We start from the raw sequence: 55,577 nt of genomic DNA on the forward strand, positions 1-55,577 counted from the left end.
GCAGGGTGAAGTGGTTTCTGACGGCGAGCTTTCTCCGGCTGAAATGACCATGGAGGTGGCGCAGATGCTGCGCGATGCCGGCCCGTGGGGGCAGATGTTCCCGGAGCCGCTTTTCGACGGACGTTTTCGTTTGCTGCAACAGCGCATCGTGGGCGAACGCCATCTCAAAGTGATGGTGGAACCGGTCGGCGGCGGGCCGCTGCTCGACGGCATCGCCTTTAACGTTGATACCTCCATCTGGCCGGACAACGGCGTGCGCGAGGTTGAGCTGGCCTATAAGCTGGATATTAACGAGTTCCGCGGTAACCGCACCCTTCAGATCATCATCGACAATATCTGGCCAATTTAGCGTCAGTAATCTCTATAAAAAAGGGCGTGGATTCGGTACAATCCCGCTCTTATCACCGCATTTTGACAAGCTCATAAAAGAAAACAGACCATGTTTGAAATTAATCCGGTAAAAAACCGCATTCAGGACCTCACGGAGCGCTCTGACGTTCTTAGGGGGTATCTTTGACTACGATGCCAAGAAAGAGCGTCTCGAAGAAGTAAACGCCGAGCTGGAACAGCCGGACGTCTGGAACGAACCTGAACGCGCGCAGGCGCTGGGTAAAGAACGTTCCTCCCTCGAAGCCATCGTAGATACGCTGGATCAAATGGCGCAGGGTCTGGAAGATGTTTCTGGGCTGCTGGAGCTGGCTGTCGAAGCCGACGACGAAGAAACCTTTAACGAAGCCGTGGCAGAGCTCGACGTGCTGGAAGAGAAGCTGGCGCAGCTGGAATTCCGTCGCATGTTCTCCGGCGAATACGATAGCGCTGACTGCTATCTCGATATTCAGGCAGGCTCTGGCGGTACCGAAGCGCAGGACTGGGCCAGCATGCTGATGCGTATGTATCTGCGCTGGGCAGAAGCGCGCGGTTTCAAAACCGAGATTATCGAAGAGTCCGAAGGTGAAGTGGCGGGTATCAAGTCCGTCACCATTAAGATTATTGGCGATTACGCCTACGGCTGGCTGCGTACTGAAACCGGCGTTCACCGCCTGGTGCGTAAGAGCCCGTTCGATTCCGGTGGCCGTCGCCACACCTCCTTCAGCTCCGCGTTTGTCTACCCGGAAGTGGATGAGGATATCGATATCGACATCAACCCGGCGGACCTGCGTATCGACGTTTACCGCGCATCCGGCGCGGGCGGTCAGCACGTTAACCGTACGGAATCTGCGGTGCGTATTACCCACATTCCAACCGGGCTGGTAACACAGTGCCAGAACGACCGTTCCCAGCATAAGAACAAAGACCAGGCCATGAAGCAGATGAAAGCGAAGCTTTATGAGCTGGAGATGCAGAAGAAAAATGCTGAGAAGCAGGCGATGGAAGACAACAAGTCCGACATCGGCTGGGGCAGCCAGATCCGTTCTTACGTCCTTGATGACTCCCGCATCAAAGACCTGCGTACCGGGGTTGAAACCCGTAACACGCAGGCGGTGCTGGACGGCAGCCTGGATCAATTTATCGAAGCAAGTTTGAAAGCAGGGTTATGAGGAACCAACATGTCTGAACAACAATCACAGGGCGCTGACGCGGTAGTCGATCTTAATAACGAACTGAAAACCCGCCGCGAGAAGCTGGCAGCGCTGCGCGAGCAGGGCGTGCCGTTCCCGAACGATTTTCGTCGTGACCACACCTCAGACCAACTGCACGCAGACTTCGACGGTAAAGAGAACGAAGAGCTTGAAGCGCTGAACGTTGAAGTGTCCGTGGCGGGCCGCATGATGACCCGACGTATCATGGGTAAAGCCTCCTTCGTGACCTTACAGGACGTTGGTGGCCGCATTCAGCTGTATGTCTCTCGTGACGACCTGCCGGAAGGCATCTATAACGAGCAGTTCAAGAAGTGGGACCTGGGCGACATCCTGGGCGCTAAAGGTAAACTGTTCAAAACCAAGACCGGTGAACTGTCTATCCACTGCACCGAGCTGCGTCTGCTGACCAAAGCCCTGCGCCCGCTGCCGGACAAGTTCCACGGTTTGCAGGATCAGGAAGCGCGCTATCGTCAGCGCTACCTGGATCTCATCTCTAATGATGAATCCCGTAAGACCTTCAAAATTCGCTCCCAGATCATGGCCGGTATTCGCCAGTTCATGGTTAACCGCGACTTTATGGAAGTAGAAACCCCGATGATGCAGGTGATCCCAGGCGGTGCCTCTGCCCGTCCGTTCATCACCCATCACAACGCCCTGGACCTGGACATGTACCTGCGTATCGCGCCGGAACTGTATCTGAAGCGTCTGGTGGTAGGTGGTTTCGACCGCGTGTTCGAGATCAACCGTAACTTCCGTAACGAAGGCATCTCCGTACGTCATAACCCAGAGTTCACCATGATGGAACTTTATATGGCGTATGCGGATTACAAAGATCTGATCGAGCTGACCGAATCCCTGTTCCGTACCCTGGCGCAGGATATTCTGGGCACCACGCAGGTCCCTTACGGTGAAGAAGTGTTCGACTTCGGCAAGCCGTTCGAAAAACTGACCATGCGCGAAGCGATCAAGAAATACCGTCCGGAAACCAATATGGCGGATCTGGATAACTTCGACTCTGCGAAAGCGATCGCTGAAAGCATCGGTATTAAGGTTGAGAAGAGCTGGGGTCTGGGCCGTATCGTGACCGAGATCTTCGAAGAAGTGGCCGAAGCGCACCTGATTCAGCCGACCTTCATCACCGAATACCCGGCGGAAGTGTCTCCGCTGGCGCGTCGTAATGACGAGAACCCGGAAATCACTGACCGCTTCGAATTCTTCATCGGTGGCCGCGAAATCGGTAACGGCTTTAGCGAGCTGAACGATGCAGAAGATCAGGCGCAGCGTTTCCAGGATCAGGTTAACGCGAAAGCGGCAGGCGACGACGAAGCGATGTTCTTCGACGAAGACTACGTAACCGCGCTGGAACACGGCCTGCCGCCGACGGCTGGCCTGGGTATTGGTATCGACCGTATGGTGATGCTGTTTACCAACAGCCACACCATCCGCGACGTGATCCTGTTCCCGGCGATGCGTCCGGTGAAATAAGCCGTTAAGTCGTAAAAAAAGCCCCGTGCGTTCATCGCCGGGGCTTTTTTATTGCGCCGCAAAAGCGCTGAGTTTTTCGCGCGCAGTGTTCGCTTCCTGCACCATCCAGGGACTAAATGCCCACGGTGTGGCGTCTAGCGCGCGGAAGAGCGCGTCCAGCTCCACCCACTGATACTCCATCACTTCGTCGCTATTGATTGCGAGGGTATTCGTTACGCGTGCGGCATAGACCGGGCAGATTTCGTTTTCAACGATCCCTGAAGGGTCGGCTTCACGGTAGCGGAACTCCGGGGCAACGGGAGTGATGTCTATGATTTCGGCGCCGACTTCAAAGCGGCAGCGGCGGATAATCGCCTGCTCTGTCGCTTCGTCGGCCTGTGGATGTCCGCAAACGGAGTTGGTCCACACGCCGGGCCAGGCTTTTTTACTTAAGGCGCGCCGGGTAATCAGACATTCTCCGTTAGCGTTAAACAGCCATGAAGAGAAGGCCAGGTGAAGCGGGGTGTGTGACGTGTGCGCGGCGTACTTCTCCTGAGTGCCAATCACCTTTCCCTGGTCATTTACCAAAATAACGTGTTCTTGAATACTCATTGATGCTCCAGTGCCATAATGCTTAATGGTTCAGCACCATCAGCGGAATTATTATACTGCATTCTTATGCGAACGGTTTGGCCCACAGAGCGGAAAAGGGCATGACCCGCATCAGTTTGGGCTGCTATCATAGTGCGCCATTCACGCTGACCGAGGAGCTGTTTTGTTTGCAGGAAGCCTGACGAGAAACCCGATCATTGCCATTTTCTGCCTGACGCTGACGCTACTTGTAGCAGGATGCTCGGGGAGTAAATCTTCGGATATGGGCAGTTATTCCGGTGCCGTCTATACCGTTAAGCGCGGGGACACGCTCTACCGCATCTCACGTGCCACGGGGACCAGCGTGAAGGAGCTGGCGCGCCTGAATAATATCTCTCCACCGTATACCATTGAGATAGGGCAAAAGCTCAAGGTTAACGGCGGTTCCTCCTCAGGGAATAAGTCCTCAACGCGTAAAACAGCCAAAGTGACGCCATCCTATCAGGTGCCTAAATCATCCTGGCCGCCGGTCGGTCAGCGCTGCTGGATCTGGCCTGCAAGCGGAAAAGTGGTTGCGCCCTACTCGCTCTCGGAAGGGGGCAATAAAGGAATTGATATCGCTGCCGCACGCGGCACGCCGGTTTACGCTTCAGGGGCCGGAAAGGTGGTCTATGTCGGTAACCAGCTTCGTGGATACGGTAACCTGATCATGATTAAGCATGGTGAGGACTACATTACGGCATATGCGCATAACGACACGATGTTGGTGAATAATGGCCAGAACGTGAAGGCGGGGCAGAAGATTGCGACCATGGGCAGTACCGGGACGGATACGGTGAAGCTGCATTTCCAGATCCGCTATAAGGCCACGGCCATCGATCCGCAGCGTTATCTTCCGGCGCAGGGCAGTAAACCGAAGTGCTAAGTGATTATTTAATCGCCACTTAGTGGGGTAAAGGCTTGTATGAAGAGGCGTAAGGTCTATAATGCCTTACGCACCTCAAAGCGGGCGTAGTTCAATGGTAGAACGAGAGCTTCCCAAGCTCTATACGAGGGTTCGATTCCCTTCGCCCGCTCCAGTCTCCTCATAAATCAAGAAGTTATATGTCATCAGTTAGTTACGTTGCGCTGCTTTAGCAGGTACAACTAAAACTACCCACTGTTCTATACCCGTACCTGTCGCCTAACGGCTCCACTTGTTGCTGTATCACCAACGGGGCTTTATGGCTTCTATTGTCTGAAATCTGATACATTGCTTAAACATCATGTGGATTGCTGTAAAGTTCATCAGTATGATTGCTTGCACAATCAGCGATTGGGAAAACACTTCTGGAAGATTAGGGACGAGACGATATGAAAGTGACTGACGAGGCTTTGTTACGTTCAGGGTTTACACCATCGGATTTGCAGAAGATAAAAAACAACGTTGAAAGCTATGGCGGAACCTTGGGGGAAGCGATTCAGGATCTGGCTAATCGATTCAGGGTTGTTTTATGGATAACATCGGCATGTCTGATGGTTTTTATCATTTTAGTATTGTTTTCTGCGAAAGAAACCGTCGTGGGTGGTGGGATATCAATTCTGATCGCAATAGTCATCGTTGCATTTATTCAGCCGCCAGTCCTTTCTTATAAATCCTGGCGGTTCTGGAGAAAATTCAGAGACTAATGGTTCGATGTGTCAGTAGCAAGCAGGTCAAATATTACTTTGGCCTTAAGTCCATAACCTACTATTTTCATTGTTAATTTTGGACGGCTCATCGTATCGACCCTGCGATAGAAATCACGGGGCATCCATTTAAATAGCCTCCATGCCTCGGGTCTTCTGGTTAATCCAAAGATGCTATATACACTTGCATTTAACGTAATAGCGTTATAAATCGCAAGTCCTGTTTCAGGCTTGAAACCCATAAACTGGGCCGCTTCCAAAGTGCCATCAGCCACAAGCCCCTCTGTTTTATATTGTTTTCCATATATACCAGGAATAATTTCTTTTGACAGACCGTTAATGCCATCTGTTACAAGGATAGCCCCTGCCAGCATACCTAAAGGTGTCATCGTAGCGACCATCAACGCACCGCCAGCAATTGCCATTCCAGAAACCACAATGTGAATAGCTGAAATTATGTAGCCGACGATTTTATTATTTTCCTTAACAAATTCGACCTTCGCGTAAAGCTGTGCGGCTCTGGTTCTTAACAGGCGTTCTTGTTCTTGCAGATTATCTGTTTCGGCACGCAGATTTTTGATGCATGCAATGCATTCTTCATCGGTTTTGGCCCGTCGTGCAGTTTCAAATTCTTTCTCTACGACCTGCCTTATCTCTTCGACAAACTTGATACGTGTTATCCCATCTTGCAAATAGAATGCTGATAGCCGATTTGCAGTTTCGACGAGTTTCCGGGCTTCCAGATTTACCATGGTATCTGACCATGTTCTGTTCCAGCCCCTGTTAAGCAACGCAATATCCATTAAAGACTCCTTTCCAAAATGTGTCTGGTCATTTTACGTGCAATAAGGTCGAAGACAACAGGAAATACTTACACAACCCGCCCCCGTAGGTGTCCCGTCTCTTTATCCTCCCAGTTTACATCCTCCTGCTTAAAATATCCCCGGCTCTATTATAGATCCGCTGAGTGGATCGATTAGCCGCCTAATAATTTCACTGAATCTGCATGAAATATCCTAGTGTTATCACTGCGTTACACTACTTTGCTTGCGTTGCAATTTGTCTCGCTTTATTACAACAGGCGAAACGCTGTCTTCCTGTGCCTTTGCCGTAACACTGCTGACTTGCTGGCAATGGTTGAGCGGTTAACAGAACGGGGTGTAGTTGTTCAGTTCCACAAAGAGGATTTTAAGACCGGGAAGAACTCTCCAGCAGGTAATATGATGCTGACCGTACTGGCAGCAGTCGCACAGATGGAACGTGAAACGATGCTGGAGCGCCAGCGTGAAGGTTACGAAGCAGCAAAAGCCGCAGGCAGGATCACCGGACGGGGCAAAGGTCGCTCTATTGATCGTGAAGCCATTAAAGCAGAACTCGCAGCAGGTAAAACCATTCGTGCAATCGCAGAAAGCCACAACGTCAGCACCAGAACAGTCATGAACATTAAGGCCGAAGCCTGAACAATTCTAAAACATCCCCACTTTGACCTCGCTCCGGCGGGGTTTTTTATTGCCTGAAATCCACACCAGCGCGAGCACCACCACCAATAGCTCCGTATGCTCCACCAGAAACTCTACAGCTCGTCATCCCCCTCACAATTGTAAACTGACAGACCCATATCACAGCGTCCCGCTGATAGGCTCTCACAGGCCCAGAAATGGAGGGTTTTTCGTTGTCAAAAATTCCGACATAAACCACTAAAGGAAGGTAAGTGGCTTTCCTCTGTCAGAGGGTAGGGAGGTTTTAGCAAAGTTTGTACATGAATCAATACTAAGTGTTAATCAATACAAAGTACTTCTGACTTTCGCAAAGCGAAACCAACCATTGTCGTAATGTCCTTGCATCACCCAGATAGTAAGAAAGGGGAGATGGAATCTGCCGAAAAGTTTCGGCTGGATTGCTGTAAAGTTCATCATTATGATTGCTTGCATAATCAGCGATTGGAAAAACACTTTTGGGAGATAAGGGACGAGACGATATGAAAGTGACTGATGAGGCTTTGTTACGTTCAGGATTTACGCAGCCCGAATTGCAGAAGATAAAAAGCAATATTGAAAAATATGGAGGAACGCCTGGAGAGGCCATAAATGACCTCGCTAGACGATTTGTTACCCTGGCGGGAGTGGTGGCTGTGTGTACCTTTACCCTACTGTACTTTTCGTCTTCAGCTCACCTGATAGAGTAGCTGCATGGGGGCTGGCGATGATCTTTGGGGTTGCCATTATGTCCTTCGCACAGCCGCCGGTAATTTCCTATAAATCCTGGCGTTATCGAAAAAATACAAAGGATTAACGGGTTCCATTTTCTGCTGTTAACAGGTCGAAAATCACTTTTGCTTTAACGCCATAACCGATAATCTTCATTGTTATCTTAAGAGTGCTTATTGTGCTGACATTGCGATAGTAATCGTGTGAAAGCCAGCGGAATAATCTCCAGGCTCCAGTTTTCGAGCAAGTCCTACTGGGCTGCTGAATATACCTACAGGCTGGATAAAGAAAAGCTCACTGATTACTCTCTTGAACAGCAAGCCTCTATTTTAGCTGATCACTGGTTACTGCTGGTTTATGGGATTAGTAAGTGGTCTTATTATCAAAGGCCTGGGTGCATGGGGATGTACAGGGGCGTTAAACATGAAGTACAAAATGTTGCTGGGTGTTGTGTTCATCTTAACGGGATGCCCTGGGCCTGGTGATCGAATGGTAGATCGTGAATCTTCAACGGCATTAATCAAAGATAATCAAGTTTGTGTCGTGTCACCAATGGAGCCCCAGGAACGGATCACTGCTATCCAAATCAACAGTGATAATAGCGACTCTCTTCACAAGATTTTTGATGACAAGCCCGTGTATGTTCAAAAGGGCGGGTGTCTTCCTGTGTTCGGATTTAAGTTTACACCTGGAGAGCGGTATAACTTCGCCTATGACGTCCAATCTGATAAATCAGGGTCACATTTAGTCACTGCTGTATTTTTTTATCCCAAAGAATAAGGGGCTGAACGCCCCATATTCTTAACGGCGTGTAAACGCCAACCTGAGCCCTAATCCAATGAATGTTACACCAACAATTCTATCCAGTATTTTCTGCAACCTTCTGTTTTGCGAAACGGTTCCGGCTGCACTACCTGCAAGTACGGCGAACGTTAAATCAGTCATAAAAGCGATCAATGCGTAGGTCATTCCCAGGAGTAGAAAAGAAGCTGTCTGGTGCTCGCTTCCAGGCGCAACGAATTGAGGGAAAAAGGAGATGAAGAATAACAGTACCTTCGGGTTGGTTAAGGTAGTTATGAAACCTTTAGTAAGTAGACTCGTCAGAGTCGCTTTTGCCTTAACGCGTTCAGCTTCGTTGTGATTCGTGGTTTGCTTTGTCAGCGTTCCCCAAATCATCTTACTACCGAGATACACCAGATAAGCCGCACCGAGAGACTTAATGATGGTGAACATCATCGGAGATGCTGTTATCAACGCGGTTAATCCCACAGCGCTTGCAATTGCATGTGTGCAACTACCTAATGCTACACCAGCGGCAGAGATAATTCCCGCGCGTCTTCCATTAACCACGCTTTGACCTACCACGTAGGCTATATCAGGCCCAGGTGTAACGGAAAGGAGAAATACAGATAGGGCGAAAAGCCCAAAATGAGTTATGTCCAGCATAGCCATCTCCAGAAAAAAATTATGTACCTCCATGCTAGCACTGAATTTTTATGCGTAAAGGGTGATTTTATATGCTTTTAGTCTGCTTTTGCTAAACAACGAATCACTCATGGCATAACACGCTAAGTTGCACATTTCCTGTACCCTGGATACCCTGAGATTAATCCTAATAACTCAAGGGTGAGTATGGCTAGCGGGAAGAGAAAGAATCAAAAGGAATCGCCTGAAGAAGAGTTAGATCGCCTGCTGGATGAGCTTGAACTCACACCGGAGCAACGGGAGTTTATCGAATCCATGCGAGAGGATAAGAGCGATCCCAGTAGTGAGTAACGCTTGTCTTAAGCCGAACGAGTACAAACGGCATTGTAAGAAATTCCTCTCCTGGTGCATGCAGAATCACGGTGCCTTTGTTCCGGCTGTCGCTGGAGTGTCATAAATATAATTACGCGCGCGCATAATTTAAAATTAAACCCTCTTTCTTTTTACGTAATCAATCGCCCCTGTTATATCTGTCGGCAAATTTTTTATTTCCCGGATCGCAGATGAAAACACGACTCCTCCTGTGCGCTGGCTTATTAGCTGCCTCCAGTGCCCATGCCAGCGCCCTCTATTTTTATGAAGCTGGCACCGAAGATACCGCGCTTGCCGGAGCAGGGCAGGCGGCTCGTGCGCAGGATGCCTCTACAATTATGACCAACCCGGCTGGCATGACGCGCTTACCGGATCATATTGTCACAGGTGGGTTACAGGTTATGGATGGCTCCATCGACAACCAGCTGGATAACGATGCCCATCAAAGCCCCGGTGATGTGATGAAAACCATCCCGAATGCCAGCGCCTTTTATAGCCAGAAGGTGACCGATAATCTTTATGCCGGGGTCGGGCTTTACGGTAATTACGGCCTGGGGATCGACTACGGCAGCTGGGCGGGCGACAGGCTGATTAAAAAGAGTACCATGGTAGCCATGACGCTCAGCCCCTCGCTGGCCTATAAGCTTAACGACCGTCTTTCGATTGGCGCGTCCGCCAACGTTAACTACGGTTACTTCTCGCTGACTCGCAGCGTTAACGATGATGACTACCGGCGACGCGATGAAGACCTGGCCATGAGCTATCGGCTTGGGCTGCTGATGCAGCTAACTGACCAGACCCGAGCCGGTATTACCTGGAACAGCGAAACGGACTACAGCTTCAATATTGACGGCAACGCGCGTCTACAGAACGGCACCTACGACCTGCCGGTGTCAGCACAAATCAGCGCGCCGCAGCAAATTATGCTCAGCCTTGTGCATGACATTAACCCGCAGTGGTCGGTTATGGGCGATCTCGGCTGGCAGGACTGGAGCCAGTTCGGCGCGCCGCAAATCGTCGTCGGGGACCAGCAGCTTAACAACGTCAGCCGCCTGAAGGACACGTGGCACGGTGCGGTGGGCGTGCAGTATCGTCCAACGCCTCAGTGGCGACTGAATGCCGGTGTGGCGTTCGACAGCTCGCCGTATGAAAGCCAGAGCGATGTGGCCTTAACCTTACCTACCGGCGATGAGTGGCGATTTGGTACGGGAGCCCAGTATCAGATCACCCCGGCCAGCAATATTGGTATTGCCGTGTCGTATCTTCATATGCAGTCGTCGCATGTGAAATCGCCGGTGGCGTTTGCCGGAAGTTACGACCATCCTTATCTTTGGTTTGCCAGCGTCAACTACAGCTACCAGTTTTGATCGGCTAACCGCTTAAAATATATGGTCTATAATGGCAGATACTGAATGTCAGAAGGTTGTACCATGCATATTTTACCGCCTGTTCGACCCGAAAAATCCATCGAACGACTGACCGCTATCCTTGAGCCGATAGCGGAGAAAGTGCACGTTGTTCCACGTAAGCGACTCACCTGGTTACGGAAGGGGAAACAGCAGATGTACCTCTTTCTGGAAGGGGAGCTGTCCCTGCTGCGGACATCAGATGGACTGGTGGTCGTGACCGTTTACGAGCCGCATTTGTTTGGTATTGCTGAGATGATCCAGCCTACGCAAGGCCATTTTCTCCGTGCGGAAAGGGAGTCGACCATTTTACGTCTCGATGCGGACAAGGCGGCCGAGTTATTCCGTGCCGAGGGCGTCTGGGAGGATGTCGCAGCGCTGCTCTCATACCATACGGCCTATTTGATATTCCGTGATGCGCAGGTACTCCAGCAGCGTACCTATTCCGTTATTCGTAACCACCTTCAGGAAATGATTTTGCTCCCGGAGGAGACGCGTTTGCGTACCACGATACTGGAATATATTCAGGATCGTACGCTGCTTTCTCGCAGTAGTATACTCAATGTATTATCCGCCCTTAAACAGGGAGAATATATCTCCTTTAAGCGCGGTGGGTATTTGCTTGAAGTCAGACACTTACCTGAATCATTCTAGGGGAAGTTTAAAATTAAACAGAAATGGAATTAACGAGGCTGTTAATTTTCTATATCGTTTGCTTTCTAAGTTTTATCTTTATTAAGTAAACGGTATATTTATGAAAAAGACAGTTCTCGCTTTGATTATGGTTAATGCGTTTACCGCCACTTCCGCGTTCGCCGCCGCTGATGCGGGCACCTGGTATGGCGGAGCGAAATTCGGCTGGTCGCACTATTTTGATACCAATATGGGTTCAAAAGCATTTGATAACAATAATTCCGACCACTTCGATTTTGACCATGATAATGTCGGTGGGGGTGTTTATACGGGTTACCAGATTACCCCATGGCTTGCGGTAGAAGGCGGTTATGATTATTTAGGCAACATGCAGATCAAGGGTCAGCATGGCGCAGGGGCGCAAATGAAGACGCAGGGTCTGCAAATGTCCCTGAAGGCCAGCTATGCCTTGACCAATGACTGGGATATCTACGGCCGTGCCGGTGCGATGGGCTATCGCGCTGAATCCGATGTAAGTGGTCACAATCGTTTTGAAACCGGTGTGCGCCCGCTTGCAGCTGTGGGTACTGAATACGCCTTCAATAAAAACTGGGCTGGCCGCCTGGAATATCAGTGGGTAAGCAATGTGGGTAATGCAAACCAGATCGGTGTGAGCAGCGACCTGAGTTCCGTCACCGCAGGGCTTAGCTATCGCTTTGGTCAGTACGACTGATGCATGTGATATGGCGATTAAGAAAAACCCGGCTGCTATGTTGCCGGGTTTTTTGTTGTCAGCTGGCGAATAACGGTTCAAGCATAATATGAATATTTTGCAGGCCCGTGACATTATTGTCTTTCAGGTATTGCTGATTAACCATATCTAACTGTTCCAGTTTAGTCAGCGAGGCGTAAACGCGTTGAACAGCGCTGTCCGCAACAAAAATTTCTTTTGCGGTAGTGTCCTGAAGATACTGTGATTTTACGCTGCGCGTTAAGTTATCGATCTGCTGTTTATTTTCCTGATAAAGAGACGCGATATGAGATATCTGTGCCTGCGGCGGTTTTTCCCCCGGTAATACCAGCGGAATTTGCAGATGATTAATCTTTTCAACGTTGTCTGGTGGTGGAGAGCTACATGCTGTTAATGTGCTCAGACTTAATATAGCGAAAAAGAACGGCAGGCTCTTCATCGAATCACTCCGGGGAAATAATTGGACTCAGCATTATCCCTGAAGGCCGCAGCGACGAAAGAATAAACTTATTTATTTATAAACGTTATTTCCATAGGTAAAAGAAAAGCCCGGTGATAGCCTCCTTTCCCCCCATGTACCGCCAGCGTGAATATGACGCCTCGAGGATGTATGAAATTTAAAACTCTCGTTAGTGCGATGGCCGTTGCTGGTCTGCTATTGGCCTCGTTGATCTCATTGCCTGTCCTGGCACAAAAGGAGGTGAAGGAAGCCACTGCCCATACGAAACACATGAATGATGCACTTTATGGTCAACTGCCCTTCTTTGATAAAACCGATTTCCGAAATGCGCATAAAGGCTTTATTGCCCCGCTGCCACCTGCGGTGATTAAAGGTGAAAAAGGCGCCGTTATCTGGAATCCCCAGAAATACGCTTTTATCAAAGAAGGGCAAAAAGCGCCGGATACCGTCAACCCGAGCCTGTGGCGTCAGGCGCAGCTGAATAATATCGGCGGTCTGTTTGAAGTCACGGAAGGCGTCTACCAGATCCGCAACCTCGATCTGTCGAATATGACAATCATAGAAGGCAAAGAGGGGATCACGGTTATCGATCCGCTGGTGTCTGCGGAAACGGCTAAAGCGGGCATGGATCTTTACGTTAAGCATCGCGGCAAACGTCCGGTTGTTGCCGTTATTTATACCCATAGCCACGTCGATCATTATGGCGGCGTGCGTGGCGTAATTGATGAAGCCGGGGTAATGTCCGGCAAAGTGAAAGTCTATGCGCCAGCCGGTTTTATGGAAGAGGCGGTATCGGAAAATATCATGGCCGGAAACGCCATGAGCCGCCGTGCCAGCTATATCCACGGAAACCTGCTGAAACCCGGTGTGAAGGGTCAGGTGGGGGCAGGTCTGGGGACTACCACCTCAGCCGGAACGGTCACGCTCATCGCGCCCACTCACTCTATTACCGAAGAGGAGCAGAAAGAGGTCATTGACGGTCTCACCTATGACTTTATGCTGACGCCGGAATCGGAAGCACCGTCTGAAATGCTCTGGTATGTGGAAGAGAAAAAGCTGATCGAAGCAGCAGAGAACGTCACTCACACCCTGCACAATACCTACTCGCTGCGCGGGGCGAAAATACACGATCCGCTGGCATGGTCAAAGTACATCAATAACGCCATCGATCGTTGGGGTGATAAAGCGGAAATCATTATCGCGCAGCACCACTGGCCCACGTGGGGTAACAAAAAAGTGGTGAAGTTGATGAAAAGCCAGCGTGATATCTACCGCTATATCAACGACCAGACGCTCAGACTGGCGAATAAGGGGCTGACGAGGGATGAAATAGCCGCAAATTTCGCCCTGCCCTACGGGCTGGCTAAATCCTGGGCAGGCCGTGGCTATTACGGCTCGGTAAGCAACAACGTCAAAGCCACCTATGTCTACTATCTTGGCTGGTTCGACGGCAATCCGGCGACGCTCGATGAACTGCCTCCGGTCGAGGCGGCGAAAAAGTATGTCGATTACATGGGCGGAGCCCGCGCAATCCTTGAAAAAGCCCGTGTCGATTATGCCCGGGGGAATTATCGCTGGGTGGCTCAGGTGGTCAGTAAAGTCGTTTTTGCCGATCCGAATAATAAGGCGGCGCGCGAACTGGAAGCCGATGCGTTTGAACAGCTGGGATACCATGCGGAGTCAGGGCCGTGGCGTAACGCCTACCTCACCGGTGCGCAAGAGTTGCGTAACGGCGTGAAGATAAAGCCGACGCCCAAAACCGCCAGCCCGGATGCGGTCCGTGCCATGTCAACTGAGATGATTTTTGACTACTTCGGCGTTCACCTTAACGGCGTCAGAGCGGCGAATGCCAGAGGCATTTTTAACGTTGATTTAGGCCGCGAGGGCGGCAGGTATAAGCTGGAGCTGGAGAATGGCGTGCTAAACCACAGTGCCAATATCCAGGCAGAAGATCCGGATGCAACCATTACGCTCAGCCGCGAAACGCTGAACAAAATCATCCTTAAGGAGACCACGCTGAAAAAGGCGCAACAGGCAGGAGAGGTGATGATCGTCGGCAACGCCGCGAAGGTAGACGAAATGCTGCGCTGCATGGAGAGCTTCAGTTTCTGGTTTCCTGTCGTCACCCCTTAAATGTAAAAAAGGCTGCTTTCGCAGCCTTTTAGCATTCGCCAGCAACAATTTGCCGGGTGGCGGCTTCGCCTTACCCGGCCTACACTCTGCGCTGCTTGAGCGCTAGATGACGCCGTCGCCGCCGTCTGAACACCAGACCTGCCCGGAGGTGTATGAACACTCATCCGAGGCCAGAGTGACATACAGCGGTGCGATCTCCACGGGCTGTCCCGGGCGTCCCAGAGGGGTACTCTCGCCAAAATGTTTCACTTTTTCCTGTGGCTGCCCACCGCTGGGCTGGAGCACGGTCCAGTAAGGTCCGGGCGCTACCGCGTTCACGCGGATCCCTTTCGGACCCAGCTGTTTCGCCAGCGCTTTGGTAAACACCGCGAGACAGGCTTTGGTCTGCGCATAGTCAAGCAGTACGGCGCTCGGTTTTACCGCCTGTACAGATGAGGTGTTAATGATGGAAGCGGGAGCTTTCATGTGGCGCAACGCCGCCTTTGTGATCCAGAAAGGCGCATAGACGTTGGTTTTAAAGGTCGCGTCAAAATCTTCCGTGGTCAGTTCTTCCAGCGTCTCACGGTACTGCTGGCGGCCTGCGTTATTCACCAGGATGTCCAGCCCGCCCAGTTTTCCGACGGCCTGTTCCACCAGGTTCTGACAAAAAGTTTCGTCCCGCACATCGCCCGGAAGCGCGACGGCATTCCGTCCTTCCGCTTTAATCAGGGCGATCACTTCCGCAGCGTCTTCTTCCTCTTCCGGCAAATAGTTAATGGCGACATCTGCCCCTTCGCGGGCATAGGCAATGGCTACTGCGCGTCCGATGCCGGAATCGCCCCCGGTAATTAGCGCCTTCTTACCGGTAAGCCGGCCATGCCCTTTGTAGCTTGTCTCGCCGTGATCGGGAACAGGGTCCATTTCAGAGGCCAGGCCCGGTGGCGTCTGAGGCTGCTCCGGGAAAGGTGGCGTTGGGTAAGCGTTCGTACGTTGTTCATTATCACTCATAGCTAACTCCTTGTTAGGGGTGAGATTTGATGGATAGTTACAGCGTTAACGCTTCGCTGAATTATTTTTGCAAGTGGCTGACCCGCACTACGGGTGGGGATGATTTTTTATCGAGCGAGCCGCTAATACTGATCATGTTGTCAGGTTCCACGGTTCTGTCGTCAAATACGGCTTTCGGGATAATAACGTCGATTTTCCCGGTTTTATCCTGGAATACGTATTTATCGCCATTGCCATCAATAAGATTGCCGCGCAATGAAATAGAGGCGCCATCATGCATCTCTTTTGCCTGAGTAATGGTCATAATGCGCGCATCATCGGTACCACGATAACCACTGTCCAGGGCATGCGGCGGTGGCGGCGCTTCACCCTTTTGTAACCCGCCGTTATTATCTGCCCATGCGGAAGGGATAATTAATATTAACAAGGCTGAAATCACTGATAATTTCATCTGATATCCTTCATTTTGGATGTCTTGACTTATTAAGTATTGTTGCTATTTCTTTATGTGGCAAATGTGATAAGTCTTAAAAGCATTTGCGTAGAAAAATCAAAAATTTCGGCAATTAAGCGAAACGGTGACAAAAGCCATGGAACCAAAAAATGAAAAAGTGCCTGGGATAAAAGAGAGTTATCGTTTACTGACGTTTGAGTATGCATTTCGTCAGGTGGGTTTTATTGTACTGTTAGGTATTATCGTGGCCGCATTAGCCGGCCTGTTTTCCAGCGGTGCGGTTAGCGACGTGGAGAAAACAAACGAAGCAAAATCCCTGAACCTGAGCTATGAGCGCTTCGGCCGCCGCCAGACCGAATCGCGGATGACGCTGACGTTTCCGGTGACGTCTGAGGGTAAATATATTCTCAGCCTGACCAGCGAAAGCAGCGACGTATATGAGCCGGGCAGCGTCTGGCCGCAGCCGGACAGCATGTATAGCCGGGGGAACACCCTGTATCTCGTTTACGACAATCTGAAACAGAGCGATAAGTTCACCGTCCTGCTGTTCATCACGCCGACAAAAGCAGGGAAATGGACCAACAGCATCCGCGTAAACAACGGGCCAGATATCCGCTTCTGGCAGTTTATTTACCCCTAGGAGTCGAATATGGACATGGTTTTTCGTGCCCTGGCAATATACCTGTTTCTGGTGATCGTGTTTAAAGTCGCCGGACGGCGCGCCCTGCTGCAAATGACCAGCTTTGACCTTATTTTGCTCTTAATTATCAGTGAGGCGACACAGCAGGCGCTACTGGGCGAAGATTTTTCCGTCACCGGTGCGATGATTACAATAACAACGCTGGTGGTGGTGGATATTATTTTTGGCCTGATTAAAAAATATTCTTCTTCTGTTGAGAATGTTCTTGATGGCACCCCGGTGATATTGGTAGAGAATGGTATTCCCATTGCGGATAAACTGAAAAAAGTCGATGTATCCTGCGATGATATATTGGTTTCAGCACGCCGGAACCACGGCATAACGGAATTAAAGGATATTAAGTACGCGATCCTTGAGCGTAACGGCCATATTTCAATTATTCCTGAAGAAAATTAACTAAGGGGCACATCCATGAGCAACCTTATTCACGATAATAATACGACCATCAGCGAGCTGACGAAAAAGCTTGCCACGACGCTCACAGAAAGAGGACTGCGTCTAACCACGGCGGAGTCCTGCACCGGCGGTAATCTCGCGGTTGCGCTTTGCGCTGAAGAGAACACGGCGGAATTTTATGACGTTGGCATGGTGGTGTTCAGCGATGCGGCGAAGGAGAGGATCCTCGGCGTGCGGCACGAAACGATTGAGCGCTTCACCGCCGTCAGTGAACAAACGGTTACTGAGATGGCCGCTAAAATTCGCGATATTGCCGAGGCGGATATTGGTGTTGCCATCAGCGGCTATGCGGGACCGGAAGGCGGAGACGATGGCACGGCAGCCGGTACGGTCTGCTTCGGCTGGAATATTCGCGGACAGACGGAAACCCGCACCGTGCTGTTTTCCGGTGAATGTCAGGATGTGGTGGAAAAAGCGGTGCGTTATTCGCTGTCTGAACTGATCGAAATACTCTCCGGGTGGGATAACGTCTGAGACAAGGGGAAAGGCTATGGCTGTTATCGTTATTACCGGCGGTACGGCGGGCGTGGGGAAAGCCACGGCGCTGCACTTTGCTAAAGCGGGCTACGATGTAGGCATTATTGCCCGCGATGAGCAGAGCCTGCGCTCCACAGAAGAGGAGTTGCGCCGTTTCGGGATCAACGCGTGTGCCGTTCAGGCCGACGTGGCGGACAGCAAGGCGGTGACCGATGCTGCTAACGAAATTGAATACCGGCTTGGAGCCATCGATGTGTGGGTGAATAACGCTATGGGCGGGATGCTGGCGCCGTTTCGCACCATGTCCCCGGAGGAGTTTCGCCGCGTCACCGAGGTGACCTATCTGGGCTATGTTAACGGCACCCGCGCCGCGCTGGAGTTAATGACCCCTCGCGATCGCGGAACGATTATTCAGGTTGGCTCCGCGCTGGCCTACCGTTCCATTCCCTTGCAGTCAGCCTACTGTGGCGCGAAGGCCGCGATCCGCGGATTTACCGATGCCGTACGCACCGAGCTGATGCATGAAAACAGCCGGGTGCAGATCGCAATGGTACAGATGCCGGGCCTCAATACGCCGCAGTTCGAGTGGGCGAGGAATAAATTTGCCTGGGCGATGCGCCCGGTTCCTCCCGTGTTTCAGCCGGAAGTGGCCGCCAGCGCTATTTTTAAGGTGGCGCAGAAACCGGTGCGGGAGCTGTGGGTGGGCAGCAGCACTGTCCAGTCGATTGTCGGGCAGTTTCTTTTCCCCGGTTTTCTGGACCGGCTGATGGTTAAAAAGGCCTGGGAAGGGCAGATGACCGATACGCTAAATGCGGATGACCGTCAGGACTATCTGGATCAGCCGGTTAACGACTTGCATAAAATCCACGGGCACTTCACCGACGAAGCAAAAGAGCGCGCCACCAGCGTTACCTCCGGCATGCCGGGGAAAGTGCTGCTCGGCTCCCTCGCCGTCACGGGCGCGATCGTGGCGCGTCTGCTGCTCTCGCGGAGACGATAATCAGCGCAGTGCGGTACGATCGGTCCAGAACCAGCGGTAGCCATAGCCGCTGAGGTTAAGCGCGACGGTTTTGCCGCATACCAGCGCGTCGACGTAGCGTTTGTCCGCCAGGCATGCGGTCCAGGTCGCATGCCGGATCCCTCTGGCGGTAAAATTAACGGGCTTATCGCTGAAGTTAACGAAGGTCAGAATGCTGCGCGTGTCGGTTTCGTAATAGATCCCCAGTACCGCATCGTTGTCGATAGTAATAAGACGAAACGGCGCGACGCCGATCTCAGGAAACTCCGAGCGCGTATTGGCGATATCGATAATGCAGTGCAGGAGGGAGTTGCGGTGCAACAGCGAATCCGCCACGTTGATTTTTTGATAGCGGTACGGACCATGGTCAATCATTGGGGCGATAAAGGTTTTCGGGTCGGCATCTGAGAAACCGCCGCCCTGCGATCCGGCCCACTGCATCGGGGTGCGTACGGCGTAACGCTCCTCCAGATCTAAATCATCGCCCATTCCAATTTCATCCCCGTAGCGCATGACCGGTACGCCCGGCAGCGAAAACAAGACCGCATGGCAAAAGGCCAGCCGCTTTCGATCGCCCTTAAGCATCGGCGCCAGACGGCGGCGGATCCCTCGCTGATACACGCTCATCTCTTCATCAGGGGCGAAGGCATCAATGACGGTCTGCTTCGCTTTTTTGCCTATCCCTTCCAGATCCAGCTCATCATGATTGCGCAGCCAGTTGGCGAAGCAGCAGGAGTCCGGCGGCACAATCATCTTTTTCACTGCGTTGCGCAGCGGTCGTGCGCTCTTCTCTGCAAGGCTGACGTAAAAGTACTTATTGAGCCAGAAATTCAGCACCAGGTTGAGCCGGTCATTCTGACCAAAATAATCTTTGTAGGCGTCGACCTCCACGTCGACTTCGCCGAGCAGGATCGCGTCCGGATTACGCTGCTCGATAAGACGGCGCAGATGCTCCAGGATCCACAGGCCGCGTTTTTCATCTCCACGCCCGGCCTGTTTTGTCAGGTGCGACGCTGCATCCAGGCGAAAGCCCGACACCCCGAGCTTTAGCCAGAAGATGATGATGTTCTCAACCTCCTTCAGCACCGCCGGGGAGGCCAGATTGAGATCCGGCTCGTGGTGATAAAACATATGCCGGTAGTATTGCCCCGCTTCGTCGTCCCATGTCCAGACGCTCTTTTCCACGCCGGGGAACATCGGTGGCGTATCGTCCTCGTCCGTGTCAGACCAGAGATAATAGTCACGGTAGGGTGACTGCGGGTTGCGGCGGGCTTGCTGAAACCAGGGATGCGCATCCGAGGTGTGCTGGATCAGCAGCTCAATAATGACCTTCATCCCCAGCTCCCGCGCCTGTTCAATAAAGGCGATGATATCGTTGAGCTTGCCGAAGCGGGGATCGACCTGCAAATGGTCGCTTACGTCATAGCCTTCATCGAGAAAAGGGGTGAGGTAAAACGGGGTGATCCAGATAACCGTCGCGCCCATCCGGCGGATGTAGCGCAACTTCGCGGCGATCCCGGCGATGTCGCCACAACCATCGCCGTTAAGATCGTAAAACAGGGCGGTATCAATCTGGTAAATAATGGCGCGTGTATGCCAGCCTGCCATAGCAATCCTTAGTGATAACCTTCGGTATCAGACACTTTGCCCCGGAAGACGTAGTAGCTCCAGGCGGTGTAAACCAGGATCACCGGGATGATTAACAGCGTGCCGATCAGCATAAACAGCTGGCTGGCAGGCGGCGCGGCGGCTTCCCACAGGGTGATGTGCGGCGGGATAATGTGTGGCCACAGGCTGATGCCCAGTCCGCTAAAGCCGAGGAAAATCAGGCCCAGCGTTAACAGGAACGGACGGGCATGGCTGTCGGGATTGCGCGTCAGCCGCCAGATCCACAGGCTGAATACCGCCACCAGAACCGGAACCGGCAGGAACCAGAAGAAGTTAGGCAGTGTAAACCAGCGCTCGGCGACAAACTGCCAGCCGAGCGGGGTCCAGATACTCACCACCGCAATAACGGCGATCAGTGCCAGCAGCACGTGGCGGGTCAGCTCACGCATCCGGTTTTGCAGCGCGCCTTCGCTTTTCATGATCAGCCATGTGGTAGCCAGCAGGGTATAGGCGACAATCAAACCCAGCCCGCAGAACAGGTTAAACGGGGTTAACCAGTCCAGCGAGGAGCCCACAAAGCGTCGCCCTTCCACGTCAAAGCCGTTGATCATCGCGCCGACCACGATCCCCTGGCTGAAGGTTGCCAGCAGGGAACCGCCAGCAAAAGAATAGTCCCAGAATTTGCGGTGGGAAGGGGTCGCCTTAAAGCGAAACTCAAACGCCACGCCGCGGAAAATAAGCCCGATCAGCATGGCCGTGAGCGGGATGGTCAGGGCATCGATAATCACCGCGTAGGCCAGCGGAAACGCGCCAAATAGCCCCGCACCGCCGAGAACCAGCCAGGTTTCATTTCCGTCCCAGACCGGTGCGACGCTGTTTACCATTACGTCGCGTTCTTTGGCATCGCCCACAAAGCTGAACAGCATGCCGATACCGAGATCGAAACCGTCCATGATGATGTACATCAGCGTGGCGAAGACAATAATGGCAAACCAGATGACCGGGATATCGACGCCCATCAGATCTTCTCCTCTTCCGGAACAGACTCGGCGGCGGACAGCGGACGGGCAGGGGTGCCCGACGTATTAGTCGTTAGCGTGCCGACAGGCTGCGGCCCTTTCTTTATCAACCGGGCGAGATAAACATAACCCACGCCAAATACTGAACAGTAGACCACGATAAAGGCCAGCAGGCTGATGCTCATCTGCAACGTGCTGTGCAGAGACACCGCATCTATCGTGCGCAGATAGCCGTAGACGACCCACGGCTGGCGGCCCACTTCGGTGGTGACCCACCCGGCGAGCAGCGCAAGCAGTCCGGCTGGCCCCATGCACAGGGCAAACCAGTGGAATGGTCGCGAGTGATAGAGTCGGCGGCGATAGCGCAGCCAGACGCTCAGCACACCAAGCGTAATCATCAGCAGCCCCATGCCGACCATAATGCGGAAAGACCAGAAGACGATGAGCGAGTTCGGGCGGTCCTCTTTCGGGAAATCTTTCAGCGCCGGGACCTGTTTATCCAGGCTGTGCGTCAGGATCAGGCTGCCGAGCGCCGGAATTTCAAGCCCGTATTTGGTGCGCTCCTCCTCCATATCCGGTACGCCGAACAGCAGCAGCGGGGTAGCCTCGCCGGGCGGATTTTCCCAGTGGCCTTCAATCGCGGCGATTTTGGCAGGCTGATGCTCAAGCGTATTCAGGCCGTGCATATCCCCAACGACTGCCTGGATGGGCGCGACCAGCAGCGCCATCCACATGGCCATGGAGAACATTTTGCGAATAGCGGGCGTGTCGTTGCCGCGCAGCAGATGCCATGCCCCGGACGCGCCCACAAACAAGGCGCTGCACAGGAAGGCGGCGATGGACATATGGATCAGACGGTATGGGAATGAGGGGTTAAAAATAATGGCCAGCCAGTCTTCGGGAATGACCTGACCGTTCTGAATACTGAAGCCCTGCGGGGTGTGCATCCAGCTGTTGGAGGCGAGGATCCAGAAGGTGGACATCAGCGTGCCCAGCGCTACCATGCAGGTGGCAAAGAAGTGCAGGCCGGGGCCGACCTTGTTCCAGCCGAACAACATCACGCCCAGGAAACCGGCTTCGAGGAAGAAGGCGGTTAAGACTTCATAAGTGAGCAGAGGGCCGGTTATGCTGCCTGCGAACTGGGAAAATCCGCTCCAGTTAGTCCCAAACTGGTAAGCCATTACCAGCCCGGAAACCACGCCCATACCAAAGTTAACGGCGAAAATTTTCAGCCAGAAATGGTAAAGCGAGCGCCAGACATCATTTTTTGTGCGAAGCCACATGCCCTCGAGAACCACCAGATAGCTCGCAAGCCCGATGGTGATTGCCGGAAAGAGAATATGGAAAGAGACGGTAAAGGCGAACTGTATCCTGGCCAGATGAAACGCATCAAGCTCGAACATGCTCCGTACCTCTGGAACTGATAGCCCACAAGGCATTGCCAGACAGCCTCAGGCTGCCTGGCAAAACCGGTTACGGTTTTTTCTTACCCGCGCCAAGCTCGGCACCGGTAAGCGGATCGGCTTTAGGATCGGATTTCGTACGTGCGCACATTGCTTTGACCAGCGTAGCCTGCTCTGTTGTGAGCGTTACGCTTGCGCCGCCGTCACCGCCATCGACCGCTGGCTGAGGAGATTCCACGTAGTCGAAGTGCTTGTCGCTGTTCCAGCTTCCGCGAACTTCTCCCCCCTCAGACATATTGTAGTACTTGTTGGTGTACTCTTCGATTGGAGGCAATTTACCCGGTGGGAAGTTGTTACGGATCGACTGGAGCGCCTTCTCAAACGAAAGCTGGTGTGCTGCCTCACGCGTCATTAAAAACGCCAGCGCATCTTTAACACCTGGATCGTCCGTTACGTTAATAAGCCGTTCGTAGATAATTTTGGCGCGCGCCTCTGCCGCAATGTTAGAGCGCAGATCCGCGGTGGGTTCGCCAATGGTATCCACGTACGCCGCCGTCCACGGTACGCCTGCGGAGTTAGTGAGCGGAGTACCGCCCCCGTAGAGCAGGGAAGTGATATGACTGTCGTTGCCGTTTTCGGTCATGGACCGGTACAGCTCCGCTTCATTTTCAACGCCTTCCGCCAGTTCACCTTTCGCACCCTTATTAAGCATACCCACCAGGGTGCCGATAATTTCCAGGTGACTTAACTCCTCGGTCGCGATATCCATCAGCATATCTTTACGACCGGGATCGTCGTCGCTCAATCCTTGCGTAAAGTAACGACATGCCGCGGCAAGTTCGCCCTGTGGCCCGCCAAACTGCTCAAGCAGAAGATTAGCCAGACCCGGATTCGGTTCGGCTACGCGTACCGTGTATTGCAGCTGTTTTACGTGTCGAAACATAGTTTCTCCCTCTTCCGTTATTTTTTCGCTTCAACGCCGTCCGCGTCGGAGCGCAGCAGGAACTGTTCCGTCGTCTGTGGAATATGTTGAATCAGCCAGTCCGCCATCTGGCGCTCTTCTTCCAGAATGGATTCAATGGCGGGAATGGAGGCGGTATCGCCCGCTTGTTTGGCCGCGGCCAGCAGAGAGGTGTAGCAGGCAATTTCAAACTGCTCAAAAACGTAGCCGCTGATGGAGCCTTTAACAATTTCGTCGGAAGGGAACATGCCGCCAATGGACTGGCCGAGCGCAGCCATTTTGCTCATGGAATCTTTTATGACCGAACGGGAAATATCATTGCGGTCGAGAATTTCTTCCAGCACGGTAATTTGGTGTTTAGTTTCATTAACGTGTTGTTCAATTCGTGCACGTAAGTCGGGATAATTATCAATACGGCTGGCCATTGATTCCAGCATGGATTCGGCTTGCTTTTCCATCGCATGGGCATCGCGTAGCCAATCATGGTAGTGTTCTACATGATTCATAATTAACTCCTGTGATTTATTTTCTGGTTAATTGTTGGTGCTGATGCTCATCAAATTATTATTTATCCTTTCTGGGCTTTTTGATTAATATTGCCGACAGCCAGATCGGTTAATTTGAGATCGGTTTCTTTTTCTTCTTCCAGTGTTTCTGCAAGAAGTTTAACGGCTTTTTTATAGCCTAATTGTTCAGCCAGGGTGGCCAGGGTGCCGTAGCTGGCAATTTCGTAGTGTTCGACTTTCTGTGCGGCGGCAATTAATGCAGCGTCACGCACTTCGTTTTTCTCAGTGCTCTCAATAACTTCGTTGGCTTCTTCAATTAAGCCTTCCATTGCAACGCATTTCATGCGCTTCAGCTTGAGGCCGGATTCCTGCTCAATAATCTGATCGATACGTTCGATCTGTCCCTGCGTCTCCTCAAGGTGAGCCGTGAAGGCAGCGCTCAGCTTCTCGCTTGATGCGGCACGGGCTAACTTGCTTAGCGCGCGGGTCAGCTGCTTCTCAGCGCTGTAGGTATCGGATAACAGGTGAATAAATACATCTTCAACAGTTTTCATATTCATATATTCGCTCCAGTGAAATAAAGGGAAGGTACTGCGAGCCGACAGGCCCGCAGCATGCTCTCGGTATATTTATAAGAGCTTTAAATAAGATCAGGAGTTATCAGATTTACGGCCCCCGCCGTGACTGTTCTGTCCCCCTTTCTTACCCGCTTCAGATGCGCGTTGCGGATCGTTTTTGAAATTACCGCCGCTGTGCTGGCCGCCTTTACGTCCAGCTTCTGATGCTTTTTCACGGTCTTGCGCGAAATTACCGGAACCACCACGATGTTGCTCTGCCATATATCAACCCTCATGTTGCGTTTATGTCAGGTGATACGATAAGTAATTCGTATCAGTTGTCGTTCAGAAATTAACATTAGTCGTTATGTGAGAAGAGTCAAATTTCCTGTCTGGGTTGTTTTGCGCCATTTCCAGAGATGCGCGGAAAATACCGCTTCGTTACGTTTTTTGAAAATTGGATGTAAATCCATTGCTTAAGGGTAAATAACTTGTGTCGTTAGGATTCCGCTTAGCTAATAATCTTAATATGAACGCGGCGGAAATGATTACAAGAATTGACGTAGCGCAAAAATATATCTTGCCGACCTGAGTCTTTATAATCGGAATAGTCTTAAGCGAGAAGTAAAATAACGAGCCGAAAACAGTGTATCCGATCGTCGTTTTGACGTGGTCAGGCGGATCGGGTGAGGGTATGCTGCATTTGTCACCACAATAATTACAGAGGCAATGTCATGGATCAGGAGCTACTGGATGCAGGGTACCGGGCCTATACCGGTGAGAAAATCGATGTCTACTTCAACACAGGGATCTGCAAACACTCGGGCAACTGCGTACGCGGCAGCGCGGCGCTGTTCGACCTGAAGCGTAAACCCTGGATCGCACCGGATGAAGTGGATGCAGAAACTGTTGCGCGCGTAATTGATACCTGCCCGAGCGGTGCGCTGAAGTACCGCCTAAAATAAGTGAGGAACCATGGATATTCTTGAAGGCCATAACAAGTTTTATGTCAACGACGCCGAAGGCAATCAGGTTGCGGAGATCGTCTTTGTCCCGACCGGCGAGCATCTGAGCATCATCGAGCACACCGATGTGGATCCGAGCCTGAAAGGGCAGGGTGTGGGTAAGCAGCTGGTGGCGAAGGTGGTAGAGAAGATGCGCGGGGAGAACCGTAAAATTATCCCGCTGTGTCCGTTTGCGAAGCATGAGTTTGATAATACGCGGGAGTATGACGATATTCGGGCGTAAAACAGATGCCCGGCATTGCGCCGGGCAGCACACTCAACCGACAAACATCACCGACACACACAGCACACCCACAATCAGCGTCAGCAGGTTACCGATGGAGCGGTACGGTTTTAACGACGGGATCAGGTACGTCGACAGCGTCGGCATGATGAACAGGATCATGGCGATAAGCGGACCGCTGATGGCGTAAATCATCGAGATCGCATTCGGGTTGATGCAGCAGACCGCAAAGGTAATCAGCGACACGCCGAGAATCGAAACCGCGCGGTTAAAGGCGCGACTTTTCTTCACCCCCACCTGATTCAGCGACGATTTCACAATTTCCGTTGCCCCTTCAATCACGCCAAAATAGGTGCCGAGGAACGATTTCGACATCGCTATAATTGCCACGATAATGCCGGAAATGCCCAGCCATGCCGGGGACGAAGGCATCATCGACAGCGCGGAGAGGATCGTCACCCCTTCCTCTTTTGCCGCCACGATATAGGACGGTGGAATCGAAAGCAGGCAGCTGAACACAAAGAACAGCACGCTGAGGCAGATGATCAGGTACGCCACTTTCATGATTTTTTTGCATTTACCCATAGCCTCTTCACCGTATTTCTCGCGACGATCTACGGCGAAGGTCGAGATGATCGGGGTATGGCTAAAAGCGAAAACCATCACCGGGATCGATATCCACACCTGGTGCAGCGTATGCTGGTCGAAGGCCATCTGGCTGGTCAGCAGCGACGGCTGCCAGCTGCCCGTCAGATACAGCGAGACAAACAGGAAATAGGCGATCAGCGGAAAGACAAGGAAACCCATCACCTTAATGGTGATGTGCCGCCCCATCAGGAAGATCAGATTCAAAATCAGCACCACGCCAAAACTCACCAGCATCCGCACGCTGGTATCCACCGTCATCCGTTTCGCCAGCTGTTCTGTAAGTGAGTTGGTTATCGCCACCGCGTAAATCAGAACCACCACAAAGAAGGCCACGAAATAGAGCGTGGTGATGAGGTTGCCGATCTTTTTGCCGTAGTAATGGGAAACGGCACCGGTGATCCCTTCGTTGCCTTTCGTCTTCGACGACAGAATAAATTGCGCCAGCGCTTTATGCGGCCAGTAGGTTAAGGGATACGCCACAAGGGCGGTGATCAGCAGGACAATCGCGCCAGCAGAGCCGAGCTGAATGGGCAAGAACAGGGTTCCTGCGCCCACGGCAGTGCCGTAGAGGGCGAAACTCCAGAGAGTCTCTTCTTTTGACCAAATTTTCGACATTAGAGCAACGTATCAACTATAAAACGAACAAAAAGGAGTGCAATTTACCATAATTATGCGTTGAGGTCGCCGTTGCTTCGCTGGGGTTGGGCCGGAGAAGGTCTCCGGCCGGAAGGTCATTCGCTTGCCAGGGCGCGACGTTGCTGGCGGCGCTTGATAATTTTCTCCCGCAGGGTGTCATACGCCCAGTTGTAGAGCATGGTGTACGGCAGGAAGAACAGGAAGAAACCAATCTCCAGCGTGAAGGCCTGGAGCAGCGTCACGCCCAGCACGGCGGCAACGATGGTTATGCCAATCACAATAAAGCCGCATTCAAAACCCAGCGCATGCAGGGCGCGCACTTTTGCCGTGCGCTTCACCCGCTGAACGGGCCAGAAACGGTCGAAGCCAAAGTTATAGATAATGTTCCAGAGCATTGCCGTGGTCGCCAGAATAATAGTGAGACCCCCCATTTCAACCACCGAGCGCTGCATTAGCCACGCGGCCGTAGGGGCGAGGATCGCCGTAGCAATACCTTCAAAACAGACGGCATGGAAGATCCGCTCCGGCAATTTACGTTGGAGTGCATCCTGATGTTGCATATTTACCTCATAAAGACGCCAGTATGGGCGTTGATGCGGCCTATTCTTATCGCTTAAGGTGATATATAAAAGATGGTATCCATCGATAAAGTAGATACATCATGCGTTATTCTCCCGAAGCACTGACCGCGTTTGTTGAAACTGTCGCCGCAGGTTCGTTTTCAGCTGCGGCACGACGGCTGCGTAAAAGCCAGTCCACCATCAGCACCTCCATCGCCAACCTTGAAGCTGACCTTGGCTTTGAGCTGTTTGATCGCTCGGCGCGTCACCCGGTGTTAACCGCCCAGGGTGAACAGGTGCTGGGCTATGTCCAGTCAATCCTCGCCGCCAGCGCGCGCCTTGATGAGCTGGCCGTATCCTTAACGGCGCAAACGGAGGCGCGTTTTACCTTTGTTCTCTCCGATACGCTTAACCCGGCCGTACTGGAAGAGATGATGAGCCAGTTCGACCAGCGTTTTCCGCACACCGAATTCGAGTGTCTGATTGGGGAAGAGGAGGACGTGATCGATCTGCTGCAAAAGGAGCGGGCGCAAATTGGCCTGACGGAAGCACGCGACAGCTACCCGACCGATATTGGCGCGACCCGCCTGCCTATGCAGACGCGGATGGCTATTTACGTTTCTGCCGGACATCCTCTGGCAGGGCAACATGAGACGCAGGCGGACGAGCTGCATGGCTGGCGCGAGCTGCGGCTGAGTACCTATCTTGAACGGGAAGCGCCCCTTGGGCGCGGGCCGGTCTGGTCTGCGCCGAACTACCTGCTGCTGCTGAGCATGGCGGTACAGGGCTTTGGCTGGTGCGCCTTACCCTGCGCGCTGGTCGACGAATTTGCCGCATCGAAATCGCTGGTGCAGCTGAACGTGCCGGGCTGGCCGAGGTCGATTGCCATCGATCTGGTATGGAACAAAAGAACCCCGCCCGGCGTCGCCGGAAGCTGGCTGCGCCAGTACTTGCAGGACGCACGATAATCCTGTGACTAAACTCACTAATTTTAAACATTTGCGTCAATTGTTGATAACAATCCTCTACTATCGTCATGTCATTTTGCACAGAGGTCGTGATGAAAGATGTCGTTATAGTGGGTGCGTTACGTACGGCTATCGGCTGTTTTCAGGGAGCGCTTGCGCGTCACTCTGCGGTTGATCTCGGCAGCGTGGTGGTAAGAGCGCTGGTGGAACGCAGCGGGGTTGCCGCACATGAAATTGATGAGGTGATCCTCGGCCAGGTGCTGACCGCTGGCGCGGGACAAAACCCTGCGCGCCAGGCGGCGCTGAAAGGCGGTCTGCCTAACACCGTTTCGGCGATTACCATCAACGACGTCTGTGGTTCAGGTTTGAAAGCGCTCCATCTTGCGACGCAGGCCATCCAGTGCGGTGAAGCGGACGTGGTCATTGCCGGAGGGCAGGAAAACATGAGCCGCGCCCCGCATGTCCTGACCGACAGCCGGACCGGCGCGCAGCTCGGGAACAGTCAGCTGCTTGACAGCCTGGTTCATGACGGGCTGTGGGACGCCTTCAACGACTACCATATGGGCGTAACGGCGGAAAACCTGGCGCGGGAATACGGCATCAGCCGCGAGCTTCAGGATGCGTATGCGCTTAGCTCGCAGCAAAAAGCGCGTGCAGCGATCGACTCCGGCCGTTTTCGCGATGAAATTGTCCCGGTCAGTACCCAACGCCAGAACGGCGAAGCGCTCATCGTTGATACCGACGAGCAGCCTCGCACCGATGCCAGCGCAGAAGGGCTGGCAAAACTCGATCCGGCCTTCGAAACGCTCGGTTCTGTAACGGCAGGTAACGCATCATCCATTAACGACGGTGCGGCGGCGGTGATGATGATGAGTGAAAGCAAAGCCCAGGAGCTGGCGCTGCCGGTGCTGGCGCGCATCAAAGCGTTTGCCAGCGTGGGTGTTGATCCTGCGTTAATGGGGATCGCCCCGGTCTATGCCACGCGCCGCTGTCTTGAGCGGGCGGGCTGGCAGCTGAACGATGTAGATCTGATTGAAGTCAATGAAGCCTTTGCTGCACAGGCGATCTCGGTCGGGAAAATGCTGGAATGGGATCCGCTGCGGGTCAACGTCAACGGCGGTGCGATCGCGCTCGGTCATCCTATTGGCGCTTCCGGCTGCCGCATTCTGGTGTCGCTAGTCCACGAAATGAAAAAGCGTAACGCCCGAAAAGGGATCGCAACGCTCTGCATTGGCGGAGGGCAGGGGGTAGCCCTGGCTATCGAACGGTAATTTCCCCCTCTGCGCACAGAAAGCCTCCCTCGGGAGGTTTTTTTATGTCCGCAGAATCCTTTTTTAACACTTCTGCGTTCTTTCTTAAGCCCACAATAATTATTGCGCGGTGAATTATTCGCTTTGTGAAGTTCATAGTGTGATCTCACGCCTGGAATTTATGCGTTATACGCCTTTTTTGTTGATGAGGTTCACGTCGATCTTTGCCAAAAAAAATGAAACAAATAATTTCGATCCTTGTCACTAAAATAACGGTACATAAAAAATAAACTCAAGTTTCATAAAAACGAAACGTTATTTTAATTGAGGGTTTTTTCATGTTTAAGAAATCTCTGCTCCTTGCTTCCCTTATTAGTGCCTCTTTTGCGGCTAGCGCCGTTACCGTCGATCTGCGTCACGAATATATTGACAGCGGCTCGAATGCCGACCGTGTTGCCGTCTCGCACCGCTTTGACAATGGCTTCGGTTTTTCAGTCGAGGCGAAGTGGAAATCAGGCGGGGACAAGGCAGATCAGCCATTCGCGGATGTGGTGGGGAACGGTCACGAAGATCAGATTAGCTGGCGCTGGAAAGCGACAGACAATATCGCCCTGACGCCTGCGTTTACGATTGAAAGCACAGACAGTCGTACCATTTATAAACCGAATCTGCATGTGCAATATAGTTTCGATAATGGCTTCTACGTGGCCGCGCGTTACCGTTATGAATATACCCGCTACCCGTCAAGCTCAAATAAGGACGATGATAAAGTTAACCGTGGTGATGCGTGGGTCGGTTGGGTATTAGGTGACTGGCGTACCGAGCTGAACTATGTTTACGCGAAAAGCTCTGAAGGCGTGGCCCGAAATAACAATAAAGATTATTCCAATGAATATAACGCCAAGCTCGCCTACAAATGGGATAAAAACTGGGCACCGTATGTTGAGGTGGGCAACGTGGGGGTTAAAGACACTGACGAACGCCAGACCCGTTTCCGTTTAGGCGTGGCGTACTCCTTCTGATAATCCAGTTTCTTCGCTAAAAACCGCCGGGTGGCGCTTCGCTTACCCGGCCTACACTTTCCTTCTACTCCGTCGTTTCGTATGCCGGATGGCCCTGCGCTTACCCGGCCTACACTTTCCTTCCACTCCGTCGTTTCGTATGCCGGGTGGCCCTGCGCTTACCCGGCCTACACTTTCCTTCCACTCCGTCGTTTCGTATGCCGGGTGGCCCTGTGCTTACCCGGCCTACACTTTCCTTCTACTCCGTCGTTTCGTATGCCGGATGGCGCTGCGCTTACCCGGCCTACACTTTCCTTCCACTCCGTCGTTTCGTATGCCGGATGGCGATGCGCTTACCCGGCTACACTTTCTCTCCAATCAGTCGTTTCGTAGGCCGGGTAAGCGTTAGCGCCACCCGGCAAAAAGCGCCGCAATCACCCAAAAAAAAGCCCTCCGAATCGGAGGGCAAGGCCAGTTACAGAAACACTAACTCATTCAGGCATGCAACATTTCAGGTTGCTCGGGGAGTTTCGCGATATAGAGGGCTGGTTTGCCGTCTTTATCGGAACTGTACAGCACCGCTTTTTCGTCCGGCGTGAAGGACGGATGCGGGTGGGTTACCTGGCGGCTGTTCGCCACCGTAGCCCAGGAAGTATCATGACGGGCAATGCGGTAATAGGCTTTCTTCGCCACGTCAAAGGCATACAGATAAGGATCGTTATCAATGGTGTAGCCGCCGGTGTCTTTCACATCAACAGGCGTGCCGGAACCGTCGCCAACCAGCATGGTGCCGTCGACGTTGCTCATCAGGTGCGAACAGGCGGGCATGTTCATTACCGCTTCATTCACACCGGTGTCCGGATTGAAGCGGGAGATGGTGCGCCCTTGCTGACCTTTCAGGTAAGAGACGTAGATCAGCGCGGACCCGTCCGGCACCCAAAATTCATGCGTGCAGCTTTCCCCTTCCGCGTGCGTTTTCACTTTCCGCACGTTGCTGCCATCTTCGTTGACCAGCCACATGCGGGCGTCAACCAGGTCGTGTGGCCCTTCATGACAGAAGGCCACGGTATTGTCATCGAACGGGCGATAAATCGGATGTCCCAGCCAGATCTTCTCGTCATGGATGGTGGTGCTTTCACCCGTTTTTAGATCAACGCGCAGCAGGCGGCAGTGCGGCCCTTTGTGGAAGAAGTCGTGGAAAATTTTCCAGTCGTTGAGTGGCGTCCAGTCACGTCTGGCAATCTCAATACCTACCAGTTTGGTGCAGTCGCTGTTCGCGACCCAGGTGCCGTAGCCAACCCACTCTTCCGGGACACGGTACACTTCGCGCTCTGCCAGCGTCTGTAAATCCACCTCAAGCAGGGTGCGATCGTTCTTCACATAGTAGAGGGATTGATCGTCCGGAGAGAGGAACCCGCCAAAGGTGTTATCGCCCGCGCCTTCGGTCAGCTGCACCGCTTCGGCGTTTTTCAGATCCAGCAGGTAATAGTTCCAGTGACCGTCGAACTCCCCGGCGAACAGCAGGTGGCTGCCATCGTTAAAGAAGCACTTCTGGTAAAAGTAGTTGCGATGACAGGTTACTTCCGGTGGGGTCAGGCGGGTAACTTCCACGCCTGTATCCGGATCGCGGCTGACCTCGTAGTTCAGCTTGACCCGCATACCTTTAGCCATAATGCACTCCTTTGAACGCGTAATATAGGTTGAAAACTAGGTGTTAAATTATCAAAACATCGTTTCATTGTGTGTGACTGACAGCGCAAATTCTCAGTTTCTTTAACCAGATTGAGGGGCTTAAAGATTTATCGTGATCGAAACACCATTTCTGGCATAAACATACAGAAAAAATGAAACGTTGTTTTAAATGTAATTGAAAACCCCATGTACAGGGGATAATATGTGTTCATCACGAAAACGGAACATTGTTTCGTTATTCATCTTTGCCTTCGGGCACGATCAATTCTGGAGGTTTACGTGGACGTCAGACAAAGCATCCACAGTGCGCACGCAAAAACGCTGGATACTCAGGGGCTGCGCAGTGAGTTTTTAGTTGAGCAAGTGTTCGAAGCCGACAAGTACACCATGGTCTACAGCCATATTGACCGCATTATTGTGGGCGGGATTATGCCGGTGGCGAAAACCGTCTCCGTGGGCGGTGAAGTGGGCAAACAGCTGGGCGTGAGCTACTTCCTCGAACGCCGTGAACTGGGCGTGATTAACATTGGCGGGCCGGGCACCATAACCGTCGATGGCCAGTGCTACGAAATTGGTCACCGTGACGCGCTGTACGTCGGAAAAGGCGCGAAAGAAGTGGTGTTCGCCAGCATCGATGGCAGCAAACCGGCGAAGTTCTACTACAACTGCGCCCCGGCTCATACGACTTACCCAACCAAAAAAGTCACGCCAGCGGACGTTGCCCCGGTGACCCTTGGTGACAACCTCACCAGCAACCGCCGCACCATCAATAAATACTTCGTACCGGATGTGCTGGAAACTTGCCAGCTCAGCATGGGGCTGACCGAGCTTGCGCCGGGCAACCTGTGGAACACCATGCCGTGCCATACCCACGAGCGCCGCATGGAAGTCTATTTCTACTTCAACATGGATGAAGATGCCTGCGTGTTCCACATGATGGGACAGCCGCAGGAAACTCGCCATATCGTGATGCACAACGAGCAGGCGGTCATTTCGCCAAGCTGGTCCATCCACTCTGGCGTGGGAACGAAAGCTTATACCTTTATCTGGGGTATGGTCGGTGAAAACCAGGTCTTCGATGACATGGACCACGTCGCTGTTAAGGATCTGCGCTAGTCGCAGGCAGTTAAGCATACATCTGCCTGTTGGTGACAGGCGCTGAACGATTAAGGAACAAACATGATTCTGGATGCATTTTCTCTGCAGGGTAAAGTGGCTGTGGTTTCCGGGTGTGACACCGGGCTGGGGCAGGGTATGGCGTTAGGTCTGGCGGAAGCGGGCTGTGATATCGTCGGGATTAACATCGTAGAGCCAAAGGAAACCATCGAGCGCGTCACCGCGCTGGGCCGTCGTTTCCTGAGCCTGACCGCGGACCTGCGCAAAATCGATGCGATCCCTGAACTGCTGGATCGCGCGGTGGCGGAGTTCGGGCATATCGATATTCTGGTCAACAATGCGGGCCTGATTCGCCGTGAAGATGCGATTAACTTCAGCGAAACGGACTGGGACGACGTGATGAACCTGAACATCAAGAGCGTGTTCTTTATGTCCCAGGCGGCTGCGAAGCACTTCATCGCGCAGGGGAAAGGCGGCAAGATCATCAATATTGCCTCCATGCTCTCTTTCCAGGGCGGCATCCGCGTACCGTCTTACACCGCATCGAAGAGCGCCGTGATGGGCGTGACCCGTCTGCTGGCGAACGAGTGGGCGCAGCACAATATCAACGTCAACGCGATTGCGCCGGGCTACATGGCCACCAACAATACCCAGCAGTTGCGTGCTGATGAAGAGCGCAGCGCGGCAATTCTGGAACGTATTCCAGCGGGTCGCTGGGGCCTGCCGAGCGATCTGATGGGCCCGGTTGTGTTCCTGGCTTCTCCGGCTTCGGATTACATTAACGGCTATACCGTCGCCGTTGACGGCGGCTGGCTGGCACGTTAATTCAGCCTTAATAAAGAACCTCTGCCCTCGGGTGGAGGTTTTTTTTGCGCCAAAATTGGCTTTATCCATATCCTTAAAGATGAAAAATCCATACTAAAAAGGAATAAATGACGGGTATCACACATTTATTGCTTAAATATTAACTAATTAATAAAAAATAAGGTTAAACCACCCTGATTTGAAATTGTAATGTCCATCACAGAACGGTATGTCGTAGCGAAATAATCCATATCTTCACCAGTTCCGACCTGACACTTTCTTCCGGTATCTCGTAATTTCACTTAACGAATTTCGCTGTTGAGGCAGGAAACTATGACATCTATAAATGACTCTACCCTTATGCCCGCTGCGCTGCGCGATACCCGACGCATGAACCAGTTTGTTTCTGTTGCGGCCGCCGTAGCCGGTCTACTGTTTGGTCTGGATATCGGCGTTATCGCTGGCGCACTGCCCTTTATTACCGACCACTTTACGTTAAGCAACCGCCTGCAAGAGTGGGTGGTGAGCAGCATGATGCTGGGCGCGGCCATCGGCGCGTTGTTTAACGGCTGGCTGTCGTTCCGTCTCGGGCGCAAATACAGCCTGATGGTTGGGGCGATCCTGTTCGTCGCAGGCTCCATCGGCTCCGCGTTTGCGACAAACATAGAAGTGCTGCTGCTTTCACGCGTGCTGCTTGGCGTAGCGGTGGGTATCGCGTCCTACACCGCGCCGCTTTATCTCTCTGAAATGGCAAGTGAGAACGTGCGCGGGAAGATGATCAGTATGTATCAGCTGATGGTGACGCTCGGTATCGTGCTGGCGTTTCTGTCGGATACGTACTTCAGCTACAGCGGCAACTGGCGGGCAATGCTTGGCGTGCTGGCGCTGCCTGCGCTGGTGCTGATTGTGTTAGTCATTTTCCTGCCGAACAGCCCGCGCTGGCTGGCGCAAAAAGGGCGTCACGTGGAGGCGGAAGAGGTGCTGCGCATGTTGCGCGACACGTCTGAAAAAGCGCGTGAAGAGCTGAACGAAATCCGCGAAAGCCTGAAGCTGAAGCAGGGCGGCTGGTCCCTGTTTAAGGCGAACCGCAACGTGCGCCGCGCGGTGTTCCTCGGCATGCTGTTACAGGCGATGCAGCAGTTTACGGGGATGAACATCATTATGTATTACGCCCCGCGCATTTTTAAAATGGCCGGTTTTACCACCACCGAACAGCAGATGATCGCCACGCTGGTGGTGGGGCTGACCTTTATGTTCGCCACCTTTATCGCGGTTTTCACCGTTGATAAGGCCGGACGTAAACCCGCCCTGAAAATTGGCTTTAGCGTGATGGCGCTCGGCACCTTAATCCTTGGCTACTGCCTGATGCAGTTCGATAACGGCACGGCGTCAAGCGGCCTCTCCTGGCTCTCCGTGGGCATGACCATGATGTGTATCGCCGGTTACGCGATGAGCGCCGCGCCGGTGGTGTGGATCCTGTGCTCTGAAATACAGCCGCTGAAATGCCGCGACTTTGGTATCACCTGTTCCACCACCACCAACTGGGTGTCGAACATGATCATTGGCGCGACCTTCCTGACGCTGCTGGATGCGATTGGCGCGGCAGGCACCTTCTGGCTCTATACGGTGCTGAACGTGGCGTTTATCGGTGTGACCTTCTGGCTGATCCCCGAAACCAAGGGCGTGACCCTGGAGCATATTGAACGCAAGCTGATGAGAGGGGAGAAACTACGTAATATCGGCGTGTAATGTAATTGCCCGGTGGCGCTTCGCTTACCGGGCCTACGATACCGTGTAGGCCCGGTAAGCGGCTTAGTGTTTACCGCATCGCACGTCTCAAAATACGCTCCGCCTGACGCTGGAAGTCAGCGGCCGTCTCTTCCACGGTTTTCTGCCCGTAGTCGATATACTGCAAAGAAGTACCGAACTGCGCCACAATCTGTGGGTCGTCAAAGTATGGCGAGACGGTGAGTTTCGCCGGCAACGACTGCGCCAGACGCAGGCCTGCCACGGAAGGATCGTCCTCTTTAATGGTGCCGTCTTCAGTCAGATACTGCACCGCTACTTTGCTCAGCGGTACGCCACGCTCAAGGCCCAGCGTATCGACCCCTTCTTTGCTGTTGAGCAGGAAATTAATCAGCTTCGCCGCCGCTTCCGGGTTTTTGGTCGACTTACCAATCGACAGCATTTGAGCCGGTTTGAAGAACAGGCCCGCGTCGGTGGCGCCCGGCAGCATTGGGTAGCTGCCCAGCTCCAGTTTCGCCGGTGGCTTCAGGTTGTCGGAATATTTGTTGATGGTGGAGTTCCACATATAGGTGCCGCCCCATTCTCCCTGGATCCACGGCTTCATCTCATACATGTTGCTCTTACCAAATGAGGCATAATATTTGGTGTCCGGCATGACGTGGCTGTCGATCAGCTTTTTGTAGGTCTGGAAGAACTCCACCCACTGTTCCTTTGTGTAGCTGAACTTTTTGGTTTTCTCATCCACCGCAGGAATGTTGTACTTCTGGATCATGTACGAATTAAGCAGCGCCAGCGTATCCTGGTGCTCCAGGATCACCGGGTAGTATTGCTTACCGAGCTTGCTCTCGAAGGTTTTACCGGCTGCCATCAGCTCGTCCCAGGTTTTCGGGTACGCAATACCCGCTTTTTTCCAGGTTTCGTCATTGAAGTAGAACACCCGCGCCGTCACCGAGATCGGAATGCCGTTCAGCTTGCCATCCACGGTGGTGGTTTGCAGCTCTTTGGGATCGAACTGCGACAGGTCGATCACCTCCTTCATTTTGTTCAGATCGTAGAAGCCGTCACCGGTTTTGGAGAAGATCGGCAGCCAGTTCCAGTTCGTCTGCATTACGTCTGGCTCGGTTCCACCCGCAATCTGGGTGGTCAGACGGGAGAGGTGACCGTCCCAGCCGGTGTATTCCGCTTTCACGTTGATGTCCGGGTTCTGCTTATGGAACTCCTCCAGCGCTTTCAGGGTGACCTGGTGACGGCCGTTGCCGCCCCACCAGGACATCCGTAAATCCACATTCTGCGCCATCGATGGCAAAGCGGTAAGGCCCAGGGTCGCGGAGATAGCTGCGCTTAAAAGCACTTTTTTCATTTTTATCACTCCATCAGAGAGAGAGGTTCTGTTCAGTTTTTGCGTCAAAAATATGACACTTATTCATATCAAACGTGAAATACACCTTACGATGAAGTCCCTTATCAATCATTGGTTTAGCTTCATCGGACGGGATTCTGGCGGTCAGTTCGTAGTCCGCGACCTTCAGGTACACAAAGAATTCGTGGCCCATGTTCTCAACGCGCACCATCTCCCCGCTACAGCCGCCGTTCGGGAAGGGCTCATCAGAGAGCGACACAAATTCCGGGCGCACGCCGAAGAAGATCTCCTGACCCGCGTAAGCGGCGACTTTCTCCTGCTTCTCCGCGTTCAGCGGCATGCTTTCATCACCAATGGCGATGTGCAGCTGTCCCGCTTTTTCGACCAGCACGCTTTTGCGTATATTCATCTCCGGCGCGCCGATAAAGCCCGCCACGAACATGTTCTTCGGCTTGTGGTAGAGATTGTCCGGCGTATCCACCTGCATGATATGGCCGAGCTTCATCACGCAGATGCGGTCGCCCATGGTCATCGCTTCGGTCTGGTCGTGGGTCACGTAAACGGTGGTGGCCGGTTTTCCGGATTTCTTCAGCTGCTTGTGCAGGTCGGAAATACGGATACGCATCGAGGCGCGCAGTTTGGCGTCGAGGTTTGAAAGCGGCTCATCGAACAGGAACACATCCGGCTTTTTCACAATCGCACGGCCTACCGCCACGCGCTGCGCCTGGCCGCCGGAAAGCTGGCGCGGCAGGCGGTCGAGCAGCTCTTCAAGCTCAAGAATTTTGGCGGCTTCATTCACCTGGGACTCAATCTGATCTTTCGGCAACTTGCTCAGCTTGAGGCCAAAGGCCAGATTCTCGCGCACCGTCATGTGTGGATAGAGGGCGTAGTTCTGGAACACCATCGCAATCCCGCGCTCTTTCGGCGCGAGGTTGTTCACGATCTTGTCGCCGATACGCACCTCGCCGCCGCTGATGGTTTCCAGTCCCGCCAGCATGCGCAGAGTAGTGGATTTGGCGCAGCCGGATGGTCCGACGATCACCATGAATTCCCCTTCGGCGATTTTAAGATCGATAGCGTGTACCGCTTTAAAACCGTTGGAGTAGACCTTTTCCAGCTTGTTGAAAATAACTTCAGCCATGGTATTTCCCTCTTAACCTTTAATTCCGCTGCTGGTGACGCCCTGTACGAAGTAGCGCTGTGCCAGGAAGAAGACAATGATGGATGGCAGAATGGAGATGCTCGCCATTGCCAGAATTTCGTTCCACGGCGCCCCTTCGGTGACGTCGATGGACATTTTCAGCGCCAGTGCAATCGGGTATTTATCCACGCTGTAGACATAAATCAGCGGCCCGATAAAGTCGTTCATAGACCACATGAACTGGAACAGGGCGACGGAGATAATGGCCGGTTTAAGGATCGGCACAACCACGTACCACAGCACCTGAAGGGAGTTACAGCCGTCAATCTGCGCCGCCTCTTCCATGTCACGCGGGACGCCGCGCAGGAACTGGATCAGCATGAAGACGAAGAACCCCTGGGTGGCGAAGGCCAGCGGCAGGTACAGCGGCATATAGCTGTTCAGCATGCCCATCTCACGGAACATCAGGTACTGCGGGATCAGCAGCACGGTGCTGGGTAGCAGCATGGTGGTAATGAGCGTGGCGAACCAGAACTTCTTCCACGGGATCTCGAAGCGGGCAAAGCCATACGCCACGATGGTGGAGGAGATAATGGTCAGGATCACTTTCGGGATCACATACTTAAAGGTGTTCAGCATGTAGTGGCCGAAGTTGTACTCGGTGCCGGTTTTCCAGCCGTTGATGAAGCCGTCCCAGGTGGCATGGGCAGGCCACAGGCTCAGGGTGGTGAAGATCTCGTGGTTCGGTTTGAACGACGCGGAGAACATCCACACCAGCGGGTAAAGCATCAGCAGGCCGACAAACAGCAGGATCGCATAGCGAACGGTGGCATTGATTTTCTCTCTGCGCAGCGTGCGGGCTACTTCGCGTTCGGCGATGCTTCTTGCCGTGGAGAGTTGTTGAATATCAGCCATTTTTGCCTCCTTTATCGGCGGAGTAGAACACCCAGTATTTCGACGACTTAAAGGCGATACCGGCGAAGACGGCCACCACCAGGAACAGGATCCACGCCAGCGCCGCGCCATAACCCATATCGAAATACTTAAACGCGGTGTCGTAGATGTAGAGCGAGAACAGGTAGGTCGAATAGGTCGGCCCGCCGCCGGTGATCACGTACGGCCCGGTAAATTCCTGGAACGCCTGCGTGGTCTGCATGATGAAGTTGAAGAAGATCACCGGCGTAATCAGCGGCACGGTCACCTTCATGAACATCTGCCATTTCGATGCGCCATCGATCATCGCCGCTTCATACTGGGACTGCGGTACGTTTTGCAGCGCGGCCAGGAAGATGACCATCGCGGAACCGAACTGCCAGACGCGCAGCAGGGTAACGGACATTAGCGCCAGTGACGGTTCACCCAGCCAGTTCACCGGGTCAAAACCAAATACGCCGATAAAGCTGTTCAGCAGGCCATCGATGGCAAATAAGGCGCGCCACAATACGGCAATGGCGACGGAACTGCCGAGGATCGACGGAATATAGTAGGCAGTACGGAAAAATCCGATGCCGCGTAATTTAAAGTTCAGGACAAAGGCAATCCCTAATGCGAAGGCGAGCTTTAACGGAATGGTTAAAAATACGTATGCAAAGGTCACGCCCATAGATTTCCAGAAGAGCGTGTCTTCGGTAAACATGTAGCGATAGTTTTCGATGCCGTTAAACACCGGCGGACTCATCAAATCGTAATCCGTAAAGCTGAGGAAAAATGATGAGACGAAGGGGAATGCCGTAAAGAGTATCAACCCGATGATGTAGGGTGATATCCATGCGAGCCCCAGCAGCTTGTTTTCATTCATACATACCTACCTGGCGATCAATGGTTTAAAACGGAATCTGCTTTGTTACATCTTCCCAGGCCAGCATCGCGCGGCATGAGAGCTGAATTTTAGGGTGCAATATCTGGCGTCGGTTAAATATAAAATTGTTTATTAACGCTTTTTTGCCTTCCTCTTTGCGCTAAATGCGTTGGGTTTCAAAAGAGCTGAACCGCCGTTCTTGGATACTAAAACATCGTTTTATTTTATATTATTGCGATTTATTTCTGCGTCATTCGCTTAATGATGGAAATGTGATCAGCGTCGAAACGCTGTTTCAATATAGTGAGGGAGGTGGCATTTTTGCCTTTTCACGGACGTTCGTCGGGGCTGCGAGGAGGCGAGACGAAGCACAAGTGGAAACGGGAAAAACAATAGTCACGCAGCGTGGCTAACTACCAGATCTGATAGCAGGTCTACAGATGTACCAATTCGGCATTCAGATAATTCTTACATTCTTGTATGATTTCTTAAACCGGAACCAGTCAGGCAGAATTTCACTGCATCCTTAAAAGAAGAACAGTTATGTCAGCAATGGATTTCAAACAACATACGGATCTCAACTTTCCTCACTATGCTCCCCCGGCGGTCAGCGCTAAAGAAATAGATCTCCTGGGTCTGCTGGACGTCCTGCTGGCAGCAAAAAAACGCATCATTACCATTGTGTTTGCATTTGCACTGGTCGGCCTGGCAATCGCCTTCCTGATACCGCAAAAATGGACCAGTAAAGCGGTCATTACGCCAGCGGAACAGACGCAGTGGAGTTCGCTGCGCCAGATGATGGTGACGCTGCAGGTGCTTGATGTGGACGTTAAAGTTACCCGTGCGGATGTATTTAATCTGTTTATCAAAAAGTTTCAGTCTCAGTCCCTGCTTGAAGAGTACATGAAGAGCTCTCCTTACGTGATGGCTCAGCTCGATGGCGCCGAGGTTGACCCGCTGGAGCTGCACCGCGCGGTGGTCAATATCGCCGAAAAGATGAAGGCTATTGATAACACCCAGGAAAAAAATGCTGATAAAGCACCGTATCTCTCCTGGACGTTAAGCTTCACTGCCCCAACGGCAGAGGACGCGCAGAAAGTGTTGAATGGTTACATTCAGTACATTTCCCGCATCGTCGAGCAGGAGACCATGCAAAACATCCGCGATCAGCTGATCCTGAGAACCAAAACGGTTCAGCAGCAGCTGGAGCTGGATCGGGTTCGACTGACCAATATCCACAATACCAACCTGCAACGCCTTAACTACTCGCTGGAAGTGGCGAACGCGGCAGGGATCAAAAAGCCGGTTTACAGTAACGGACAAGCGGTGAAAGACGATCCGGATTACTCCGTCGCGCTCGGCGCGGACGGGATTGCGCAGAAATTGCAGATTGAAAAAAATCTGAAGGATGTTTCTGAGCTGAACGCCGATTTCCAGAACCGCGAATACTATCTGGCGCAGCTGCAAAAACTCTCCTTCGAAGACGTGAGCCTGGAGCCGTTCAAATACCAGCTCTCTCCTTCTATGCCGGTGAAAAAAGATGGCCCGGGCAAAGCACTGATCGTGCTGCTGGCGGGTATTCTGGGTGGGCTGTTCGCCTGTGGCAGCGTGCTGCTGCGCGAAGCAATGCGCTCCCGCAACCCGCTGCCGGAACAACTTCCTGAGCCGGTTACGGAATAACATGAAAAAAGGCGCTCTGATGAGCGCCTTTTTTTATTTCAGGAAATCCTCGCGTACCGGCGTAAAGGTATCCAGCAAGGTGCCGGGTTTGAGGCAAACGCAGCCGTGCATCACGTGCGGCTTTTTATAGAGAGTGTCGCCCGCCGTCACCACATGCTTTTCCTCGCCAATGGTGAACTCAAATTCCCCCGAGAGAACGTAGGTGAGCTGCTCATGCGGGTGGTTATGCAGCGGGCCAATCGCACCTTGCTCGAAATTCACTTCCACCGCCATCATCCTGCCGTCGTGCGCCAGAATACGACGCGTCACGCCGTTGCCCAAATCCTCAAGCGTGGTCTCTTTATGGAAAATAAACATATTTTCGCCCTGTTATGTAATGAAACATTGTTTCATTTAACTTATCTCAGCCGCAGCGAAAAGAAAACGTTTAGCCAAATAACTGGAAAGGCGATCACAAGTTTGCTTCACTGGGTGAAACGTACAGGAGGAAAGATGAAAACGATCGGTCTGTTAGGGGGCATGAGCTGGGAATCAACGATCCCGTACTACCGCCTGATTAATGAAGGCGTCAAACAGCGTCTGGGCGGTCTGCATTCGGCCAGCCTGCTGCTGCACAGCGTGGATTTCCATGAAATAGAAGCCTGCCAGTCGAGCGGGGAGTGGGACAAAGCCGGGCAAATGCTGGCAGACGCCGCACTTGGCCTGGAGCGTGCGGGCGCGCAGGGTATTCTGCTGTGTACCAACACCATGCATAAGGTGGCGTCGCATATTGAAGACCGCTGTTCGCTGCCGTTCTTACATATCGCGGATGCCACCGGGCGTGCCATACGAGCCGCCGGCATGACGCGCGTGGCGCTGCTGGGGACGCGCTACACCATGGAGCAGGATTTTTACCGCGGGCGGCTGAGTAGCCAGTTCGGGATTGAAAGCCTGATCCCGGAGGAGGCAGACCGGGCGCGCATTAACCAGATTATTTTTGATGAACTGTGCCTCGGCACCTTCAGCGAAGCTTCGCGCGCCTGGTACGTCAGCGTGATTGAGAAACTGGCGCAGCAGGGGGCGGAAGGAGTCATCTTCGGCTGTACCGAAATTGGCCTACTGGTGCCGGCAGACCAAAGCCCGATACCGGTCTTTGATACCGCCGCCATCCATGCCGCGGATGCGGTGGAGTTTATGCTGTCATAAAGGTTTTTGCAGGTCAGGTAAGCGAAGCGCCACCTGACGCGCGTGCGCAATCAGGTGTTCACTAAAGGCATCAACCAGCGCTGAGGCGGGCCGGTGCAGCGGGCGGATCAGGCTTACGGTAAAGGGAACGGAAACGCTAAAACGGCGCAGAACCACGCCGCTGCTGGCGTAGTCCATAGCCGTGAGCGGGTTCACCACCGAAATACCCACGCCCGCGCGCACCATCGCGCAAATTGATGCCGCACTGTGCGTTTCCATCACCATCCGCCGCTTCACCTGATGTTCGGCAAACAGGCCATCCAGAAGCTGCCGGTAGCTGTCGGTCTGCGACAGGCTGATATAGTTCTCACCGTGAAAATCTGCCGGGGTCAGAACTGCTTTGAAAGCAAGCGGGTGGCTGGCAGGCAGCACGCAGACCTCATCCAGCGAGAGCAGCTCCGTGCGTTCCGTTCCCGCTGGCGTGACGAGGGTTTCGGTCAGACCCAGATCGTGGCGCTGGGCCGAAAGCCACTCCTCCAGCAGCGGCGACTCCTGCGGCACGATGGTCAGGCTGACCTCCGGATAGCGGGCCAGAAACGGCTGTAGCAGTACCGGCAGGAACGACTGAGAAAAGACCGGCAGGCAGACGATGGACAGCTCGCCCTGGCGAAACTCCCTCAGGCTCTCCGCCGCGCTCACGATCCTGTCCAGCCCGTACCAGGAGCGCTGAACCTCCTCAAAAAGACGTAAACCCTGCACCGTTGGATGCAGCCTGCCGCGGGTGCGTTCTAACAGCTTCAGCCCCAGCACTTTCTCAAAACGCGCCAGCTCGCGGCTGACCGTCGGCTGCGAGGTGTGCAGCATCTGCGCGGCTTCAGTGAGATTGCCGGTGGTCATCACCGCATGAAAAATCTCGATATGGCGTAGGTTAACGGCGGGCATAGGGCACCTGATGGCTGAGCGTGGTCCATATCATTTTTGCATAGACTCACGATAAAACGATATTTTTTATTCTCTTCAGGCTGTGGCGTAATGATAAAAAACAGAATACCGGAGACGACCATGCCACGCCCGCTCAACCAGACCGAAACCGATTTAAACGCCGATAACCTGCTGCGCCTGCCTGCCGAATTCGGCTGTCCGGTGTGGGTCTACGATGCGCAGATTGTTCGCGAGAAAATCGCCGCGCTGCATCAGTTTGACGTGGTGCGTTTTGCGCAGAAGGCCTGCTCCAATATTCATATTCTGCGCCTGATGCGCGAGCAGGGCGTGAAGGTTGACTCCGTATCGCTGGGTGAAATCGAACGTGCGCTGGCGGCCGGGTTTGATCCAAAGGCCGATAGCGACGCGATCGTCTTCACCGCTGACCTGATAGACGACGCCACGCTGGCGCGCGTGCACGAGCTGCAAATCCCGGTGAATGCCGGTTCGGTGGATATGCTGGAACAGCTTGGGCAGGTTTCCCCGGGCCATCGCGTCTGGCTGCGCATCAACCCGGGCTTTGGTCACGGTCACAGTCAGAAAACCAACACCGGGGGCGAAAACAGCAAGCACGGGATTTGGTATGCCGATATGCCTGCGGCGCTGGAGGTTTTACAACGTTACAACCTTAAGCTGGTGGGTATTCACATGCATATCGGATCCGGCGTGGATTATGGCCATCTTGAGCAGGTCTGTGGCGCGATGGTGCGTCAGGTTATCGATTTTGGTCAGGATCTGGAGGCGATCTCCGCCGGGGGAGGGCTTTCGATCCCTTACCGCGAAGGGGAGGAGGCGATCGACACGGATCACTATTACGGCCTGTGGAGCGCCGCGCGTGACAGCATCGCCGCTCATCTGGGCCATGCGGTGAAGCTGGAGATTGAGCCGGGTCGTTTCCTGGTCGCCGAAGCTGGCGTGCTGGTGGCGCAGGTGCGGAGCGTGAAGGAGATGGGAAGCCGTCACTTTGTGCTGATTGATGCTGGCTTCAACGACCTGATGCGCCCGTCCATGTACGGCAGCTATCATCACATCACCGCGCTTGCCGCCGATGGCCGCGATCTGGTCAACGCCCCGCGCATCGAGACCGTTGTTGCCGGCCCGCTGTGTGAATCCGGTGACGTCTTTACTCAGCAGGAAGGCGGGAAAGTCGAAACCCGTTCGCTGCCAGAGGTAAAACCGGGAGATTATCTGGTGCTGCATGATACCGGTGCGTACGGGGCGTCTATGTCTTCGAACTACAATAGCCGTCCGCTGCTGCCGGAAGTGCTGTTTGATAATGGCGTGGCGCGGCTGATTCGCCGTCGCCAGACCATTCAGGAATTGCTGGCGTTAGAGCTGGTCTGATTAAACCAGGGCCCTGTTGTCACCGAATCGCGTAACACCAGCGTGCCGGTGAACGGTGGGATCGCTTCAACCGGCTGGTTTTTTGCCAGCCGGATCGCCTGGTCGATCGCCGTCACGATCATGTTGTCGATCGGCAAATACACCGACGACAGGGCAGGCTCCAGCCACTTTGCGCTGGGGGCATCGTCAAAACCAAACAGCGAAATATCCTGCGGGATCTTCAGCCCGGCCTGGTGTAATGCTTTGGAGGCGCCCAGGGCCATGTCATCGTTACAGGCAAACAGGGCGCTGAACGATGTCTTTTCCGCAATCAGCTCTTTGCACAGCTCGTAACCCCGCGTCATGCCTGCATCGCCGTATTTAATCCGCCGCTCATCGAGACGAATACCGTGCTTCTCCAGCGCCTTACGGTAGCCCATCAGCCGCGCTTTACCCGTTGGGGTGTGGATCGGGACGGTGATACAGGCGATCTCCCGATGGCCCTGGCTTATCAGGTAATCCACCGCTTTGAAGGCTGCGTCCTGCTGTTCAAAGAAGACGCAGCGATCCGCCGCCTGGCTCACTTCGCGGTTAATGATTACCAGCGGCGTCTGCACGCTGTTGATCAGCTTCAGGATCGTCTTTTCGCTCATGTAACGCGTGTACAGCACGATGGCGTCGCACTTGCGGTCGGCGAGCATCTGCACCGCCAGTTCTTCCTGTTCAGGGGCATCGTGACCGTCGGTAACAATCAGCTGTTTACCGTGCGTTTCGGTCTGCCGTGACGCCTGCTGTAGCAAACGACCAAAGTAAAAACCGTCGAACGTCGAGACGACCAGACCGATGCTGTTGCTGGTCTGGTTAGCCAGCGAGCGCGCGAGAAAGTTCGGACGATAGCCCAGCTCCTCCATCGCGCGAAATACCTGCTGGCGCGTGCTCTCTTTAACCTGACCTGTGCCGTTCAGCACGCGCGAAACGGTGGCCTTCGACACGCCCGCACGCAGTGAGACATCCAGCATTGTTGCCATTCGAAATTCCTGTTTCCACGTAATGGTTTGCAGTTTAACACAGACCATCCGGCGCATAAGCGACGTGGGAAGGACAAAACCCCATAACGATCACGCTTTTCAGTAACGATCCTCGCCCGCGGAATAAATGCCTGTCATTGGTATACCAAAATGGTGATAAATCATAATCTGGAATACCTCTAACGGCGTTGGGAGCTTAATCACAGAACAAATCGCCTGTGGACGCTATTTTTGGCATACCAATAGTATCCGGCTGTACACCTTATTCAATAAAAGCCCTTTTACTGAGGTATTACCCTATGGCATTTCAGGAAAAACTGATCGACGCTCTGGGCAGTTTTGCCACTACCTTCAACAGCTATCGCTATATCCAGGCGATCAAGTCTGCGTTTATTACCTTAATGCCAGTCATCATAGTGGGGGCGTTCTCGGTATTGATCTCCAATATGGTGCTGGATCCGAAAAACGGTCTGGCGAGCTTTCAGTCGCTGTCGTTTCTCGCGGCCTTAAAGCCGATCACCAGCGCGCTCAACTACGCCACGCTGAACTTTCTCAACATCGGCGCGGTGTTTTTAATCGGCATTGAGCTGGGGCGTATTAACGGCATTAAGTCCCTGTTCCCCGGCCTGCTGGCGGTGATCTGCTTTATCTGCGTGACGCCGACCACGGTGGAAATGCTGGTGGACGGTGAGATGCACGTGGTGAAAGATGTGCTGCTGCGCCAGTTCTCAGATACCCGCAGCCTGTTCCTCGGTATGTTTATCGCCATCCTGTCGGTGGAGATCTACTGCTGGCTGGAAAACCGCAAGGGGCTGAAAATCAGGATGCCGGACACGGTGCCGCCGAACGTTGCCGCGTCGTTCTCTGCGCTGATCCCGGCCATTATCACCACCACCGCCATCGCCACCTTTGGCTTCGTGTTTCATCAGATTACCGGCATGTATCTCTACGACGCGGTATACCAGGTGGTGCAACAGCCGCTGGAGCGCGTGGTGCAAAGCCTGCCGGGGATCCTTCTGCTGATGTTTGTCGCCCAGCTGTTCTGGGTGATTGGTATTCACGGCAACCAGATGATCAAGCCGATCCGCGAGCCGCTGCTGCTGGGGGCAATCACCGTTAACATGAGCGCGTTCGAGCAGGGCAAAGAGGTGCCAAACATCATCACCATGCCGTTCTGGGACGTCTATATGAGCATCGGCGGCTCCGGCCTGACCATCGGCCTGCTGATAGCCGTCATGATTGCCACCAAACGTAAAGAGATGAAGGAGATAGCCAAGCTCTCCATCGGGCCGGGTATTTTTAATATCAATGAGCCGGTGATCTTCGGTATGCCAATCATGCTCAACCCGATCCTGGCTATCCCCTTCATCATCACGCCGCTGGTGACGGGCTCGATTGGCTACTTTGCCACCGTGACCGGATTTGCCGGGAAAGCCGTGGTAATGGTGCCCTGGACCACGCCGCCGCTGATCAACGCCTGGCTGTCAACGGCGGGCTCCATGGGGGCGGTCATCACCCAGTTTATCTGCATCGTGACCGCGGTGATTATCTATCTGCCGTTTGTGAAAATTGCTTCACGCCGCGCAGAGCAGGCCGCACTGCAACAAGCCACCGATAACGCATGAGGATACGATGAGCACAAAACAGATAGCCATACCGCAAGATTTTATTCTGGGCGCGGCGGCATCGGCCTGGCAGACCGAGGGCTGGAGCGGCAAAAAGCCGGGGCAGGATTCGTGGATCGATCTCTGGTACATGAACGATCGTCACGTCTGGCACAACGGCTATGGTCCGGCGGTGGCAACCGACTTTATCAATCGCTTCCGCGAAGATGTAGCGCTGATGAAGCAGGCGGGACTGACGCACTATCGCACCTCGATCAACTGGTCGCGCTTTTTAACCGACTATGAAAATGCGACGGTAGATGAAGAGTACGCCGCGTATTACGACGCGCTGTTCGATGAAATGCACCGTCAAGGCATTGAGCCGATGATCTGCCTGGAACACTACGAATTGCCGGGCGTGCTGCTGGAGACCTACGGCGGCTGGGCGTCAAAGCACGTCGTCGAGCTGTTCGTTCGCTATGCAGAAAAGGTATTTGAGCGCTTTCACGGCAAAGTCACCCGCTGGTTTACCTTCAACGAACCGATTGTGGTCCAGACGCGCGTCTACCTTGACGCGCTGCGCTGGCCCTATGAGCAGAGCACCAGCACCTGGATGCAGTGGAACCACCATAAGGTGCTGGCGACGGCGAAAGTGGTGAAGCTGTTTCGCGAGAAAGGGTATGACGGCACGGTGGGCTGTATTCTTAACCCGGAAGTGACCTATCCGCGCTCCCGCGCGCCGCATGACGTGCGAGCGGCAGAGATGTACGATCTGTTCTACAACCGCGTCTTTCTCGACCCGCTGGTGCATGGGCGCTATCCGCAGGCGCTCTTTACCCTGCTGGCGCAGCATCAGGTGCAGTGGGACTACACGGCTGACGAGCTGGCGCTGATTGCCGACAACACCGTCGATGAGCTGGGCATTAACCTCTATTACCCGCATCGCGTCAAAGCCCCGTCCCGCGCCTGGCACCCGGAGACGCCGTTCCATCCGGCGTACTACTACGAGCCGTTTGAGCTGCCCGGACGGCGTATGAACACCTCCCGCGGCTGGGAGATCTTTCCGCGCATTATTTACGACATGGCGATGCGGATTAAAAACGACTATCGCAACATTGACTGGTTTGTGGCGGAAAGCGGGATGGGCGTGGAGAACGAAGCGCAGTATCGCAATCGTGACGGCGTCATTGACGACACGTACCGTATCGCGTTTATCAGCGAACATCTCTACTACACGCTGCTGGCGCGGGAGGCGGGGGCGAACTGTCACGGTTATATGCTGTGGGCCTTCACCGACAATGTCTCCCCGATGAACGCGTTTAAAAACCGCTACGGGCTGATTGAGATCGACCTTGAAAATCAACGCGCACGGCGGGCAAAGAAATCAGCGTCCTGGTTCCGCCAGCTGCGCGATGAGCGTGTGCTGACGCTCAGGGTAGACGATGAATGGAAGTAAGCCTTCTGGTAAAATAGCGCACAAACTGGCCGGGAGGACGTCCGGCCCGCGCATTAATTGAAAAACACAGGTGAAAACGTGGATAAGGCTGTCATCCTGCCGGAAAAAAAACAGTACCAGGAGATTGGCGAGGATTTACGGGCGCAGATTATCCAGGGGCATTATCCCGTGGGATCGCGTCTGCCGCCGGAGCGCAACATCGCCGAGACGTATGGCGTCAGCCGCACTATCGTGCGCGAGGCGCTGCTGATGCTTGAGCTCCAGGGAACGGTGGATATTCGCCAGGGGTCAGGCGTGTACGTGATGCGCATTCCGGAAGAGCATGAAAACGAGGAAGAGCGTTTTCTGAACAGTGACGTTGGGCCGTTTGAAATTCTCCAGGCGCGTCAACTGCTTGAAAGCAACATCGCTGCCTTTGCCGCAAAAATGGCGACACGGGCGGACATCGACAACCTGCGCCGCATTATCGAGCAAGAGCAACGGGCGATTGCCGTCGACGATCGCAGCCAGGACAACAACAAAATGTTCCACCTGGTGCTGGCTGGGGCCACACAAAACCAGATGCTGCTGGCGACGGTTGAGAGTGTCTGGCATCACATGGACAGCAGTCCGCTGTGGCAGCAGTTCAATGGCCATATCGCCAGCCGCGCCTGGCGCCTGAAGTGGCTCGGAGACAGGCAAACCATTCTCGCTGCGCTCCGCCGCCGCGACGTGATGGGGGCGTGGCAGGCGATGTTCCAGCATCTTGAAAACGTCAAAAAGAGCCTGCTCGAGCTGTCAGACGAAGACGCGCCCGATTTTGACGGCTATCTCTTCGAATCGGTCCCTCTTTTCCAGGGGAAGCTGGTGTGAATATACTGCCGCTTCACGCTGCGCCGCAGTTTACACAGCAGGTGATCGACTGGATCTGGAATGCGTTTGGTGAAGGTATGCCGCGTGCCTTTTTCCAGAGCATTGTCGAGCACAGCCTGACGCCGGGCGAGTTACCGCTCACCTTTATTGCTGTTGAGGATGACCAGCTGTTGGGCACCGTTGGGTTGTGGCGTTGCGATTTAATTTCCCGGCAGGATCTCCATCCCTGGCTGGCTGCGCTGTATGTCGATGAAGCCGCGCGGGGAAACGGGCTGGCAGGAAAACTTCAGCAGCATGTTATCGGCTACGCGCGACGCGCCGGGTATCACGAGCTTCATCTCTGGTCTGCCTGCCGCGACTTCTACGAACGTTACGGCTGGCACTACATCGGTGATGCGCTGGAATACCCGGATAAAACCGTCCATCTCTATCGCTGTTCGCTCACGGCTTCCGCGGGCGATACCACCGAGTGACGGCGCACTAAGGTTGGGCTGAACAGGTGGGTAATTTCCGGTGGCGGGCGATGCTCGGCCAGCGCTAACGCCAGTTCTGCCGCCTGCGTTGCCATGGTCACGATCGGGTAGCGCACGGTGGTCAGGCGAGGGCGCACGTAGCGCGACACCAGCACATCATCAAAGCCAATCAGCGAAATTTCTGCCGGGACGTCAATCCCGTTATCATTCAGCACGCCCATCGCGCCGGCGGCCATGGAGTCGTTATAGCTGGCCACGGCGGTGAAATTCCGCCCGCGGCCCAGCAGCTCCGTCATCGCCTGCTCGCCGCCACTCTCATCCGGTTCTCCGTACGCCACAAGACGATCGTTGCACGGCAGACCGGCTTCGCGCAGCGCGTCGTAATAGCCCTGAAGGCGATCTTCCGCATCGGAAATTGGGTGGTTGGAGCACAGATAACCAATTCGGGTATGGCCCTGCTGGATCAGGTGACGGGTTGCGAGCCATGCGCCGTAACGGTCGTCGAGCGCCACGCAGCGGGTTTCAAATCCGGGAATAATACGGTTGATAATCACCATCCCCGGCATCTGTTTCATCAGATGGATCAGCTCGGCGTCGGGGATCATTTTGGCATGGACCACCAGCGCCGCACAGCGATGACGGATCAACTGCTCAATGGCCTGGCGTTCTTTCTGTTCATTGTGGTAGCCATTACCAATCAGCAGGAAATTACCGGTGTGATAAGAAACTTGTTCTACGGCTTTGACCATCGCACCGAAAAACGGATCGGATACATCCCCGACCACCAGCCCGATGGTTTCTGTCGACTGTTGGGCAAGGGCGCGTGCGTTGGCGTTAGGGTGATAATTCAGGTTTTCCATGGCGTCCTGCACGGCCTGGCGTGATGCATCACTCGCTTTAGGGGAGTTGTTGATCACGCGGGAGACGGTCGCGACGGAAACACCGGCCAGACGAGCCACATCCTTAATTGTCGCCATTCAATACCTTCTTATAGGGGTAAGCGTTTACACACTAACTAGTGTTGCGGAAAAGCGGCGCGCATTCAAGGGGAGCGGGTGAGCGTCCTCTGCAAACGTGAAGCAGAACATCCCTCGCGGTGTAATCGTTACACGGCCAGTCATGTCTGAATAATGTCAATCTGAACCTTTAGTTACACTTTGCCTCAGGCTGTTGCGATTGTCCGTTGGCAACGATGCGTTGTGAATTGCTAGAGTCGAGATCCCAGAGGTATTGATAGGTGGAATCAACTTCGGTTGATTAACACGATTTACACCAACCTGCGTTTTACGCAGGTTTTTTTTTGCCTGTAAGTTCAACCTGTAACAGCAAAAGAGATTATTCACACCTGGTTGCACTTCGGCTCATTCCCTTGCGTTTTCCTGCTGGCGAAGCCTGTCGCCGGAGGCCACAATCAAGATCCCAGAGGTATTGATTGGTGAGAATTCCTGGTACGTTTTCGTACTCTTCACTTGCACCAACCTGCGCGGATGCGCAGGTTTTTTTTCGCCTCTGTTTTTGCTATCGCTCCCTCACTACTTCTCGTGTAATCTGCCACCATTTATACCTTTCACACTGGCTGGCAAAGGGAGTTGAAATGCTTTTTGGGTTCTTCCGCACACTGTTTCGTGTCCTGTTTCGCATTCGCGTGACTGGCGATACGCAGGCACTCTATGGCGAGCGTGTTCTTATCACACCGAATCACGTCTCTTTTCTTGATGGCGTATTGCTGGCGCTGTTTTTGCCCGTGCGGCCCGTCTTTGCGGTGTACAGCTCCATCAGTGAAAAATGGTACATGCGCTGGCTCAGGCCGCTGATTGATTTTGTCCCGCTCGACCCTACCAAACCGATGATGATTAAACATCTGGTGCGTCTGATTGGGCAGGGGCGTCCGGTGGTTATCTTCCCGGAAGGGCGGATTTCAGTGACGGGCTCCCTGATGAAAATTTACGACGGCGCCGGTTTTGTCGCGGCGAAGTCTCAGGCCACCGTCGTGCCGCTACGCATCGACGGGGCTGAGCTGACCTTTTTCAGCCGTCTGAAAGGGCTGGTGAAGCAGCGTCTGTTCCCGAAAATTACGATGCATATATTACCGCCGACGTCACTGCCGATGCCCGAGGCGCCGCGCGCGCGCGACCGCCGTAAAATCGCCGGGGAAATGCTGCACCAGATTATGATGGAAGCGCGCATGGCCGTTCGCCCGCGCGAAACGCTGTATGAATCGTTGCTGTCGGCGCAGTATCGCTACGGTGCGAAGAAAAACTGCATCGAAGACATCAACTTTACGCCGGATACCTACCGTAAGCTGTTGACCAAAACGCTGTTTGTCGGGCGTATCCTGGAAAAGTACAGCAAACAGGGCGAAAAGATCGGCCTGATGCTGCCAAACGCGGGTATCAGCGCGGCGGTGATCTTTGGTGCCGTCTCCCGGGGCCGCATTCCGGCGATGATGAACTACACGGCGGGCGTGAAAGGGCTCTCCAGCGCGATTACCGCAGCACAAATCAACACCATCTTTACCTCCCGCCAGTTCCTGGATAAAGGCAAGCTGTGGCACCTGCCGGAACAGCTGACGCAGGTGCGCTGGGTGTTCCTGGAAGATCTGAAAGCAGACGTCACGACCGCCGACAAGCTGTGGATTTTCGCGCACCTGCTGATGCCGCGTCTGGCGCAGGTTAAGCAGCAGCCGGAGGATGATGCCATTATCCTCTTTACCTCCGGCTCTGAAGGCAACCCGAAAGGTGTGGTTCATAGCCACAAAAGCATTCTGGCAAACGTCGAACAGATTAAAACCATCGCTGACTTTACCGCCAACGATCGCTTTATGTCGGCGCTGCCGCTGTTCCACTCATTTGGTTTGACCGTGGGTCTCTTTACGCCGCTGCTGACCGGTGCCGAGGTGTTCCTCTACCCAAGCCCGCTGCACTACCGCATTGTGCCGGAGCTGGTTTATGACCGTAACTGCACGGTGCTGTTCGGGACGTCCACCTTCCTCGGAAATTACGCGCGCTTCGCCAACCCGTATGATTTCTTCCGCGTGCGCTACGTGGTGGCGGGGGCGGAAAAACTCCAGGACAGTACGCGCCAGATCTGGCAGGACAAGTTTGGCCTGCGGATTCTGGAAGGCTATGGCGTGACGGAGTGCGCGCCGGTGGTCTCCATCAACGTTCCGATGGCGGCGAAACCGGGAACGGTTGGCCGCATTCTGCCGGGGCTGGACGCGCGTCTGCTGGCGGTACCGGGTATTGAAGACGGCGGACGTCTTCAGCTGAAAGGGCCGAACGTCATGAACGGCTATCTGCGTGTGGAAAACCCGGGCGTGCTTGAGGCGCCGACGGCCGAGAACGTCAATGGCGAGGTTGAAACGGGCTGGTACGACACGGGTGATATCGTGCGCTTCGACAATCAGGGCTTCGTGCAGATCCAGGGACGTGCAAAACGCTTCGCCAAGATCGCCGGGGAAATGGTCTCTCTTGAAATGGTCGAGACGCTGGCGACCGCAGTCTCGGCGGAGAAAATGCATGCGACCGTGGTGAAAAGTGATGCCAGTAAAGGCGAGGCGCTGGTGCTCTTTACTACTGACGGTGAACTGAAGCGTGATGCGCTTCTCAGGTATGCGCGCGAACATGGTATCCCCGAGCTGGCGGTCCCCCGCGATATTCGTTACCTCAAACAGTTACCGGTGCTGGGCAGCGGTAAACCCGATTTTGTGACCCTGAAGGGCATGGTTGAAGAGGCGGAACAGCATAATGCGTGAGTCAGTACACACTAACACTTCAATCTGGTCGAAAGGCATGATGGCGGTTATCGCCGCCCAGTTTCTTTCCGCGTTCGGCGATAACGCGTTGCTGTTTGCTACGCTGGCGTTGCTGAAAGCTGAGTTTTATCCCGACTGGAGCCAGCCGATCCTACAGATGGTGTTTGTGGGTGCTTACATTGTATTTGCGCCGTTTGTTGGCCAGGTGGCGGACAGCTTCCCCAAAGGTCGGGTCATGATGTTTGCCAACAGTCTTAAGCTTCTGGGCGCGGCAAGCATCTGCTTTGGTATCAACCCGTTTGTTGGCTACACGCTGGTAGGCATTGGCGCGGCAGCTTACTCCCCGGCGAAGTACGGCATTCTGGGTGAGCTCACCACCGGCGATAAGCTGGTGAAGGCCAACGGCCTGATGGAGTCCTCCACCATTGCGGCGATTCTGCTGGGTTCGGTGGCGGGAG

56 protein-coding genes, 1 tRNA gene and 3 pseudogenes (2 of these 60 cut by a window edge) are annotated in these 55,577 nt (G+C 53.7%); 35 read left to right on the top strand and 25 right to left on the bottom strand.

Going from position 1 to position 55,577, the window contains the following annotated elements; all coding sequences use genetic code 11:
• From recJ to lysS, 3 genes are all read left to right on the top strand, one after another.
• Nucleotides 1–349, top strand: the 3' end of a protein-coding gene (recJ, locus tag AC4OVS_RS04180) for a single-stranded-DNA-specific exonuclease RecJ (RefSeq protein WP_022649303.1). The gene continues 1,385 nt to the left of window position 1, outside the view; the window shows 349 of its 1,734 coding nt (coding positions 1,386–1,734); its start codon lies off the left edge, out of view; it ends in the stop codon at nt 347–349.
• Nucleotides 350–439: 90 nt separating this feature from the next.
• Nucleotides 440–1,538, top strand: a protein-coding gene (gene prfB, locus AC4OVS_RS04185) for a peptide chain release factor 2 (protein ID WP_096147815.1) whose coding sequence is annotated in 2 segments (ribosomal slippage) — nt 440–514 and nt 516–1,538 — 1,098 coding nt in all. Because the reading frame shifts where the segments join, the coding sequence is not laid out codon by codon here.
• 9 nt (nt 1,539–1,547) lie between these two features.
• On the top strand, nt 1,548–3,065 hold the full coding sequence (gene lysS, locus AC4OVS_RS04190) for a lysine--tRNA ligase (protein ID WP_022649302.1): 1,518 nt from the start codon (nt 1,548–1,550) through the stop codon (nt 3,063–3,065).
• Between the two features lie 48 nt (nt 3,066–3,113).
• On the opposite strand, the gene idi is transcribed toward lysS, so the two are convergent.
• Nucleotides 3,114–3,656 (bottom strand): isopentenyl-diphosphate Delta-isomerase, encoded by a 543-nt coding sequence (gene idi, locus AC4OVS_RS04195; RefSeq protein WP_032676492.1) that lies wholly within the window; start codon nt 3,654–3,656, stop codon nt 3,114–3,116.
• Nucleotides 3,657–3,819: 163 nt separating this feature from the next.
• Between idi and actS the strand changes: the two genes are divergently transcribed.
• From actS to AC4OVS_RS04210, 3 genes are all read left to right on the top strand, one after another.
• Entirely contained in the window at nt 3,820–4,560 is a 741-nt protein-coding gene (gene actS, locus AC4OVS_RS04200; RefSeq protein ID WP_063849474.1) for an amidase activator ActS, read from the top strand.
• A gap of 80 nt (nt 4,561–4,640) precedes the next feature.
• Nucleotides 4,641–4,714, top strand: a tRNA-Gly gene (locus AC4OVS_RS04205).
• A gap of 274 nt (nt 4,715–4,988) precedes the next feature.
• Complete coding sequence (locus AC4OVS_RS04210) at nt 4,989–5,303, top strand: hypothetical protein (RefSeq protein ID WP_045308808.1); 315 nt, start codon at nt 4,989–4,991, stop codon at nt 5,301–5,303.
• On the opposite strand, the gene AC4OVS_RS04215 is transcribed toward AC4OVS_RS04210, so the two are convergent.
• A complete protein-coding gene (locus AC4OVS_RS04215; protein ID WP_491922199.1) occupies nt 5,300–6,106 on the bottom strand; it encodes a DUF4225 domain-containing protein in 807 nt (268 codons plus the stop codon). The genes AC4OVS_RS04210 and AC4OVS_RS04215 overlap by 4 nt on opposite strands.
• Before the next feature lie 240 nt (nt 6,107–6,346).
• Here AC4OVS_RS04215 and AC4OVS_RS04220 point away from each other — a divergent pair, with 240 nt between their 5' ends.
• Nucleotides 6,347–6,763: a recombinase family protein gene (locus AC4OVS_RS04220; protein ID WP_423398271.1), complete on the top strand. Its 417-nt coding sequence runs from the start codon at nt 6,347–6,349 to the stop codon at nt 6,761–6,763.
• 518 nt (nt 6,764–7,281) lie between these two features.
• Nucleotides 7,282–7,595 (top strand): annotated as a pseudogene (locus AC4OVS_RS04225) (hypothetical protein).
• On the opposite strand, the pseudogene AC4OVS_RS04230 reads toward AC4OVS_RS04225, so the two are convergent.
• Nucleotides 7,592–7,750, bottom strand: a pseudogene (locus AC4OVS_RS04230) (DUF4225 domain-containing protein); the annotation flags it as partial. The pseudogenes AC4OVS_RS04225 and AC4OVS_RS04230 sit on opposite strands and share 4 nt — an antisense overlap.
• Before the next feature lie 14 nt (nt 7,751–7,764).
• Here AC4OVS_RS04230 and AC4OVS_RS04235 point away from each other — a divergent pair.
• Nucleotides 7,765–7,995, top strand: a pseudogene (locus AC4OVS_RS04235) (hypothetical protein); the annotation flags it as partial.
• Nucleotides 7,934–8,290 (top strand): putative T6SS immunity periplasmic lipoprotein, encoded by a 357-nt coding sequence (locus AC4OVS_RS04240; RefSeq protein WP_423398266.1) that lies wholly within the window; start codon nt 7,934–7,936, stop codon nt 8,288–8,290. The pseudogene AC4OVS_RS04235 and the gene AC4OVS_RS04240, both read left to right, overlap by 62 nt.
• Before the next feature lie 21 nt (nt 8,291–8,311).
• Here the strand turns inward: AC4OVS_RS04240 and AC4OVS_RS04245 are convergent, their stop codons facing one another.
• Nucleotides 8,312–8,956 carry a LysE family translocator gene (locus AC4OVS_RS04245; protein WP_023298536.1) on the bottom strand — a complete coding sequence of 215 codons (645 nt, stop codon included), beginning with the start codon at nt 8,954–8,956 and terminating at the stop codon, nt 8,312–8,314.
• Between the two features lie 542 nt (nt 8,957–9,498).
• Between AC4OVS_RS04245 and AC4OVS_RS04250 the strand changes: the two genes are divergently transcribed.
• The 3 genes from AC4OVS_RS04250 (at nt 9,499) to AC4OVS_RS04260 (ending at nt 12,079) form a co-directional block, all read left to right on the top strand.
• Nucleotides 9,499–10,674 carry an OmpP1/FadL family transporter gene (locus AC4OVS_RS04250; protein WP_063152116.1) on the top strand — a complete coding sequence of 392 codons (1,176 nt, stop codon included), beginning with the start codon at nt 9,499–9,501 and terminating at the stop codon, nt 10,672–10,674.
• Between the two features lie 63 nt (nt 10,675–10,737).
• Entirely contained in the window at nt 10,738–11,367 is a 630-nt protein-coding gene (locus AC4OVS_RS04255; RefSeq protein ID WP_022649277.1) for a winged helix-turn-helix transcriptional regulator, read from the top strand.
• A 100-nt stretch (nt 11,368–11,467) separates the two neighbouring features.
• On the top strand, nt 11,468–12,079 hold the full coding sequence (locus AC4OVS_RS04260; RefSeq protein ID WP_022649276.1) for an outer membrane beta-barrel protein: 612 nt from the start codon (nt 11,468–11,470) through the stop codon (nt 12,077–12,079).
• Nucleotides 12,080–12,137: 58 nt separating this feature from the next.
• Here the strand turns inward: AC4OVS_RS04260 and AC4OVS_RS04265 are convergent, their stop codons facing one another.
• On the bottom strand, nt 12,138–12,536 hold the full coding sequence (locus AC4OVS_RS04265) for a hypothetical protein (RefSeq protein ID WP_022649275.1): 399 nt from the start codon (nt 12,534–12,536) through the stop codon (nt 12,138–12,140).
• 171 nt (nt 12,537–12,707) lie between these two features.
• On the opposite strand from AC4OVS_RS04265, the gene AC4OVS_RS04270 reads away from it, so the two are divergent.
• Nucleotides 12,708–14,690, top strand: a complete 1,983-nt coding sequence (locus AC4OVS_RS04270) for an alkyl/aryl-sulfatase (protein ID WP_491922200.1) — start codon at nt 12,708–12,710, stop codon at nt 14,688–14,690.
• 102 nt (nt 14,691–14,792) lie between these two features.
• Here the strand turns inward: AC4OVS_RS04270 and AC4OVS_RS04275 are convergent, their stop codons facing one another.
• Nucleotides 14,793–15,677 carry an SDR family oxidoreductase gene (locus tag AC4OVS_RS04275; RefSeq protein WP_022649272.1) on the bottom strand — a complete coding sequence of 295 codons (885 nt, stop codon included), beginning with the start codon at nt 15,675–15,677 and terminating at the stop codon, nt 14,793–14,795.
• A 61-nt stretch (nt 15,678–15,738) separates the two neighbouring features.
• Complete coding sequence (locus AC4OVS_RS04280; protein ID WP_022649271.1) at nt 15,739–16,128, bottom strand: YdeI family stress tolerance OB fold protein; 390 nt, start codon at nt 16,126–16,128, stop codon at nt 15,739–15,741.
• A 139-nt stretch (nt 16,129–16,267) separates the two neighbouring features.
• On the opposite strand from AC4OVS_RS04280, the gene AC4OVS_RS04285 reads away from it, so the two are divergent.
• Genes AC4OVS_RS04285 through AC4OVS_RS04300 form a run of 4 tightly spaced genes read left to right on the top strand, consistent with a single transcriptional unit; the run spans nt 16,268 to nt 18,764 of the window.
• Nucleotides 16,268–16,771: a hypothetical protein gene (locus tag AC4OVS_RS04285; RefSeq protein WP_275062046.1), complete on the top strand. Its 504-nt coding sequence runs from the start codon at nt 16,268–16,270 to the stop codon at nt 16,769–16,771.
• A 9-nt stretch (nt 16,772–16,780) separates the two neighbouring features.
• Nucleotides 16,781–17,227: a DUF421 domain-containing protein gene (locus AC4OVS_RS04290; protein ID WP_491922201.1), complete on the top strand. Its 447-nt coding sequence runs from the start codon at nt 16,781–16,783 to the stop codon at nt 17,225–17,227.
• Between the two features lie 15 nt (nt 17,228–17,242).
• Nucleotides 17,243–17,761 (top strand): 2-oxo-tetronate isomerase, encoded by a 519-nt coding sequence (locus AC4OVS_RS04295; protein WP_022649268.1) that lies wholly within the window; start codon nt 17,243–17,245, stop codon nt 17,759–17,761.
• 16 nt (nt 17,762–17,777) lie between these two features.
• Nucleotides 17,778–18,764 (top strand): SDR family oxidoreductase, encoded by a 987-nt coding sequence (locus AC4OVS_RS04300; RefSeq protein ID WP_023298529.1) that lies wholly within the window; start codon nt 17,778–17,780, stop codon nt 18,762–18,764.
• Here AC4OVS_RS04300 and AC4OVS_RS04305 read toward each other — a convergent pair whose 3' ends face one another.
• The 7 genes from AC4OVS_RS04305 to AC4OVS_RS04335 all read right to left on the bottom strand — a co-directional run bounded on the left by AC4OVS_RS04305 (nt 18,765) and on the right by AC4OVS_RS04335 (nt 25,118).
• Nucleotides 18,765–20,390, bottom strand: coding sequence for an alpha-amylase family protein (locus AC4OVS_RS04305; RefSeq protein WP_491922202.1), 1,626 nt, complete (start codon nt 20,388–20,390; stop codon nt 18,765–18,767).
• 8 nt (nt 20,391–20,398) lie between these two features.
• On the bottom strand, nt 20,399–21,409 hold the full coding sequence (gene cydB, locus AC4OVS_RS04310) for a cytochrome d ubiquinol oxidase subunit II (protein ID WP_022649265.1): 1,011 nt from the start codon (nt 21,407–21,409) through the stop codon (nt 20,399–20,401).
• Complete coding sequence (locus AC4OVS_RS04315; RefSeq protein WP_491922203.1) at nt 21,409–22,812, bottom strand: cytochrome ubiquinol oxidase subunit I; 1,404 nt, start codon at nt 22,810–22,812, stop codon at nt 21,409–21,411. Before AC4OVS_RS04315 ends, cydB begins: the two co-directional genes overlap by 1 nt.
• Nucleotides 22,813–22,882: 70 nt before the next feature.
• Nucleotides 22,883–23,755: a manganese catalase family protein gene (locus AC4OVS_RS04320; protein ID WP_022649263.1), complete on the bottom strand. Its 873-nt coding sequence runs from the start codon at nt 23,753–23,755 to the stop codon at nt 22,883–22,885.
• Between the two features lie 17 nt (nt 23,756–23,772).
• Nucleotides 23,773–24,279, bottom strand: coding sequence for a ferritin-like domain-containing protein (locus tag AC4OVS_RS04325; protein WP_038416640.1), 507 nt, complete (start codon nt 24,277–24,279; stop codon nt 23,773–23,775).
• A gap of 62 nt (nt 24,280–24,341) precedes the next feature.
• The gene (locus AC4OVS_RS04330; protein WP_003862851.1) at nt 24,342–24,839 is read right to left on the bottom strand and encodes a YciE/YciF ferroxidase family protein; all 498 of its coding nucleotides are present in this window, start codon (nt 24,837–24,839) and stop codon (nt 24,342–24,344) included.
• A gap of 90 nt (nt 24,840–24,929) precedes the next feature.
• Nucleotides 24,930–25,118: a con-10 family general stress protein gene (locus AC4OVS_RS04335; RefSeq protein WP_022649261.1), complete on the bottom strand. Its 189-nt coding sequence runs from the start codon at nt 25,116–25,118 to the stop codon at nt 24,930–24,932.
• Nucleotides 25,119–25,570: 452 nt separating this feature from the next.
• On the opposite strand from AC4OVS_RS04335, the gene yjdI reads away from it, so the two are divergent.
• Together yjdI and AC4OVS_RS04345 are read left to right on the top strand one after the other, a co-directional pair.
• Entirely contained in the window at nt 25,571–25,801 is a 231-nt protein-coding gene (gene yjdI / locus AC4OVS_RS04340; protein WP_022649260.1) for a 4Fe-4S mono-cluster protein YjdI, read from the top strand.
• A 10-nt stretch (nt 25,802–25,811) separates the two neighbouring features.
• Nucleotides 25,812–26,084, top strand: coding sequence for a GNAT family N-acetyltransferase (locus AC4OVS_RS04345; RefSeq protein ID WP_006811846.1), 273 nt, complete (start codon nt 25,812–25,814; stop codon nt 26,082–26,084).
• A 33-nt stretch (nt 26,085–26,117) separates the two neighbouring features.
• Here the strand turns inward: AC4OVS_RS04345 and AC4OVS_RS04350 are convergent, their stop codons facing one another.
• Both AC4OVS_RS04350 and AC4OVS_RS04355 read right to left on the bottom strand, forming a co-directional pair.
• Nucleotides 26,118–27,347 (bottom strand): amino acid permease, encoded by a 1,230-nt coding sequence (locus AC4OVS_RS04350; protein WP_022649259.1) that lies wholly within the window; start codon nt 27,345–27,347, stop codon nt 26,118–26,120.
• Between the two features lie 116 nt (nt 27,348–27,463).
• The gene (locus AC4OVS_RS04355; RefSeq protein WP_063148670.1) at nt 27,464–27,928 is read right to left on the bottom strand and encodes a multidrug/biocide efflux PACE transporter; all 465 of its coding nucleotides are present in this window, start codon (nt 27,926–27,928) and stop codon (nt 27,464–27,466) included.
• Between the two features lie 101 nt (nt 27,929–28,029).
• Between AC4OVS_RS04355 and AC4OVS_RS04360 the strand changes: the two genes are divergently transcribed.
• The 3 genes from AC4OVS_RS04360 (at nt 28,030) to AC4OVS_RS04370 (ending at nt 31,168) form a co-directional block, all read left to right on the top strand.
• The gene (locus AC4OVS_RS04360; protein WP_333028273.1) at nt 28,030–28,896 is read left to right on the top strand and encodes a LysR family transcriptional regulator; all 867 of its coding nucleotides are present in this window, start codon (nt 28,030–28,032) and stop codon (nt 28,894–28,896) included.
• Between the two features lie 92 nt (nt 28,897–28,988).
• A complete protein-coding gene (locus tag AC4OVS_RS04365; RefSeq protein ID WP_022649256.1) occupies nt 28,989–30,167 on the top strand; it encodes an acetyl-CoA C-acetyltransferase in 1,179 nt (392 codons plus the stop codon).
• Between the two features lie 317 nt (nt 30,168–30,484).
• On the top strand, nt 30,485–31,168 hold the full coding sequence (locus AC4OVS_RS04370) for an oligogalacturonate-specific porin KdgM family protein (protein WP_003862842.1): 684 nt from the start codon (nt 30,485–30,487) through the stop codon (nt 31,166–31,168).
• Between the two features lie 474 nt (nt 31,169–31,642).
• Here the strand turns inward: AC4OVS_RS04370 and AC4OVS_RS04375 are convergent, their stop codons facing one another.
• Nucleotides 31,643–32,818 (bottom strand): oligogalacturonate lyase family protein, encoded by a 1,176-nt coding sequence (locus AC4OVS_RS04375; protein WP_023298524.1) that lies wholly within the window; start codon nt 32,816–32,818, stop codon nt 31,643–31,645.
• A gap of 300 nt (nt 32,819–33,118) precedes the next feature.
• On the opposite strand from AC4OVS_RS04375, the gene kduI reads away from it, so the two are divergent.
• The 3 genes from kduI (at nt 33,119) to araE (ending at nt 36,508) form a co-directional block, all read left to right on the top strand.
• Nucleotides 33,119–33,955 (top strand): 5-dehydro-4-deoxy-D-glucuronate isomerase, encoded by an 837-nt coding sequence (kduI, locus tag AC4OVS_RS04380; protein WP_017382863.1) that lies wholly within the window; start codon nt 33,119–33,121, stop codon nt 33,953–33,955.
• 63 nt (nt 33,956–34,018) lie between these two features.
• The gene (gene kduD / locus AC4OVS_RS04385) at nt 34,019–34,780 is read left to right on the top strand and encodes a 2-dehydro-3-deoxy-D-gluconate 5-dehydrogenase KduD (protein WP_491922204.1); all 762 of its coding nucleotides are present in this window, start codon (nt 34,019–34,021) and stop codon (nt 34,778–34,780) included.
• Nucleotides 34,781–35,092: 312 nt separating this feature from the next.
• Nucleotides 35,093–36,508 carry an arabinose-proton symporter AraE gene (gene araE / locus AC4OVS_RS04390; protein WP_022649253.1) on the top strand — a complete coding sequence of 472 codons (1,416 nt, stop codon included), beginning with the start codon at nt 35,093–35,095 and terminating at the stop codon, nt 36,506–36,508.
• A gap of 70 nt (nt 36,509–36,578) precedes the next feature.
• Here the strand turns inward: araE and AC4OVS_RS04395 are convergent, their stop codons facing one another.
• The 4 genes from AC4OVS_RS04395 to AC4OVS_RS04410 are packed head-to-tail and all read right to left on the bottom strand — an operon-like array spanning nt 36,579 to nt 40,804.
• The gene (locus AC4OVS_RS04395; protein ID WP_032626062.1) at nt 36,579–37,865 is read right to left on the bottom strand and encodes an ABC transporter substrate-binding protein; all 1,287 of its coding nucleotides are present in this window, start codon (nt 37,863–37,865) and stop codon (nt 36,579–36,581) included.
• Nucleotides 37,866–37,878: 13 nt separating this feature from the next.
• Nucleotides 37,879–39,006: an ABC transporter ATP-binding protein gene (locus tag AC4OVS_RS04400; RefSeq protein ID WP_023306863.1), complete on the bottom strand. Its 1,128-nt coding sequence runs from the start codon at nt 39,004–39,006 to the stop codon at nt 37,879–37,881.
• 12 nt (nt 39,007–39,018) lie between these two features.
• Nucleotides 39,019–39,921, bottom strand: coding sequence for a carbohydrate ABC transporter permease (locus AC4OVS_RS04405; protein WP_022649251.1), 903 nt, complete (start codon nt 39,919–39,921; stop codon nt 39,019–39,021).
• Nucleotides 39,914–40,804 carry a carbohydrate ABC transporter permease gene (locus AC4OVS_RS04410; protein ID WP_003862825.1) on the bottom strand — a complete coding sequence of 297 codons (891 nt, stop codon included), beginning with the start codon at nt 40,802–40,804 and terminating at the stop codon, nt 39,914–39,916. The genes AC4OVS_RS04405 and AC4OVS_RS04410 overlap by 8 nt, the downstream gene beginning before the upstream one ends.
• Nucleotides 40,805–41,347: 543 nt before the next feature.
• On the opposite strand from AC4OVS_RS04410, the gene wzz(fepE) reads away from it, so the two are divergent.
• Complete coding sequence (gene wzz(fepE), locus AC4OVS_RS04415) at nt 41,348–42,484, top strand: LPS O-antigen length regulator Wzz(fepE) (RefSeq protein WP_023298520.1); 1,137 nt, start codon at nt 41,348–41,350, stop codon at nt 42,482–42,484.
• A 33-nt stretch (nt 42,485–42,517) separates the two neighbouring features.
• Here wzz(fepE) and AC4OVS_RS04420 read toward each other — a convergent pair whose 3' ends face one another.
• Nucleotides 42,518–42,841, bottom strand: a complete 324-nt coding sequence (locus AC4OVS_RS04420) for a cupin domain-containing protein (RefSeq protein ID WP_022649249.1) — start codon at nt 42,839–42,841, stop codon at nt 42,518–42,520.
• 135 nt (nt 42,842–42,976) lie between these two features.
• Here AC4OVS_RS04420 and AC4OVS_RS04425 point away from each other — a divergent pair, with 135 nt between their 5' ends.
• A complete protein-coding gene (locus AC4OVS_RS04425) occupies nt 42,977–43,669 on the top strand; it encodes an aspartate/glutamate racemase (protein WP_023306862.1) in 693 nt (230 codons plus the stop codon).
• On the opposite strand, the gene AC4OVS_RS04430 is transcribed toward AC4OVS_RS04425, so the two are convergent.
• On the bottom strand, nt 43,664–44,590 hold the full coding sequence (locus AC4OVS_RS04430; RefSeq protein WP_491922205.1) for a LysR family transcriptional regulator: 927 nt from the start codon (nt 44,588–44,590) through the stop codon (nt 43,664–43,666). The two genes, AC4OVS_RS04425 and AC4OVS_RS04430, sit on opposite strands and share 6 nt — an antisense overlap.
• A 120-nt stretch (nt 44,591–44,710) precedes the next feature.
• On the opposite strand from AC4OVS_RS04430, the gene lysA reads away from it, so the two are divergent.
• Nucleotides 44,711–45,973 carry a diaminopimelate decarboxylase gene (gene lysA, locus AC4OVS_RS04435; RefSeq protein WP_017692727.1) on the top strand — a complete coding sequence of 421 codons (1,263 nt, stop codon included), beginning with the start codon at nt 44,711–44,713 and terminating at the stop codon, nt 45,971–45,973.
• On the opposite strand, the gene AC4OVS_RS04440 is transcribed toward lysA, so the two are convergent.
• Nucleotides 45,943–46,980, bottom strand: coding sequence for a LacI family DNA-binding transcriptional regulator (locus tag AC4OVS_RS04440; protein ID WP_022649245.1), 1,038 nt, complete (start codon nt 46,978–46,980; stop codon nt 45,943–45,945). The genes lysA and AC4OVS_RS04440 overlap by 31 nt on opposite strands.
• Nucleotides 46,981–47,279: 299 nt before the next feature.
• Here AC4OVS_RS04440 and AC4OVS_RS04445 point away from each other — a divergent pair, with 299 nt between their 5' ends.
• The 4 genes from AC4OVS_RS04445 (at nt 47,280) to AC4OVS_RS04460 (ending at nt 51,365) form a co-directional block, all read left to right on the top strand.
• Nucleotides 47,280–48,605, top strand: coding sequence for a PTS sugar transporter subunit IIC (locus AC4OVS_RS04445; RefSeq protein WP_003862812.1), 1,326 nt, complete (start codon nt 47,280–47,282; stop codon nt 48,603–48,605).
• A 7-nt stretch (nt 48,606–48,612) separates the two neighbouring features.
• Entirely contained in the window at nt 48,613–50,040 is a 1,428-nt protein-coding gene (locus AC4OVS_RS04450) for a glycoside hydrolase family 1 protein (protein WP_023298517.1), read from the top strand.
• A gap of 78 nt (nt 50,041–50,118) precedes the next feature.
• Entirely contained in the window at nt 50,119–50,892 is a 774-nt protein-coding gene (locus AC4OVS_RS04455) for a GntR family transcriptional regulator (protein WP_022649243.1), read from the top strand.
• A complete protein-coding gene (locus tag AC4OVS_RS04460) occupies nt 50,889–51,365 on the top strand; it encodes a GNAT family N-acetyltransferase (RefSeq protein ID WP_023306858.1) in 477 nt (158 codons plus the stop codon). The genes AC4OVS_RS04455 and AC4OVS_RS04460 overlap by 4 nt, the downstream gene beginning before the upstream one ends.
• On the opposite strand, the gene galR is transcribed toward AC4OVS_RS04460, so the two are convergent.
• Entirely contained in the window at nt 51,320–52,342 is a 1,023-nt protein-coding gene (gene galR / locus AC4OVS_RS04465; protein WP_003862806.1) for an HTH-type transcriptional regulator GalR, read from the bottom strand. The two genes, AC4OVS_RS04460 and galR, sit on opposite strands and share 46 nt — an antisense overlap.
• Nucleotides 52,343–52,959: 617 nt before the next feature.
• Between galR and aas the strand changes: the two genes are divergently transcribed.
• On the top strand, nt 52,960–55,119 hold the full coding sequence (gene aas, locus AC4OVS_RS04470; protein ID WP_058646260.1) for a bifunctional acyl-ACP--phospholipid O-acyltransferase/long-chain-fatty-acid--ACP ligase: 2,160 nt from the start codon (nt 52,960–52,962) through the stop codon (nt 55,117–55,119).
• Nucleotides 55,112–55,577, top strand: the 5' portion of a protein-coding gene (gene lplT / locus AC4OVS_RS04475) for a lysophospholipid transporter LplT (protein ID WP_022649240.1). It continues 728 nt past the right edge of the window; only the first 466 of its 1,194 coding nucleotides appear in the window; the start codon lies at nt 55,112–55,114; the stop codon falls past the right edge of the window. Before aas ends, lplT begins: the two co-directional genes overlap by 8 nt.

The sequence above is a fragment of the Enterobacter sp. 4974935 genome (assembly GCF_058661735.1).

Bases quoted from the DNA above. Each gene is read 5' to 3' on its own strand.
- lysS (WP_022649302.1), top strand. From the start codon at position 1,548: ATGTCTGAACAACAATCACAGGGCGCTGACGCGGTAGTCGATCTTAAT.
- idi (WP_032676492.1), bottom strand. From the start codon at position 3,656: ATGAGTATTCAAGAACACGTTATTTTGGTAAATGACCAGGGAAAGGTG.
- AC4OVS_RS04210 (WP_045308808.1), top strand. From the start codon at position 4,989: ATGAAAGTGACTGACGAGGCTTTGTTACGTTCAGGGTTTACACCATCG.
- AC4OVS_RS04215 (WP_491922199.1), bottom strand. From the start codon at position 6,106: ATGGATATTGCGTTGCTTAACAGGGGCTGGAACAGAACATGGTCAGAT.
- AC4OVS_RS04240 (WP_423398266.1), top strand. From the start codon at position 7,934: ATGAAGTACAAAATGTTGCTGGGTGTTGTGTTCATCTTAACGGGATGC.
- AC4OVS_RS04245 (WP_023298536.1), bottom strand. From the start codon at position 8,956: ATGCTGGACATAACTCATTTTGGGCTTTTCGCCCTATCTGTATTTCTC.
- AC4OVS_RS04250 (WP_063152116.1), top strand. From the start codon at position 9,499: ATGAAAACACGACTCCTCCTGTGCGCTGGCTTATTAGCTGCCTCCAGT.
- AC4OVS_RS04255 (WP_022649277.1), top strand. From the start codon at position 10,738: ATGCATATTTTACCGCCTGTTCGACCCGAAAAATCCATCGAACGACTG.
- AC4OVS_RS04260 (WP_022649276.1), top strand. From the start codon at position 11,468: ATGAAAAAGACAGTTCTCGCTTTGATTATGGTTAATGCGTTTACCGCC.
- AC4OVS_RS04265 (WP_022649275.1), bottom strand. From the start codon at position 12,536: ATGAAGAGCCTGCCGTTCTTTTTCGCTATATTAAGTCTGAGCACATTA.
- AC4OVS_RS04270 (WP_491922200.1), top strand. From the start codon at position 12,708: ATGAAATTTAAAACTCTCGTTAGTGCGATGGCCGTTGCTGGTCTGCTA.
- AC4OVS_RS04275 (WP_022649272.1), bottom strand. From the start codon at position 15,677: ATGAGTGATAATGAACAACGTACGAACGCTTACCCAACGCCACCTTTC.
- AC4OVS_RS04280 (WP_022649271.1), bottom strand. From the start codon at position 16,128: ATGAAATTATCAGTGATTTCAGCCTTGTTAATATTAATTATCCCTTCC.
- AC4OVS_RS04285 (WP_275062046.1), top strand. From the start codon at position 16,268: ATGGAACCAAAAAATGAAAAAGTGCCTGGGATAAAAGAGAGTTATCGT.
- AC4OVS_RS04290 (WP_491922201.1), top strand. From the start codon at position 16,781: ATGGACATGGTTTTTCGTGCCCTGGCAATATACCTGTTTCTGGTGATC.
- AC4OVS_RS04295 (WP_022649268.1), top strand. From the start codon at position 17,243: ATGAGCAACCTTATTCACGATAATAATACGACCATCAGCGAGCTGACG.
- AC4OVS_RS04300 (WP_023298529.1), top strand. From the start codon at position 17,778: ATGGCTGTTATCGTTATTACCGGCGGTACGGCGGGCGTGGGGAAAGCC.
- AC4OVS_RS04305 (WP_491922202.1), bottom strand. From the start codon at position 20,390: ATGGCAGGCTGGCATACACGCGCCATTATTTACCAGATTGATACCGCC.
- cydB (WP_022649265.1), bottom strand. From the start codon at position 21,409: ATGGGCGTCGATATCCCGGTCATCTGGTTTGCCATTATTGTCTTCGCC.
- AC4OVS_RS04315 (WP_491922203.1), bottom strand. From the start codon at position 22,812: ATGTTCGAGCTTGATGCGTTTCATCTGGCCAGGATACAGTTCGCCTTT.
- AC4OVS_RS04320 (WP_022649263.1), bottom strand. From the start codon at position 23,755: ATGTTTCGACACGTAAAACAGCTGCAATACACGGTACGCGTAGCCGAA.
- AC4OVS_RS04325 (WP_038416640.1), bottom strand. From the start codon at position 24,279: ATGAATCATGTAGAACACTACCATGATTGGCTACGCGATGCCCATGCG.
- AC4OVS_RS04330 (WP_003862851.1), bottom strand. From the start codon at position 24,839: ATGAATATGAAAACTGTTGAAGATGTATTTATTCACCTGTTATCCGAT.
- AC4OVS_RS04335 (WP_022649261.1), bottom strand. From the start codon at position 25,118: ATGGCAGAGCAACATCGTGGTGGTTCCGGTAATTTCGCGCAAGACCGT.
- yjdI (WP_022649260.1), top strand. From the start codon at position 25,571: ATGGATCAGGAGCTACTGGATGCAGGGTACCGGGCCTATACCGGTGAG.
- AC4OVS_RS04345 (WP_006811846.1), top strand. From the start codon at position 25,812: ATGGATATTCTTGAAGGCCATAACAAGTTTTATGTCAACGACGCCGAA.
- AC4OVS_RS04350 (WP_022649259.1), bottom strand. From the start codon at position 27,347: ATGTCGAAAATTTGGTCAAAAGAAGAGACTCTCTGGAGTTTCGCCCTC.
- AC4OVS_RS04355 (WP_063148670.1), bottom strand. From the start codon at position 27,928: ATGCAACATCAGGATGCACTCCAACGTAAATTGCCGGAGCGGATCTTC.
- AC4OVS_RS04360 (WP_333028273.1), top strand. From the start codon at position 28,030: ATGCGTTATTCTCCCGAAGCACTGACCGCGTTTGTTGAAACTGTCGCC.
- AC4OVS_RS04365 (WP_022649256.1), top strand. From the start codon at position 28,989: ATGAAAGATGTCGTTATAGTGGGTGCGTTACGTACGGCTATCGGCTGT.
- AC4OVS_RS04370 (WP_003862842.1), top strand. From the start codon at position 30,485: ATGTTTAAGAAATCTCTGCTCCTTGCTTCCCTTATTAGTGCCTCTTTT.
- AC4OVS_RS04375 (WP_023298524.1), bottom strand. From the start codon at position 32,818: ATGGCTAAAGGTATGCGGGTCAAGCTGAACTACGAGGTCAGCCGCGAT.
- kduD (WP_491922204.1), top strand. From the start codon at position 34,019: ATGATTCTGGATGCATTTTCTCTGCAGGGTAAAGTGGCTGTGGTTTCC.
- araE (WP_022649253.1), top strand. From the start codon at position 35,093: ATGACATCTATAAATGACTCTACCCTTATGCCCGCTGCGCTGCGCGAT.
- AC4OVS_RS04395 (WP_032626062.1), bottom strand. From the start codon at position 37,865: ATGAAAAAAGTGCTTTTAAGCGCAGCTATCTCCGCGACCCTGGGCCTT.
- AC4OVS_RS04400 (WP_023306863.1), bottom strand. From the start codon at position 39,006: ATGGCTGAAGTTATTTTCAACAAGCTGGAAAAGGTCTACTCCAACGGT.
- AC4OVS_RS04405 (WP_022649251.1), bottom strand. From the start codon at position 39,921: ATGGCTGATATTCAACAACTCTCCACGGCAAGAAGCATCGCCGAACGC.
- AC4OVS_RS04410 (WP_003862825.1), bottom strand. From the start codon at position 40,804: ATGAATGAAAACAAGCTGCTGGGGCTCGCATGGATATCACCCTACATC.
- AC4OVS_RS04420 (WP_022649249.1), bottom strand. From the start codon at position 42,841: ATGTTTATTTTCCATAAAGAGACCACGCTTGAGGATTTGGGCAACGGC.
- AC4OVS_RS04425 (WP_023306862.1), top strand. From the start codon at position 42,977: ATGAAAACGATCGGTCTGTTAGGGGGCATGAGCTGGGAATCAACGATC.
- AC4OVS_RS04430 (WP_491922205.1), bottom strand. From the start codon at position 44,590: ATGCCCGCCGTTAACCTACGCCATATCGAGATTTTTCATGCGGTGATG.
- lysA (WP_017692727.1), top strand. From the start codon at position 44,711: ATGCCACGCCCGCTCAACCAGACCGAAACCGATTTAAACGCCGATAAC.
- AC4OVS_RS04440 (WP_022649245.1), bottom strand. From the start codon at position 46,980: ATGGCAACAATGCTGGATGTCTCACTGCGTGCGGGCGTGTCGAAGGCC.
- AC4OVS_RS04445 (WP_003862812.1), top strand. From the start codon at position 47,280: ATGGCATTTCAGGAAAAACTGATCGACGCTCTGGGCAGTTTTGCCACT.
- AC4OVS_RS04450 (WP_023298517.1), top strand. From the start codon at position 48,613: ATGAGCACAAAACAGATAGCCATACCGCAAGATTTTATTCTGGGCGCG.
- galR (WP_003862806.1), bottom strand. From the start codon at position 52,342: ATGGCGACAATTAAGGATGTGGCTCGTCTGGCCGGTGTTTCCGTCGCG.
- aas (WP_058646260.1), top strand. From the start codon at position 52,960: ATGCTTTTTGGGTTCTTCCGCACACTGTTTCGTGTCCTGTTTCGCATT.